The sequence below is a fragment of the Rhizobium arsenicireducens genome (genome assembly GCF_964021225.1).
Genome location: NZ_CAXHYK020000001.1, coordinates 514,146 through 569,982 on the forward strand (window position 1 = coordinate 514,146; position 55,837 = coordinate 569,982).

Here is a 55,837-nt window from a genome sequence, read left to right on the forward strand (position 1 = left end):
GGCGGTTCAGCCTTGGCCACCTCCACCGGCTTTTCGGCGACGGTCTCTTCCTTGATGATGTCCTTGATGTCGTTGGTGACGTCATCCTGCGTCGGCTGAACTTTCTCGACCTTCTCGGGTGCTGCTGAAGATTCCGAGGTGGTCGGCCTCTCGACCGGCTTGGGAACGGACTTCAGGTCGACCTTGTTCTCGCCGACATTCTGCGCATCGGCCACGGAGGTAGGCTTCTTCGTCGGAACGGGTGCGGACTTCTCGGCGAGGGGCGCACTCTTGTCGCCCTGCTGGATCTGGGTGAGTTCCTCGATTGGCACGATGTCGACCGGGAGCGCTTCGACGTCAGCGACGTCGAAGGACGTGGGCGCACTGATCGACACCAGCCCCCAGGTGAGCGCCAGTACATGCAGAGCAGCCGAAGAAACGAGACTAGCTCTCATCGCGTCCGATCACTTGTCCTGTTCTTGCAGGGTTACAAGGCCGATGTTCTTGAACCCGGCCGCGGAAATGCGGGCCATAACCTGCATCACGGTGCCATAGGCGGCGGCGGTATCGCCGCGCACGTAGATGCGTTCGTTGTATCCGGTGGTGGCAATCGCCTCGAGCTTGGCGACAACTTCTTCGACGGCGATCGGCGTTTCCTGAAGGTAGATCTCGCCGGCCGAGTTCACCGAGATGGTGATCGGCTGGGTTTCGGAATTCATCGCCTTCGCCTGGGTTTCCGGCAGGTCGATCGGCACGCCGACGGTCATCATCGGCGCTGCGACCATGAAGATGATCAAAAGCACGAGCATGACGTCGACCATCGGCGTGACGTTGATTTCGCTCATCGGGGCCTTCCTGCCGCCGCCGCGTCTTCCGCCACGACGGCCACCGCCGCCGCCGCTTGCTCCAACATTCATACCCATACTGTGCGTCTCCTAAGCCAAACGATTACTGCGCCGCCTGACGAGGCTGCAGCTTCTCATCGATCTGGCGCGAAAGAATGGCGGAGAATTCGTCGGCAAAGCCCTCCATGCGGGCGGTGAGCTTGCCGGCCTCGCCGGAGAACTTGTTGTAGGCGATGACGGCGGGGATAGCGGCGACGAGGCCGATCGCGGTGGCAAGCAGCGCCTCGGCAATACCAGGGGCGACAACCGCGAGGTTGGTCGACTTGGAGCCGGCGATCGCCTGGAACGAGGTCATGATGCCGACGACCGTACCGAACAGACCGACGAAGGGGGCGGCCGAACCGATGGTCGCCAGAGAGGTGAGCCGGGCTTCCAGGGCTTCCGATTCGCGCGCAAGCGTCACGTCCATGGCGCGGTCGATTCGCATCTGCAGGCCGATCGGCGAACGGGCGCCGCGCTCGAAGCTCTTCTTCCATTCGCGCATCGCGGCGACGAACATGGCGGCAAGCCCGGTATTGTTGCGTTCTGCCAGCGTCCGGTAGAGTTCCTCGAGGGACTGGCCTGACCAGAACACCTGTTCGAACTGGTCGAACTGGCGGCGCGACCGCGAGTAGCTCATGAATTTGTCGATAATGATCGCCCAGGTCCAGACCGAGGCGGCGAGCAGTCCGAGCATGACCAACTTGACGACGAGGCCTGCCTGCATGAACAAGGCCCAAAGGCTAACGTCATGGGCCGCTGCTGCCAAACCAACTTCTTCCATCGCTTTTCAATCCCCGAAATCCAAACGCCCGGCGCATGACCGGGCGGTGATAAAGCTCTGTTGGCGGAATTTTGCGGTAGCCATCGCCGAACGCCCTTATTCCGCCTCAAGCTCCCAGACTGCCTTCTTGCCTTCAAATTTGGTCAAACGAAGGCGTGGTTGGCACTAATGTCCACTACGGCAGTAAGACATCATTATGGTTAAGAGAGCGTTAGCGCCGGCCTGGCAGCGGCTGTGGGTTCAGCCCAGGAAACGGGCTGCAAGCCCTTCGGGCAGTCGACGTGGACGGCCCGCTCGATTGACCACGGCAATGATCACCTTGGCAACGATCAGCAGGTTGCCGTCTCGCCGGATCTCCTGCTCCAGCACCATCTTGGCACCGCCCGCCTTGCTCGTGACGGTCCTGACCTCCAGGACGTCGTCCATGCGGGCCGGCGCCTTGAAGTCGATTTCCATCCGGTGGACGACGAAAACGAGTCCTTCCTCGTCGATGCCTATCAGCGCACTCTGTTCGACGCCGAGACAGCGGAGATAGTCCGTGCGACCGCGTTCGAGGAAGTGCAGGTAGCGGGCGTGGTAGACGAGGCCGGAGAAATCGGTGTCTTCATAATAGACGCGCTGGGTGAGACGGTGACCTTCGGTCGTCAGTTCTCCACAGATTGAAAACATTTGCTGTTTCATAGTCTTACCTTGTCTTCCCAGTATCCGGACGGGTGTTGTACGCCTGCGTTTCGGATGCCATTGTAGTTCTGTCACAAATTGGCATTATCAGATTTGGGGGCTCACCGGCACAGGAGACTATCAAATGAAAATTGCAGTCATGGGTGGAGACGGTTTCGTCGGTTGGCCGACTTCCCTGCATCTCTCCGACGCCGGTCATGATGTTCATATCCTCGACAACCTGTCGCGCCGCTGGATTGATACAGAGCTTGGCGTGCAGTCGCTGACGCCGATGGATTCAATACAGGAGCGCACCCGCATCTGGCATGCGGAGACGGGGCGGCGGATCCACTTCCACCTGATCGATCTCGCCAAGGACTACGAACTCTTGAAGAACTGGCTGGCGGAGAACCGTCCGGACGCGATCATCCATTTCGCTGAACAGCGCGCTGCTCCCTATTCGATGAAGAGCGATCGCCACAAGAACTACACGGTCAACAATAATGTGAGCGCCACTCACAATCTGTTGAACGCGCTCACGGAGCTTAACCTCGATTCGCACCTCGTTCATCTCGGTACCATGGGGGTCTATGGCTATTCCACCGTCGGAGCCGCGATCCCGGAAGGATATCTTCCGGTGGGGATAGAGACGATGCAAGGCGAGACGGTTTCGCAGGAAATCCTCTATCCAAGCAATCCCGGCTCGATCTACCACATGACCAAGTGTCTCGATCAGCTGCTGTTCCAGTTCTACGCTAAGAATGACGGGCTTCGCATCACCGACCTGCACCAGGGTATCGTCTGGGGAACCCATACCGAACAGACGCGCCGCCATGCACAGCTCGTTAACCGGTTCGACTATGACGGCGACTACGGCACGGTGCTCAACCGCTTCCTGATCCAGGCGGCGATCGGCTATCCATTGACGGTGCACGGCACCGGGGGGCAGACCCGCGCCTTCATCCACATCCAGGATTCGGTGCGCTGCATCGAAATCGCGCTCAACAATCCGCCGGCTCGCGGGTCGCGGGTCGAGATCTTCAACCAGATGACGGAAACGCATCGGGTGCGCGACCTCGCCGAGATGATCTCGAAGATGACCGGCGCAGAGATCGCCTGGCTGCCCAATCCGCGCAAGGAAGCCCCGGAAAACGACCTGATCGTCAAGAACGAGAAGTTCCTCGCCCTTGGGCTCGAGCCGACGACGCTGAAGGGCGGCCTGCTCGACGAGATCGTCGATGTCGCCAAGAAGTTCGCTTATCGCGTCGACCGTTCGCGCGTGCCGGCCGTTTCAGCCTGGACCAAGGATATCGCCAAGACGATCAACCGCGATCCCGAAGGCAAGAGGCTCAAATCCGTGTCATGATGATGGGCACAGAAATGCTGCGCGGCATTCGCCCGCAGACCACGGCCGGCTCGCGCAATGCCTTCGTCACCTTGGTGACCAACCCGGATTACGCGATGGGAGCGGTGGCGCTGGCAAGGTCGATCCGGTTGACCGGGACGCCCGCCGATATCGTCGTGCTCTACACCGGCGGTGTGGCGGCAAGTGCCCTCCATCCGCTGGAAGCGCTCGGATGCCGGCTGGTGGAGGTCGACCACCTGCCGCTCTCGCACGCGTTCAACCAGCGCCATGCGCGCGGCAATCTGCATGCGAATGCGCCCTTCACCAAGGGGCGCAAGCCGGCCTTCCATTCGCCGCTCGACAATTTCTGCAAGCTCAGGCTCTGGCAACTGATCGACTACGCCACTTGCGTCTTCATCGATGCGGACGCGATCGTGCTGAAGAACATCGACAAGCTGTTCGACTACCCGGAGTTCTCCGCCGCGCCGAATGTCTACGAGAGCCTTGCCGATTTCCACCGACTGAATTCCGGCGTGTTCGTCGCCAAGCCTTCGCTCGCCACCTTCGGCGCCATGCTCAAGCAACTGGACGAACCGGACGTATTCTGGCGGCGCACCGACCAGACCTTTCTCGAGACCTTCTTCCCCGACTGGCACGGCCTGCCGGTGTTCATGAACATGCTGCAGTATGTCTGGTTCAACCTGCCCGAACTGTGGGACTGGAAAGAGATCGGCGTTCTGCACTATCAGTATGAGAAGCCGTGGGAAACCGATCACCCGAAGGCAACGCTTCTCAAGCCGCTGATCGATCTCTGGCAGGCCTATTATTCGGGCGAGGGCGTTCCCGATGTCGGCGCGCTTGGCAATCCGGTGCGGGCGGCGGCATGAAAGTCCTGGTCTTCGGGGGCACGGGCCGCGTCGGCCGATATGTCGTTGAAGCATTGCTTTTGGGCGGCTACGACGTCACCGTCGGCGGGCGTTCTCCGCCTGCGGTGGGATACTTCTCGCGGCCGGTCGCGTTCCAGTCGATGTCGCTCGACCCCGATATTGATCAGATCGAGGTCTTCGACGAAACCTATCTCTTCGTCCACGCTGCCTTTCATCACGTGGCCGGGAAATACCGGGGTGGGGAGGGTGACAATCCGGCGCGGTTCCGCCGGCTCAACCTCGACGGCTCGGTTCTGCTTTTCGATGCGGCCAGGCGGGCTGGCGTCCGGCGCGTGGTCTTCCTGTCCAGCCGTGCGGTCTATGATGGCATTGCGCCGGGGCAACCGCTGGTCGAAACGGCCGAGCTGCATCCGTCAAGCCTCTACGGTGAGATCAAGCGTTTGGCCGAGCAGGTGCTGTCGGATATGTCAGGTCCGGGGTTTGCCGGAACAAGTCTCAGGCTGACCGGTGTCTATGGCGAACTGAGGCCGAACAAATGGGACGGACTGTTCGCCGACTACCTGGCGGGCAGGGCGGTGCCGATGCGTGCCGGCTCGGAAGTGCATGGCCGGGACGTCGGACAGGCGGTACGGCTGATGCTGGAGAGTGAGGCGGCGAGAGTGGGCGGCAAGGCGTTCAATGTCTCCGACATCGTCACCGACAGCCACGAAATCCTCTCAGCCCTGAAAAAGGCGACTGGCTCCCCGCACCCGCTGCCCGAGCCGGTAGACAAGACTGTTGTGGCGGAGATGGTCACGGACAAGATCCGCGCGCTCGGCTGGAAGCCCGGCGGCCTGTCGCTGCTGGAAAGCACGGTTCACTGTCTGGCGCACAGCGCGCAAACCTGAGGTTCAGCCCATCAGATCCGTTTCGCTCCATCCGAGCTCGGCCATTTCCGCCGCGCGTGCTGGCGCATCGTCGCCGACGATGAATTCGTCCAGCTGTGGCGGCTTCACGCTTGTGCCGGCAAGCATGGCATGGACCTGGCCGCGATGATGGGTCTGGTGCTGGAACAGGTGGCTGAGGATGTCGTCGAGACGGTCAGTCTGGATACGGCTGCCGCGATGGACCTCGACAAGGCGGGCCAGGTCGCCGGGCGTCAGGCTGTCACAGAGTTTCAGAAGACGGCGATCGACATCGGCTTGCGCAGCGCGCAGTTCCGCTACGTCGGCAAAGGGCGTCTCGTTTTCCCAGGCCTTGGGCCCAAGCGTGCCGCCTTCCAACGCATCGACGTAGAACCAGTCGATGATGAGGATATGGTTCAGCGTCGCCCGGACTGACGGGAAGAAGTTCGTGCGCGGCGCCTCGAACTCGCCGGGTTGGAGAAGCGCTACGGCCTTGTGCAAGCGCAGATTGGCGAGCGCATTGGCGCAGGCGAGCTTGCGAAAGACGCGGGCCGGATCATATTCGTCCTTCATTGCGGTCCTCCCTTCATTGGCGGACACGTGCCGGTCCACCGCGATTGCGCATCGACGACAGACTTTCAGCCCACATCGATGATGACGATTTCAGGCGGCGCGCCAAGCCGGATCGGAAGGTTTGACAGCCCGAGGCCGGCCGACACGACAAGGTGCCGCTCGTCCTCGACCACATGCCCGTAGGCGTAGCGGTTGCCAAAGCGCGACGGCACCAGGGGTGAATAGCCGAAGAAACGGACCTGGCCGCCATGGGTGTGACCGGAGATGGTCAGGCAAACGCGTTTCGGCACATCGACGAAAATGTCGGGCTCGTGTGCCATCAGGATGACCGGGCCGTGGTCATCGATCTGGGCCATGGTGGCCGGCAGATCGTCCAGTCCTCCTACCAGGCCGGAACCGTCGGCGGCCGGCTGGCGCGGCTCGAGCTGGTCTGCGAGACCGGCGAGCCAGAAGTCATGGCCGTTCTTGGTCAGGCGAACAGCGCGATTGTCGTGGACCGGAATCCCGACTGAGGCGAACGCGGCATGGGCAAGCGTCGGACCGTGGCCGGCAGCCCGCGCTACGGGGTCGTTCAGCCAGTCGTGATTGCCCAGGATCGCGTGAACGCCGAGCGGTGCCTGCAGTCGGGCAAAGGCCTTGGCCCAGTTCGCCGGTTCCACATAGCCGATGTTGAAGCGCATGCTGTTCATGTAGTCGCCGAGCAGGACGATCATGTCGCCAGCAAGTGCGTTCGCCTGATCGCAGATCGCGGCGATCCGGCGTGCCGGCATCCAGGGCTCGCAGGCATGGAAATCGGCCAGCGCGACGATCCTGAGCTTGAGGCCCTGGGGCCAACCGGTCGGGTTCACCCCGTAGCGCGTCACGCGGGGCCGCGACAGGGGCTCGATGCCGACCGCATATGCGCCGGTTCCGAAACCGGCGATGAGAAGGCCGCCAAGCATCTTGAGGAACCCGCGCCGCGCGACCATCAATCTTCCTCGAGCGTCAGGCGAAACTGTGCAGCCTCCAGATCCTTCGGGGGCTGGAGACCGAGATGCTTCCAGGCGGTGGTGGTCAAAACACGGCCGCGCGGGGTGCGCTGGATGAAACCCTGCTGGATCATGTAGGGCTCGATGATGTCCTCGATCGCGTCGCGCGGTTCGGAAAGGCCCGCGGCGATTGTTTCGATGCCGACGGGTCCGCCGCCGAAGTTCATGGCGATCATGTTGAGATAGCGTTTGTCGAGCTGGTCGAGGCCCATGTTGTCGACGAGGAGCCGCGTCAGCGCCTCGTCGGCGATCGTGCGTGTCACAGCCTCGGCGCGGGCCACTTCGGCAAAGTCGCGCACGCGGCGCAGCAGCCGGCCTGCAATGCGCGGCGTGCCGCGGGCGCGGCGGGCGATCTCGCGGGCGCCCTCGTCGGTCATGCCGAGGCCCATCAGCCGGGCACCGCGCCGCACGATCAGTTCCAGTTCCTCGACGGTGTAGAAGGCAAGGCGCACCGGAATGCCGAAGCGGTCGCGCAGCGGCGTGGTCAGGAGCCCAAGTCGGGTGGTGGCGGCGACGAGGGTGAACTTGGAAAGGTCGATCTTAACCGAACGGGCGGCCGGGCCTTCGCCGATGATGAGGTCGAGCTGGTAGTCCTCCATGGCAGGATAGAGGATTTCCTCGACAGCCGGGTTAAGCCGGTGGATTTCGTCGATGAAGAGTACGTCACGCTCCTCGAGATTGGTCAAAAGCGCTGCAAGGTCGCCGGCCTTGGCGATGACCGGACCGGAGGTCGAGCGGAAGTTGACGCCGAGTTCCTTGGCCATGATCTGGGCGAGCGTCGTTTTGCCAAGCCCCGGAGGGCCGACGAACAGCACATGGTCGAGCGCCTCGCCCCGGTTCTTCGCCGCCTCGATGAAGATTTTCAGGTTGGCGCGCGCTTCAGCCTGGCCGGTGAACTCGTCGAGCGACTGCGGGCGAAGCGCCGTGTCGAGGTCCTCGCCGCGCTTGTCAGGCGATATCAGGCGTTCAGCTTCACTCATGACAAAAATCCGGTTTGGCTTCGAGGGTGGCAGCGACTTCGTTATACGGCCTCGCGTTTGAACAGATATAGCGGTCGCGGTAACGCGCGGGAAGGCGCGCAATCATCGGACAATCACCGCGACAGCTCCTTCAAACCCAGCCGGATGAGCTTGGCGCTGTCGGCGTCTTCGCCGCCGTTCTTCAGGGCGGCGGCGATCGCGTTGGCGGCCTGCTCGCGGGAATAGCCGAGATTGGTGAGCGCCGAGACGGCATCGGCAACCGGGGCAGGGGCGACGCCTTCGCCGAGCTTCCTGCTTGAGGCCGATATTGGCGGACGCCTCACCGGCAAAGGCCGGCGCCTTGTTCTTCAGTTCGGTGATGATGCGGACCGCCACCTTCGGGCCGACACCCGGCGCGCGCGACACGGCGGTCTTGTCCTGCAGGGCGATGGCATTGGCGAGCTCTGAAGGGGTGAGAGTGGAAAGCAGCGCGAGCGCCACCTTGGCGCCGACGCCCTGCACACTCTGCAGAAGGTTGAACCATTCGCGTTCCAGCGCCGTCATGAAGCCGAACAGCTTCAGCTGGTCCTCGCGGACATAGGTCTCGATGAAAAGCACCGCCGCCTCGCCCGGCGAGCCGAGCCGGGACAGCGTGCGCGAGGAGCAGAAGGCGACGTAGCAGACGCCATGCACGTCGATCAGCGCATAGTCGTCGCCGATTTCGTCGATGGTGCCTTTGAGCTTGCCGATCATGGGAGAGGTCCGTCAGGGATGGGTTTCGGGGGAGACAATGTCAGGTGTCATTCAGAACAAGTCAAAAACAAACTAGGCGCTGGCCAGCACCTTGCGCATGCGGTCACCGCCGCGATTGTGGGCGTGGCAGATGGCGATGGCCAATGCGTCAGCGGCATCATTGCCTTTGAATTCGGCCTTTGGCATGAGGATCTTCAGCATCATGTGGATCTGCTGCTTGTCTCCATGGCCGACGCCGATGACCGCCTTTTTTACCGCGTTCGGGGCATATTCCGCCACCCGCAGCCCAGCCCGCGCGGGCACCAGCATGGCGATGCCGCGGGCCTGGCCGAGCTTCAGGGTGGCCACCGCATCCTTGTTGACGAAGGTCTGCTCGACGGCGGCCTCGTGCGGCTGGTAGGCGTGCACGACTTCCGACAGGCCGTCGTGCAGTTGGCAGAGGCGCGAGGCTAGATCCATGTCGCCGTCTGAGGTCACCGTGCCGGAGGCAACGAAGCGCAGGGAGTTTCCGATTGTCTCGATGACGCCCCAGCCGCTGCGCCTGAGGCCCGGGTCAATGCCGATAATACGAATCGCGTTGTGCATGGCGTCACTCTAACTTCCAGGACGTCGGTCTGCCAGCAATAAGTGAACAAAACAAAAACATTGAAGTGACGATCAGTGAAAGTCGTCATTCCGGCTCTGGTATTTGCCGACCCCGCGTCTACATAGGGGCGACAATAGAACCAGACCGGACTCTGCCATGATTCCCTTTTCCATCCTCGACCTCTCTCCCATCGCCGAGGGCCACACGATCTCCGAGGCGCTCGATGCCACCCGGCGCATGGCGATCAAGGCCGAGGACTGCGGCTACAACCGCTTCTGGCTGGCAGAGCACCACGGCATGCCCGGGATCGCCAGTGCCGCCACCTCCCTTGTGATCGCCCACGTCGGCGCAGCGACAAAGCGGATCCGCATCGGCTCCGGAGGGATCATGCTGCCGAATCATTCGCCACTCGTCATTGCCGAGCAGTTTGGTACGCTGGAGGCGCTCTATCCCGGTCGCGTCGATCTCGGCCTGGGCCGTGCGCCGGGAACCGACATGCGCACCGCCCGAGCACTGAGGCGCAACATGGAGGCGGGGACCGAGAGTTTCCCGCATGACATCATTGAATTGCGGCGCCTGCTCGGCGAACCTGCGGAGGACCAGTCTCTGATCGCGGTACCGGGCATGGGCAGCCATGTCCCTCTGTGGCTTCTCGGGTCCAGCCTCTATAGCGCCCATCTCGCCGCAGCACTCGGACTGCCCTATGCCTTCGCCTCGCACTTTGCCCCCGATCAACTGCTGGAAGCGATCGCCATCTATCGCGAGCGTTTTCAGCCGTCCGCCGAACTCGACAAGCCCTATGTCATGGTAGGCGTCATGGGGGTTGCCGCCGAAACCGACGCGCAGGCCGAGCACCTGTTCACCTCGTCGCAGCAGCAGTTCGTCAACCTGCGGCGCAATCGACGCACGCCCTTTCCAAGACCCGTCGAAACAATGGAGGGCGTCTGGACGGATGTCGAACGCTATGGAGTCGAGCATAGCCTTCGTTATGCCGTGGTCGGCGCAGCAGCGACGGCGAAGGACAAGCTTGCTGAATTCCTCAAGGCGACCACGGCCGATGAACTGATCATCTCCATGCCGGTTCATTCCGTGGAAGCGCGCCTGCAATCAGTCGAAATCTTTGCCGGACTTCGGCAATAAATGCCCCTTTGAGGGCCAAGGCGTGAGAATTCGACCTCTTTGTAATGAGAAATAGCCGCGGTTTTTAACCGGCATTTAAAGAAAAATCCCGACCGTAGAATATCTAGCGGCAAGGAGTCATTCCTTGGTCGCGTAGTAGCTTTTAAAAAATCTACCTACGCGCAGAGTGGGGCGCGGTAAAACGGGATCCAATATGTCTAGTCGTTTCAACTCACTGTCCTCCAAGGTCATCGGGATATTTCTCCTGCTCACCGTTCTGTCGGTAGGCCTCCTCAATATTCTCGCCTATTCCACCTCCAGTTCCGTTTTCCAGGAGCAGACGCTCCGTTCGATGACGTCCACGCTGACCTTCCGCGGCGACATTCTCAAAGAACAGCTCGCGCAGTTGGAGAACCAGGCAACCTCGATCGCCAAGATCGAAAGCTTGCAGCAGTCGATCACAGCGATGAAGAGCGGCTGGAATACGATCATCAAGACCTCAGGTGATGCCAAGCAGGAACTGCGCGACGTTTTCGTCAGCAAGAATCCCAATCCGGCCGAACCGGAAAAGCTCCTGAAACCGGAAGGTCCGAGCGGCTTCTATTATTCGAGCCATGAGACGGTCCAGACACAGGTCGCAGGTTTTCTCAGCGACACCCAGTTCCGCGACCTCCTGATCGTCGATCAGACCGGCAACGTTATCTATTCCTACAGGAAGGGCGAAACCTTCGCCGAAAACGTCGCGAGCGGGCCGCTGGCCGAGACCGGTCTCGGCCGCGCCTTTGCCCGTAGCGTCGAAGAAGCCGGAAAGGCCGTCGACGACACTGTTCCGACGCGATTCTCCGGCCTGAAAGCCGGCAGCAATCCCCAGTCGCCCGACATCTACTTTGCCGTCCCGGTCGTCAAATTCGGCTCGTTCAAGGGCGCCATCCTGTTCCAGCTGAAAGACAGCGCTATCACGAGCATCCTGTCCAAGGGGATTGATGCCGATAGCGGAGAGCAGGCTGCCATCCTGTCGGAGGACGGCACGGGCATCAGCCTCGCGGCCGACGGCAAGCTCGCCGATATTGCGGCCGCACCCTTCGGCTTCGCCAGTGATGCAATCCGGGGGGAGAAGATCGCGATCTCCTCTTTTGAGCGCGCCGACGGCGCCGCCAATGCTTATGGCCGTCCGGTCTCCTACGGTGGCGACAGATATCTCGTCGTCGAAAGCCTGACCCATGCCGAGCTCGGTGCGGGTTCCTGGCACATCGCCATGACGCTGTTCGTTACGGCCGTCGTTGTTCTGACGGTAATGGCGATCGCCACAGGCTATCTGACCGGACGCTTGTTCGCGCCGCTTGCCCGCCTTGCGACGGTTACTGGCGATGTCGCCAATGGCAAGCTCGACGATGCGGTGGCCAACCAGGATCGGCGCGACGAGATCGGCACCATGGCCAAGGCGCTCGAGCGTTTCCGCCTCGGCCTGATCGAGCAACAGCGACTGGAAAGCGAGACGCGGAGCGAACGCGAACGCGCCGATATCGAGCGCCGCCAGCGTATGGCGGATCGCGAGACCGAAGCGCAGAGCCTGCAGGCGGTTGTCGCTGCTCTTGATGAGGGCCTTGAACGACTGGCACGTGGTGATCTCGCCTTCGAAATCCGCAATTCCTTCCCGCAGGAATTGGAATCGCTCCGCCACAACTTCAACAAGGCGCTTTCGACACTCAGCGTCACGCTGGCCGGGATCGGCGGCAATTCAGTCGCCGTGCGCGAAGGGTCCGACGAAATGCGCTCCGGCGCTGACCAGTTGGCGGAGCGCACCGAACGCCAGGCGGCGGCACTGACCGAGACCGCCAGCGCCATCAAGGCAATCACCGATGGCGTGCGCACCCAGATCGCTCGCGCCGAGGATGCGGAAAAGATCGCGCGCAATGCCAAGGCCGACACAGAACAGTCCGGCCACATCATGCGTGAGACGATCGCCGCGATGGAGGCGATCCAGGGGTCGTCCCAGGAGATCAACCAGATCATCGGCGTGATCGACGAGATCGCGTTCCAGACCAACCTTCTCGCGCTGAACGCCGGCGTCGAGGCGGCCCGCGCAGGCGAAAGCGGCAAGGGCTTTGCTGTCGTTGCCCAGGAAGTGCGCGAACTGGCGCAGCGGTCAGCGACCGCCGCCAAGCAGATCGCCGGTCTTCTGGCGAAGTCGACGGTCGAGGTGGAGCATGGGGTGACGCTCGTCGAGAAGGCCGGCGTCGCGCTACAGGGGATCGGCTCTCACGTACTGGCGATCAATGGCCGCATCAGCGAGATCATGAGCTCGACCCGTGAGGAGGCGCAGACGCTCTCGGAAATCAACGGGTCGGTTAGCCAGCTCGATACCATGACCCAGCAGAATGCGGCCATGGTTGAAGAGACGACGGCCGCGATCCACCGGCTTGCCCAGGAAGCGGGTGAGATGGATCAGAGGCTCGGGCAGTTCTCGCTCGCTCACTCCAGCCACGCTGCCGCCGCGGCAGGGGGAGCGGCCGCGCAGTTCAGCCGTGCCGGCTGATTGCCCACGCGCGTTTCGGCTCGTCCGAATTGGTCTTTCCGTTTTGAATGCCGGCCCTTTGTGGCCGGCATTTTCTTTGTCTTGTTCGGGAGCAAATTGCGTTAGAATATTAGTTAAATCTTAAAAAATACTGTTAAAAAACAAGCTTAATCGGATGTTAACCGCACTCTGCCAAGCTTCAAGAAGGACCGGCGCATAATCAATTATCGATGGGCTCGACCGGGAAGACGTGCTTGGAGTTGCGGACATGAAGAAATTACTGATTGGCATGGCGGCGATCCTTTTAGGAGCCACTTCCGCTTATTCTGCGGACCTCTATTACGATCCGCCTGTCGATCCGCCGATCGATCCGTCCTTTTGTGCCGGATGCTATTTGCGCGGACATCTCGGGATGAGCAACCAGCGGTTTAAGGGGCTACGTCAGGAACTGTTCAGCGCGGTTGAAATCCACGAATTCCTCGACAAGGGCGGCTTCAACAGTGCGCCGTTGGCGGGCCTCGGCTTCGGCTATAAATTCAATAATTTCTTGCGTGCGGACGCTTTCGTCGAATATCGCGGCAAGGCGGATTTCTCGGCGCTTGATCGTTACGGCCATACAGAACCAACGGGTACCGTCTGGGACGGTACCAACGACTACGACGGAGCCAAATCGGAATGGCTGCTCATGGCCAACGCCTATGTCGATATCGGTGAGTGGCATGGAGTTACGCCATACGTCGGCGCCGGTATCGGCGCCTCGCGTAACACGATCTCCCATTTCCGTGACATCAATGTTCCGACCCAGGGCGTTGCCTACGCCGACAGTGCATCGACCTGGAATCTTGCCTGGGCACTTCATGCCGGTCTTGCATTCAAGGCCAGCGAACGTCTGACTGTCGATCTCGGCTATACCTATGTCGACCTCGGCGACGCAAAGACAGGCAGGCTGAAGTCATACGACGGAACGGTCAACAACGCGCCGATGCACTTCGAGAATATCACCTCGCACGACATCAAGCTCGGGCTTCGCTATTCTTTCCAATAATCTGCTTGTTTCGGTCGCCCAATCGCTTCTAGGGGTCACCTTCGGGTGGCCCTTTTTCGTTCAGGCGGCTGCCGGCGCGTGGTTAACGAACATGCTTAACCGCAGGTTAACCTGTCCTCGGCATAGTTGCCGTCATGATGATCATGCGGGCATCGCTGTTGCCCGATCAGGAAGACGCAATGAAACTGGCCAATGTATTGCTAGCCACGGTCGTATGCCTTGCCGCCATTGGCGGTCCTGCGCACGCATCAGACGAGTCACTTCTCGCAGACGCGCCGGAGGTTTCGATTGCGGGCGACGCCTCGCAGGTTGGCTGGTATGTCCGGGGTGACCTTGGCTACTCCCCCTGGATCGGAAACGAATCACCTTCTTACAGCCTGAATGATGCTGGTGGGGCGCTTCTTGCGTCTGGTCCCTTCGACAATGCCCGCTTTTCTAAACCCTTCTCCGGCGGACTGGGGATCGGTTATCAGTTCACTGATCTTTTTCGGGCCGACATGACGGGCGACTTTTACCGTGGAGATTTCTCCGGCACGGCCCGCTCGGCGCAACCGTGCTCGCCCGCCGCGCCGGCGGGAACCGGCTGCTCCTATGGGGGCCGGGCCGATTTCCACGCCTATGGTCTCATGGCCAACGGCTATGTCGATCTCGCAAATCTTGCCGGCTTTACTCCCTATGTCGGCGCTGGAGTCGGCGCAACGAACGTCTCCTGGGGTACCTTCGGGGCCAGTGTCACTTGTGTCGACGGCGCATCCGCCTGCGCGGGGGCGACCTTCGCGGATGAGCGCTTTGACGGCGAAAGCAGCTGGCGGTTCAGCTATGCGCTGATGGCGGGTGTGAGCTACAACGTCACAGACCGAGTGAAGGTCGATATCGGCTATCGCTTTTCCGATGTCGCGGACGGCGCCATGTTCAAAGGCGCAAACGGAAGCGGCGGAAGCGATGCCGGGCTAACGCGCCACGAATTCCGCGCCGGCTTGCGCGTCACACTTTGGTAACCTCCGACCCTTCCAAGCTTCCTTGCACGCCAATCTGAAGATGGCGGTCTGCCCGCACATCTGTTTTGAACACGGCTCGCGCATGGGTGCGGCAGAAATGTATCTGTTCGCGACACAACGCGCTTGACTAGGACATGACGGAGGAATAACGACGACGGCGGGACACCTCTCCCCAACGAGAGGCCATATACCTGGAAGGGTAGCAAGATGACGACACTCGCCAAGCCGGACCTGCGTCCGAACAACACCCATTTTTCTTCTGGCCCTTGCTCGAAGCGCCCCGGTTGGTCGCTCGAAGCGCTTGCCGATGCCCCGCTCGGTCGCTCGCACCGCGCCAAGGTCGGCAAAGCCAAGCTGAAGCAGGCCATCGATCTCACCCGCGAAATCCTGAACGTTCCGGCGGATTACCGCATCGGCATCGTTCCCGCTTCCGACACCGGCGCCGTCGAAATGGCGCTCTGGTCGCTGCTCGGTGAACGCGGCGTCGACATGTTGGCCTGGGAAAGCTTCGGCGCCGGCTGGGTCACCGACGTCGTCAAGCAACTGAAGCTCAAGGACGTGCGCAAGCTCGAAGCGCCCTACGGCGAGCTTCCCGATCTCGCTCAGGTTGATTTCGACCGCGACGTGGTCTTCACCTGGAACGGCACCACTTCGGGCGTCCGCGTTCCGAATGCCGATTTCATCCCGGCCGACCGCAAGGGCCTAACGATCTGCGATGCCACCTCGGCCGCCTTTGCCCAGGACATGGATTTCGCCAAGCTCGACGTCGTCACCTTCTCCTGGCAGAAGGTGCTGGGCGGTGAGGGCGGCCACGGCATGCTGATCCTTTCGCCGCGCGCCGTCGAGCGTCTGGAGACCTACGTCCCGGCCTGGCCGCTGCCGAAGATCTTCCGCATGACCAAGGGCGGCAAGCTGATCGAGGGCATCTTCACCGGCGAAACCATCAACACCCCGTCGATGCTGTGCGTCGAGGACTATATCGACGCGCTCCTCTGGGCCCAGTCGATCGGTGGCCTCAAGGGCCTGATGGCGCGCGCCGATGCCAATGCCGAGGTGCTGTTCGACTTCGTCGAGGCCAATGACTGGATCGCCAACCTCGCCAAGCTTCCTGCCACCCGCTCCAACACCTCGGTCTGCCTGACCATCATCGACAAGGATGTACTGGCGCTCGACGCCGACGCCCAGGCAGCCTTTGCCAAGGGCATGGTCACGGCGCTCGACAAGGAAGGCGTCGCCTTCGACATCGGTGCCTATCGCGACGCCCCGTCGGGCCTGAGGATCTGGGCCGGCGCGACGATCGAGACCGCCGACATGAAGGCGCTGATGCCTTGGCTCACCTGGGCTTTCGAGACCCAGAAGGCCGCGCTCAAGGCCGCCTGAGACTGATCCGGCTTCGCCCATGAGGCGAAGCCGCGCATTTCGATACCCGTATCAGACCTGAACCCCTTTGAAGGAGGCCTCACATGGCACCTCGCGTTCTCGTATCCGACGAACTCTCGGAAACCGCCGTCCAGATCTTCCGCGATCGCGGCGTCGAAGTTGATTTCCAGCCGAAGCTTGGCAAGGACAAGGAAAAGCTCGCCGAGATCATCGGCAATTATGATGGTCTCGCCATCCGCTCCGCCACCAAGGCGACCGAGAAGCTGATCGCGGCTGCGACCAACCTGAAGGTCATCGGCCGCGCCGGCATCGGCGTCGACAATGTCGACATCCCGGCCGCCTCGCGCCGCGGTATCATCGTCATGAACACCCCGTTCGGCAACTCGATCACCACCGCCGAACACGCCATCGCGCTGATGTTCGCGGTTGCCCGCCAGCTTCCGGCCGCCGACGCCTCGACCCAGGCGGGGAAGTGGGAAAAGTCGAAGTTCATGGGTGTCGAGATCACCGGCAAGACGCTCGGCGTCATCGGTGCCGGCAATATCGGCGGCATCGTCTGCAAGAAGGCGATCGGGCTCGGCATGCATGTTCTGGCCTATGACCCCTTCCTGTCGAAGGAACGGGCCGAGGAAATGGGCGTGACCAAGGTCGAACTCGACGAGCTGCTCGCCAAGGCTGACTTCATCACGCTGCACGTGCCGATGACCGACAAGACCCGCGGCATACTGGGCAAGGAGGCGCTCGCCAAGACCAAGCCGGGTGTTCGCATCATCAACTGCGCGCGGGGCGGTCTGGTCGATGAGGCAGCGCTGGCGGAAGCCATCAAGTCCGGCCATGTCGCCGGTGCCGGTTTCGACGTCTTCGAGGTCGAGCCTGCGACCGAGAGCCCGCTGTTTGGTCTGCCGAACGTGGTGTGCACCCCGCATCTGGGCGCCTCGACCACGGAAGCACAGGAAAACGTGGCGCTGCAGGTTGCCGAGCAGATGTCGGACTATCTGATCAAGGGTGCCGTCTCCAACGCCATCAACATGCCGTCGATCACGGCGGAAGAGGCGCCGATCCTGAAACCCTTCATCCGGCTGGCTGACGTGCTCGGCTCGTTTGCTGGGCAGGTCACGGAAAGCCCGATCAAGGAAATCGAGATCCTCTATGACGGCGTCACCGCGACGATGAACACCAAGGCGCTGACGAGCGCGCTGCTCGCCGGCCTGATCCGCAACCAGGTCTCCGACGTCAACATGGTTTCGGCTCCGATCATGATCAAGGAGAAGGGCATCGTGCTCTCCGAGGTCAAGCGCGACAAGACGGGCGTCTATGACGGCTACATCAAGCTGACGGTAACAACCGAGCGTCAGACCCGTTCGGTCGCCGGCACCGTCTTCTCCGACGGCAAGCCGCGCTTCATCCAGATCAAGGGGATCAACATGGATGCCGATGTCGGCGCGCACATGATCTACATCGCCAATACCGACGTTCCCGGCATGATCGGTTTCATGGGGACCACGCTCGGGGATGCCGGCGTCAACATCGCCAATTTCCAACTCGGCCGTGAGAAGGAAGCTGGGGATGCGATCGCGCTTCTCTATGTTGACGAGCCGGTCAGGCAGGACGTTCTCGACAAGCTGACTGCCCACCACGCAATCAAGCAGGCTAAGCCGCTGGTCTTCAATGTAGACTGATCCGTTTCTCCCGGGAATAAGCACAGGGGCGCGGGCGGAAACGTTCGCGCCCCTTCTGTCGGTCGACAGATGACCTGACGAGGTCAAGTTGACGCAGGCCGATCGCTTGCATTGATCGCGCGGCGATGAAACCTATTTGCTCTTTCGACCCCTTCAACCGGGATGGTAGCGAGAGCGGTAGGTCCATGTTCGAGAGCTTCGACGCACAATTGCTGGCACGGCTGCAATTTGCCTTCACCGTGTCCTTTCACATCATTTTCCCGGCCTTTTCCATCGGTCTTGCCAGCTACCTGGCGGTGCTGGAGGGCCTTTGGCTGTGGAAGAAGGAAAAGGTCTATCTCGAACTGTTCGACTTCTGGAAGACGATCTTTGCCATGGCATTCGGCATGGGTGTCGTCTCCGGCATTGTCATGTCCTACCAGTTCGGCACGAACTGGAGCGTGTTTTCCGACAAGGCGGGACCTGTCATCGGGCCACTGATGGGATATGAAGTGTTGACGGCCTTCTTTCTCGAGGCCGGTTTTCTTGGCGTCATGCTGTTCGGCCGCAATCGCGTCGGTCCCGGCCTGCACTATCTTGCGACGCTGATGGTAGCGTTTGGTACACTCGTCTCGGCGACCTGGATCCTCTCGGTGAATTCGTGGATGCAGACCCCGGCCGGCTTTGCGATCAATGATGTCGGCCAGTTCGTGCCGGTCGACTGGTGGGCGATTGTCTTCAATCCGTCCTTCCCCTATCGACTGACCCACATGGTGATCGCCGCCTATCTGACGACCGCCTTCGTTGTCGGGGGCGTGGGTGCCTACCATCTGCTTCGCCGCACCTCGCCGTCGCGTGCCGGCACGATGTTTTCCATGGCGATGTGGATGGCGGCGATCGTTGCGCCAATCCAAATCGTTGTCGGCGATGTGCATGGTCTCAATACGCTTGAGCATCAGCCGGCCAAGGTCATGGCGATGGAGGGGCATTTCGACAGCCATCCTGAAGGCGCGCCGCTCATCCTTTTCGGCCTGCCCAACCAAGCGGAAAAGCGGGTCGATTACGCGATCCAGATCCCCAAGCTTTCGAGCCTCATCCTCAAGCACGACCTCAATGCGCCCTTGGCCGGTCTCGACACCATCGATGACGACAAGGAGCCGCCGGTTGCCGTGGTGTTCTGGTCGTTCCGGGTCATGGTGGCGCTCGGCTTCGCCATGCTGGGTGTCGGACTCTTCAGCCTCTGGTGTCGCTGGCGCGGAACGCTGTTCGAGAACCGGTTGCTGCATCGCGTAGCACTCGCCATGGCGCCAGCCGGTTTCGTCGCGGTGCTGGCCGGGTGGATCACCACGGAGGTGGGCCGGCAGCCCTATACGATCTACGGCCATCTGCTGACCGCCGATTCCATTTCGCCGGTCGCAGCACCGGCCGTCGCGGCCTCGCTGATCGCCTTCATCATCGTCTACTTCGTTGTTTTCGGGGCAGGGACCTTCTACATCCTACGGCTGATGGCGCGCTTGCCGCGCGATCCCATGCCTGATCTCGATGACGGACCGATCCGCACGTCCGGCATCACGCCGACGGCGCAAACCGAGGGAGGCAGGGATGGTCTTTGATCTCGCATTCATCTGGGCGGCCATCATCGCCTTCGCCGTGCTCGCCTATGTCATTCTCGACGGCTTCGACCTTGGGGTCGGCATTCTCTTCCCGCTGTTTCCCGAGAAGGCCGACCGTGACCAGATGATGAACTCGGTGGCGCCGGTCTGGGACGGCAACGAGACCTGGCTGGTGCTCGGCGGCGGAGGACTGATGGCGGTGTTCCCGCTCGCCTATGCGACGATCCTGCCGGCGCTCTATGCGCCGCTGATCGCCATGCTGCTCGGCCTGATCTTCCGGGGCGTCGCCTTCGAATATCGATGGCGCACCAAGCGGGCGGAGCACTTGTGGAACTATGCGTTTGCCGGAGGCTCGACAGTGGCGGCCTTTGCCCAAGGGGTAGCGCTTGGTGCCCTTGTCCAGGGCATTCCCGTGGTCGATCGCGCCTATGCCGGCGGCTGGTGGGATTGGCTGACTCCGTTTTCGATGGCGACCGGTCTGGCGCTGGTTCTCGGCTATGCACTGCTCGGCGCCACCTGGCTGGTGATGAAGACGCGCGGTCTGCTGGCGCAGAAGGCGCGGCGTCTGGCCTATGGCGCGGCTGTCGCAACCGTTGCGGCGATGGGTGTATTCAGTCTTTGGACGCCCTGGCTCGAGCCGCTGTACGTGCAGCGCTGGTTCGGCTATCCGACGGCGATCTTCTCCGTCATCGTGCCATTGCTGGTCTTGGGCTGCCTCTATCTGATTTTCACCGGCCTGCGCGCGGGTAAGGACGTTCAGCCTTTCGTCGCCTCGCTAGGGCTGTTCGTCCTTGGCTATGCGGGAATCGGCATCAGCTTCTATCCCTATATTGTGCCGACCTCGCTCACCATCTGGGATGCCGCGGCGCCGCAGTCGAGCCTCGCCTTCCTCCTCGTCGGGGCGGTGGTGTTGGTGCCAATCATCCTTGCCTATACGGCGTATGCCTATTGGGTGTTCCGCGGCAAGGTCGACCCGGACGAGGGCTACCATTGATGATGCAAAGATCACTTTTCAAACGGCTTGGCTGGTTTGCCGCGCTCTGGCTCGCCGGCGTGCTGGCGGTCGGGCTCGTGGCCTACGCAATCAAATTGGCGCTCGGAGCCTGAAACTTTCGAATGGCGTGATTGTGATCGGAAAGCGGGCTGAAATGGCTTCAAATCTCCGCGAGGAGACGCCATATACGCGCAACGGAAGTTGAAGTCCGTTCATGCATTGAAAACGAGGAGATGAAATGCGGCGCTACGGCAAGTTTTTTGGAATTCTGGCGATCGGTCTGGCGACCATGCTGACCTTGGCCGACTTTGCCGAAGCGCGCCGCGCTAGCGGTGGTTTCGGCAGCCGCGGCACGCGCACCTTCCAGGCGCCGGCCGCGACCCGAACCGCGCCTGCCCCGGCCGCCCCGATTGAGCGCACGATGACGCCGCAGACCCAGACCACGCGTCCGGCCACGGCGCCGAACGCGCAGAGCCAGGCCGGGCGCACGGGCGGTATGTTCGGCGGACTTGCCGGTGGTCTCATGGGTGGCCTACTGATGGGCGGGCTGTTCGGCATGTTGATGGGCTCCGGCTTTGGCGGCGGCTTCGGCTTCCTCGGCCTGTTGTTGCAGGGCGTGCTGATCTTCTTCCTTGTCCGCTTCGCCATGCGCATGTTCGGCAATCGCCAGACGGCCTATTCGGGCGCCGGTGCCGGTCCTTCGGCCCGCAACAATGCGGCGACGGGTCCAGGCTTCCAGATCCCGCGCATGGGCGGCATCAATCTCGGCGGCTCGTCCGACTCCACCAAGCCGCGCGGACCTTCCGCTTCGGCCGACGAGATCGGGGTGGGGCAGCAGGATCTCGAGCATTTCGAGCGGCTCTTGAAGGAAATGCAGGCGGCCTATGCCGACGAGGACTATGCGAGCCTGCGTCGCATCACTACGCCAGAAGCCATGTCCTATCTGGCGGAGGAACTGAGCGAGAACGCCACCAGGGGCGTCAAGAACGAGGTGCGCGACGTGCATCTTGTGCAGGGCGATGTCGCGGAGAGCTGGCGCGAAGGCAATGTCGACTTTGCCACGGTCGCCATGCGCTATGAGAGCATTGACGTGCTGCGCGACCGCACCAGCGGCCAGCTGATCAGCGGCGATCCGGACAACGTCTCGGAATCCACCGAAATCTGGACCTTCGTGCGTCGACCCGGCACAGACTGGCAGATTTCCGCCATCCAGGCGGTCGGCGATCCGGAATAGGTTTCATTGTAGCAGACAAAAAGGCCCGCTTCGCGCGGGCCTTTTCGCGTCGGCGGTGGATGCTCAGTTCGGGCAGCTCTTCAGCTGCCGCGCATAGGTATAGGTGATGTCCGTGAAGCGCTTGGCGCCGTTAAGCGCCTCGGAATTGTTGCGCCAGCTGCCGCGCGCATAACCGGCGTGGCCGGAATGATAGGCGAGGTAGAGCTTGTAAGGATCGTTGAGCGGGATGCCGCTCTTTTCTGCGGTTTGACGGTGGTACCAGCCGATGAACTGCATGGCGTCGGAAAAGTCGGTGCGCCGCGCGCTCCATCGGCCGGTCTCGCGCTGGTAGCGGTCCCAGGTGCCGTCGAGCGCCTGTGAGTAGCCGTAGGCTGATGATTTGCGCTTCCACGGGATGAAGCCCAACAGCTTCTTGCGCGGCGGCTTGGCGTTATGGCGGAAGCCGGATTCAGTGTAGATCGTCGCCATGAGGATCGGTACCGGCACGCCATATTCGCGCTCGGTCTTTTCGGCTGCACGGCGCCAGTTGTTGAACAGGCCGTCACGCTGTTCGAAAATCGCACAGGCATTCTTGGTCTGGCTCGGCGGTTTCGCACAAGCAGTCAATGCCAGCAGAAGGCCAACGACAATTACGCCACGCATCGTTCATCCTCACTCAGGCCCACGAGGATATTACTTAAAATTTAACGAAAGGTTTTCGGATCCTTAACGGTCCTCGCCCACCCGATCGGGTGGGCTGTGCCAACGCTCTTCGAACGCGCAGGTGACGTTCCCGGCAAGGACAGGATGTGCGGCGATTGTCGGCATGGCCACGCCGGGTTATGAACGGTCACCCGCCAACGAGGATCAAGCCCGGCCCATGCCGCGAACCCCGACCGATCGCCAGCCTGTGGTCGCCTTCCATATCCATGAGTGGAAGCGGTCGGTACTGGAGGCGTATTTCCCTGAATGGGACTTCCACTACATGCCGTTCTTCGTCGGCGACAAGGCGTTCGTCGACGTGTGGCAGGCGCGGATCGCCGCGCTCGATCATCCGAGTGTGATCGTCTGGGGGCCGAACCTGCCGCAGGCGGCAGCAAGCTTCTGCGCCATGCGCAACATTCCGGTTCATTTCATCGAGGACGGTTTCCTGCGTTCGGTCGGCGGCAGCGCCGGCCAGAGTGCGCCGTTCTCGCTCACCCTCGATCGGCAACGGCCGTTCTTCGACAGCCGGGGACCGTCCGATCTGGAAGACCTGCTGAAGACCTATGACTTCGTTGCAGACCCGGTGCTGATCGATCGGGCAAGAGCCGGGCTTGCCGCGATGCTTGAGAATCGCATCGGAAAGTATGGCGGACAACCGGCGCGCGGGACAGTCGATCTGCCGGGAGGGTCGGGACGCAGGGTGTTGGTGGTCGGCCAGGTCGAGAGCGACGCCTCGATCCGCTTTGGCGCCGAACGGCCGATCCTCAACAATGATCTGGTGCGCCTGGCTGTGCGGGAAAATCCCGGTGCGACGATCCTCTACAAACCGCATCCTGACGTGCTCAAGGGCGTTCGCAAGCCGAGTTCCGATCCGGCTGAGGTCGCTCACCTCTGCAATGTCCTGGCCGCGCCCACGGCGCTTCCCGACGTGCTCGATGCGGTCGATCACGTCTATACGATTACCTCGCTCGCCGGTTTCGAGGCTTTGATGCGGGGCAAGCGGGTCACGGTTTCCGGCTCGCCCTTCTATGCCGGCTGGGGACTGACCGACGATCGCCAGCCGAACCCGCGCCGGGGCCGCGCGCTCAGCCTTGAGGCGCTTTTTGCCGGGGTCTATCTGCTCTATCCGCGCTATTTCGATCCGCGCACGGGTGCGGCGACCTCGTTCGAGACTTGTCTGGCGGAGATGGCTGTCTGGCAGCGGGACGGGATCCCTGCGGAGAGTGGTCGGCTGCTATCGCAGCGTGCTCGCCCGTCGCCCTGGCGGCCGTTCGGGCCCTATGGCATTCTGGGTTGGCGCCATCTGCTTCCGCTCGCCGTCGCTCCACTCATTGCCCGTATTGGCAAGGCCGACGATGCGGCCTCCTACCGGCGTGATCCGATCGGGTTCTTCCGCGAACAGTCGGCCCCCGCTTTCCGGCGGCTGGGCCGGTGGCTCTATCCGTTCGACGATGATCGGTTTGCCGAAGGATTCGACCGTTTTCGCACCGGACGGGACGACACCTGAGGCGCCAAATGCGGCGAGCGGAGGCAGACGATGCGTTGCGCTCAGTCCGGCATTTCTGATCTTGCTGGAAGATAAATTTGGTAGCGGGAGGCGGACTTGAACCGCCGACCTTGGGGTTATGAATCCCACGCTCTAACCACCTGAGCTACCCCGCCACACATCGCGAAGGCCTGCTGAAAAGCGGAGCCGTCCGAAGCGATGGGCGGCTTATAAGGCGATGATCCTGCCAGTGTCAAGCGCGAGACAAGCAAAAACCGAAGCACTTCTGTGGACTTGGGCGAGGCGTCGGTTTCAGGCCGCGACCGGGCTTGCCAGAAGGGCCTTCAGCTGGCTTTCGGCGGCTGGCGCGCGCTCCGAACGCTCGATGAAACCGCCGCCATAGACGCGCGCATCCGCACCCGGCGCCGAATAGAGCACGCAGGCCTGGCCCGGCGCGACCCCGGCCTCGCCGATCTCGAGGTCGACATAGACGCCGCGGTCGTCGGCGTGCAGCACGGCCGGGGCCGGCGGACGGGTCGAGCGGACCTTGGCGAAGCAGGCGAAGCCCTCGCGGGCCGTTTCTTCGAGCGCGTGGTCCCCCAGCCAGTTGATGTCGCGCAGATAGACGCGGTGGGTTTCCAGCGCCTCGCGCGGACCGACGATGACGCGACGCGAACGGGCGTCGAGATAAACCACGTAGAGCGGTTCGCCGGTGGCGACGCCAAGACCCTTCCGCTGGCCGATCGTGTAGTGCAGGATGCCGTCATGGTGACCCAGAACGCGGCCGTCGAGATGGACAATCTCGCCGGCCAGCGCCGAAATCGGGGCGCAGCTTGTTGATGACATCGGCATATTTGCCCTGCGGCACGAAGCAGATGTCCTGGCTGTCGGCCTTCTGGGCGACGACGAGGCCCATGTCTTCGGCGAGCTTTCGCGTTTCGGCCTTGGACATGGCGCCGAGCGGGAAGCGCAGATAGTCGATCTGCTCCTGGGTGGTGGCAAACAGGAAATAGCTCTGGTCGCGTTCGCTGTCGATCGGGCGGAACAGGGCGCGGTGGCCCGGATCGTTCGGCAGAGGAACCGACTTCGAGCGGATGTAATGGCCGGTCGCCAGCGCATCGGCGCCGAGTTCGCGGGCCGTCGCCAGCAGATCGGCGAACTTGACGGTCTGGTTGCAGGCGACGCAAGGGATCGGCGTTTCGCCGGCCACATAGCTTTCCATGAACGGGTTGATCACCGTGTCGCGAAAACGCTGTTCGTAGTCGAGCACATAATGGGGAATGCCGAGCGTTTCGCAGACGCGGCGGGCATCGTCGATGTCCTGGCCGGCGCAGCAGGAGCCGGCGCGGTGGACGGCGGCGCCGTGATCGTAGAGCTGCAGGGTAATGCCGAGAACGTCATAACCTTCGCGCTTCAGCAGTCCGGCCACGACCGAGGAGTCGACCCCGCCCGACATGGCGACGACGACGCGCGTATCTTCCGGCTTCTTGTCAAAATCCAGCGTATTCACGGGCTTTTCCGCCAATCTGATGCGTTCGCAGGCGAGGTTCGGGACGCCCTGTTGCCATTGCCAGCTTGCTGGTAAGGAATTGGGGCAAATTGCAGTCCGTCGACTGTTCAGGCCTCGACCTAGTTGTTGACGGATATAGAAAGGAATGTCGCAACGCGCAAGGGCGCCGATTCGCGACGTGGTGCGCATACCGGCGAAGGAGACATGGTCACATGGCGAATGGTTTGAGTCTCACGGTCATCGAGGATGTCTTCCCGGTCGCCGGGACGTTCACGATCTCGCGCGGTTCGCGCACGGAAATCCGGGTGGTGGCCGTCACGCTGTCGGACGGCATCCATGTCGGTCGGGGCGAATGCGCGCCCTATGCCCGCTATGGCGAGACGGTCGACGGGGTAATGGAGGCGATCCTCGGCGTGGCAAACGACCTGCGCGGGGGCCTGGACCGGCATGGCCTGCAGGACCGGCTGCCACCAGGTGCGGCCCGCAATGCGCTCGACTGCGCCTTCTGGGACCTCGAAGCCAAGCGCGCCGGCAAGCCGGTCTGGCAACTGGCGGGCCTCACCGCCCCGAAGCCGATCGAGACGGCCTTCACCCTTTCGCTGGGTACGCCGGAGAGCATGCGCGACGCGGCGGCCAAGAATGCGGCGCGGCCGCTGCTCAAGGTCAAGCTCGGCACCGACGACGATCTCGGCCGCATCGAGGCGGTGCGCGCCGGCGCGCCCCATTCCCGCATCATCGTCGACGCAAACGAGGGCTGGACGGTGGAGCAATACCTGGCGCTCGCGCCGACGCTGGTCAGGCTCGGTGTGGCGCTGGTCGAACAGCCGCTTCCTGCGGGCAAGGACGACGCCCTCCGGCAAATCGAGCGCGTCCTGCCGGTCTGCGCCGATGAGAGCTGCCACGACCGGGCATCGCTTTCCCATCTGAAAGGCAAGTACGATGCGATCAACATCAAACTCGACAAGACCGGTGGGCTGACCGAAGCGCTTCTGATGCGCGATGCGGCGGTTGCTGCCGGTTTCGACATCATGGTCGGCTGCATGCTCGGCACGTCGCTTGCCATGGCGCCGGCCTTCTTCGTCGCGCAAGGCGCGGCATTTGCTGATCTCGACGGTCCGCTGCTGCTCGCCGCCGACCGGGACGCGCCGATCCGCTATGAGGGCTCGATGATGCAGGTGCCGGATCCGGCGCTCTGGGGCTGAACTCGCACCGAGCGGTCTGGCCGCGATAAAGCCCGTGGCGGGAAAGTGTTATGGCTGCGCGGCACCGTCGCCGCCATCGGTGCTTGCCAGCCAGATGACGTGACGGGCGCCGCGTTTCTTGCCGGCCCGAACGTGCTCTTCCTTGACCTTGAAGCCGAGGGTGCCCAGACGGCGCGTGAAGCCCGGATTGGGGCCTGAGGACCAGACGGCCAGCACGCCCCTGGCACGCAGCGCGCCCTTGGCCGCTCGCAGCCCGGCATAGTCGTAGAGACCGTCATTGGCCGACCGGGTCAGTCCCTGCGGGCCATTGTCGACGTCGAGCAGGATCGCGTCATAGCTGTGGCGGTAGGTGTGAATGAGCGAGGCCACATCGCCCACGTGCACCTTGACCCGTGGATCGTCGAGGCTGCCCTTGTAGATCTCCGCCATCGGACCGCGCGCCCAGGCGACAACGGCCGGCACGAGTTCGGCGACCGTTACCCGTGCGTCGGCCGGCAGGACGGCGAGGGCGGCGCGCAGCGTGAAGCCCATGCCAAGCCCGCCGATCAAGACGTGCGGGCGCTTGCGCGGAGCGATCCGTTCCCAGGCGAGCGTGGCCAGCGCCTCTTCCGAACCGCTGAGGCGACTGTTCATCAGCTCGTTGGTCCCGAGCATGATCGAGAACTCGGTGCCGCGTTGCTTGAGCCGCAATTCGCCGCCGCCACCGGGGATCGGGGCGGAATCTAGCTGGATCCAGGGGAGCATGGCGATCTTTCAAAACTCAGAAACGAAAGCCCACCTAGCATGACGGCACACGGCAGTTCAATCGCGGAACTGTCGTGGTCGCTCGGGTCAACCTCGGTGAAATCACGCCGTCGATGGCGGAAAGAGCGTGTTCCCGGCCGCGGCGATGGCCAAACTCAACAGGGAAACGAAGCGCTCCTCCGTCTCGTGGTCGAGGACAGCGATCGGCGCGAAGATGGACAGGCCGGCGATCATCGCGCCGTTCGGAGCGAAGATGGGCATGGCCACGGCACTCAATCCCGTCTCGCGCTCGCCCTGGTTGACGGCATGACCCTGCCGCCGGATCGCGTCGGTTTCCCGCAACAACGCGCTCCGGTCGATCAGCGTGGCGCGTGACAGCGGCACAAGCTGGTTGGCTTGGAGATAGCTCTCGACAGCCTCCTTGCCCGAATAGGCAAGCCAGAGTTTGCCATTGGCCGTCGCATAGGCTTCCATGCGGGCGCCGACGCGCGCACTGTAGACATAGGCGTTGTTCGAATGCGCGGCGGCGATGCAGGTGATCATCGTCCCGTCGAAGGTCGTGGCCATGGCGCCTTCGCCCGATTCCGCGGCCAAGGCGTTGAGGAAAGGCTGCAACTGCATCGCCAACTGGCGGGAGCTGCGGGCGCGCTCGCCATAGGCGATCAGCTTGCCGCCGAGCCGGTAAATGCCCTTGCGGGGGGAGTGCAGCGCGCCGACCGAGACCAGGGTCTTGAGGAAGCGATGGGCGGTGATGGTATTCAGCCCCACGAGGTCGCTGACATCGGCCGTCGTGAGTTCGTCCCGCTGATCGTCGAAAAGGTCGAGGATGGCGAAGGCCTTGATGATGGAATTGTTGGTTGGAGTCGCCATTCTATCGCTCGCGCTCATTTATTCATTCATTATTTTCATTAATCCGGCACCCTTGACGGCCTTACTCAAGAATGGGATAGTTATTGAAATTTGTATTTCAATTATTGAAATGTCAAGCCGGCTTGGGAGGGTCGCCAATTGGATGCTCGGAAGGCAAAATCTGGCGAGGTTAGCGCCGGAAGCGTCATCTTCAGCCGCCTGAAGACGCTGGGCGTGGACTATGTCTTCGCCAATTCCGGCACCGATTTTCCGCCGATCATCGAAGGGCTCGCCGAGGCTGCCGCATCCGATATCGATCTCCCGCAAGCCCTGACCATTCCGCACGAGCACGCCGCACTCGGCATGGCGCATGGCTACTATCTTCTTTCGGGTAAGGCTCAGGCCGTCATGCTGCACACCAATGTCGGTCTGGCGAACGGCGCGATCGGAGCGCTCAATGCCGCCACCGACCATGTGCCCATGGTGCTGATGTCGGGCCGTACCCCGACCGTCGAGCGCGGTCGCTTCGGCGCGCGCACCGTGCCGATCGGCTGGGGGCAGGAAATGCGCGACCAGACCGCGCTGGTGCGCGAGGCGGTCAAGTGGGACTACGAACTTCGCTTTCCCGAGCAGATCGCCGAGATCCTCGATCGAGGCCATGCGATCGCCAATTCGACGCCGAAGGGGCCAATTTACATCAGCTTGCCGCGCGAGGTGCTGTCCGAACAGATCGATGCGGGGCAGATCGCCGATACGCCCTTGATGGCCCCAGCCGTTGCGGAGGCGCCATCCGTGGCGATCGATACCGCGGCTGACTGGCTGATTTCGGCCAAGCGTCCTGTGATCTTCGTCCAGCGTGGTGCGGGCGACGAGGCAGGCTTCACCGCGCTTTCGACCATGGCCGAAGAATACGCCGTTCCGGTCGTGCATTACTGGGCGACGCAGATCGGCATCGAAACCGACCATGCGATGTTTGCGGGTTTCAATCCGGAGCCATGGCTCTCCGAAGCGGACGTGGTCATTGTAATCGATGCGTTGGCGCCCTGGGCGCCCGACACGCACAATCCGAGGGCCGATGCCAAGGTCGTTCAGCTTGGTCCAAACCCCTTGTTCAGCCGCTTCCCGGTGCGCAACTTTCGTTCCGACTTGTCCATTGCCAGCGAGACCTCATCCGGCATCACTGCCCTGCTTGACGCGCTTCGGGCGCGGCGCGATCCCGATCCGCAAGCTCGGGCGGCAAGGCGCGGGGAAATCGAGGCTCGAACCTCGGCACTGCGGCGTCATGCGATCTCTTCCGCCGAAGGCGAGGACGGGCCGGTGATGAGCAAGGCCTATGTCTCGCTTCAATTGTCGAAAGCGATTGCCGGAGCCCAGGCGACGGTTCTATCCGAACTCGGCTGCCCGCTGGCGCCGATGACGCTCGATCACGCACAGGCCTGGTACCAGGAGCCGCATTCCGGGGGGCTCGGCTGGTCGCTGCCCTGCGCAATGGGCATGAAGCTCGCCAAGCCCGAGCGGCTCGTCATAGCCACGCTCGGCGACGGGTCGTACATGTTCGCCAATCCGGTCGCCTGCCACCAGATCATGGAAGCCTATGGGATCCCGGTTCTGATCGTGATCCTCAACAATGCGGAATGGGGAGCGGTGCGCCAGTCGGTGAGCATGCTCTATCCAGACGGCTATGCGGCCAAGGCGAACCAGATGCCGCTCACCGGTCTTTCGCCGAGCCCCGACTTCACCAAGGTCGCCGAGGCCAGCAATGCCTGGGCGCGCAAGGTGACGGAACGCGGCGACCTTGCCGGCGCCTTGCAGGCGGCCATCGCCGAGGTGATGGAAAACAAGCGTACCGCGCTGCTCGATATTCGGGTGGCGTAACAGACAGTCCGCCAGCCGGCGGAGAGTTTTCAACGGCCTTTAACAGGGAGGAAAATGCCAATGAGATCCTTTAAGACACTCTTGCTTGCCGGTCTGGCGACCACGGCGCTCAGCGCCTCGGCGCTCGCCCAGGAAGTCACGCTGAAACTGCACCACTTCCTCGGTCCGAAGTCTCCGGCCCAGACACAGATGCTCGAGCCTTGGGCGAAGAGCATCGAGGAAGCCTCCGGCGGCAAGGTCAAGATTGAGATCTATCCGTCCATGTCGCTCGGCGGCGCTCCGCCTGAACTGGTCAGCCAGGTGCGCGACGGTGTCGTCGATCTCGTCTGGACGGTCAACGGCTATACGCCGGGACTATTCCCGCGCACGGAGGTTTTCGAACTGCCGTTCATCCATACCAATGACATCCGCGCTACCAACCTCGCCATGCGCGCCATGTTCGACGAGTATCTCGCTCCCGAGTACAAGGGCGTGAAGGTCATGTTCCTTCATACTCATGCCGGCCAGGCAATCCAGATGGCCAAGGCCGAAGTGCGCAAGCCGGCCGATCTCGCCGGCAAGAAGATGCGTATTCCGACCCGCACCGGCGCCTGGGTGATCGAGGCGCTCGGTGCCGCTCCGGCCGCCATGCCGGTTCCGGATATCCCGCAGGCCTTCTCCAAGGGTGTCGTCGACGGTGCCCTGATTCCATGGGAGATTATTCCGGCGCTGAAGCTGCAGGACCAGACCGACTACCAGATCGAAGGTGTCGACAAGACACGTCTCGGCACCACCACGTTCCAGGTTTCCATGAACCTCGACAAATGGAATTCGTTGCCGGAAGACATCCAGAAGGCCTTCCTCGACAATTCCGGCGAGGAATGGGTCGTGAAGGCTGCGGAGATCTGGCGTCAGATCGATGAGAACGGCATCAAGGTCGCAACCGATGCCGGCAACAAGCATATCCAGTTGACCCAGGAAGAAACCGACGCCTTCAAGACCGTCCTTGAGCCGGTCGTCGACCGCTGGGTCAAGGAAGTCGATGGCAAGGGCATCGACGGCGCCGCTCTCGTTGCCAAGGCCCGTGAACTGGTCGCGGCCAACTCGGCGAAGTGAGTCCGATGGCCGCCGCTACTCATAACAAGCGGGGGGTGAGGCTGAAAAGCCTCACCCATCGCCTCATCGAGGCCTGGGCGCTTTTCGGCGGGATGGTCATACTCGCCGTCGTGGCCATACAGTCGATCAGCGTCGTCACCGGCGCTTTCGGCCATCCCCTGCCGGGTGATTTCGAACTGACCGAACTTGGGGTCGCCGTTGGCGCCTTCGCATTCCTGCCCTATTGCCAGTTGACGGGCGCCAATGTCACGGCGGACATCTTCACCTCCGGTCTCGGCCGCCGCTGGCAGGCGGTGCTGGTGTTCTTCTCCGCGATCATTGCCCTGGTGTTCTCGGTCGTCATGGCCTGGCGGACCTGGATCGGTGCGCAGGACCAGTTCTCGTATGACTACCAGACCGCCATCCTGCAGATCCCGATCGGCTATGCCTTTGTGCCGATCGTCATTTCGCTCATCCTAGTCGCTGTTGCTGCGGTCATCACGCTCGTCGAGAGCTATCAGGATATCGCCCACCCCAGCAGGAATGTTTACAACTGATGGACCAGAGTCTCTTCCTCGGGCTGGTCGGCCTTGCCGCCCTGATTTTTCTCATCGGGATCCGCGTGCCGATCGCCTATGCGATGATCGTTGTCGGCGCGCTCGGTACGATCGCCCTCAACGGTCCTGGCGTTTTCCTCAACCAGTTGAAGACGCTCGGCTTCAGTCAGTTCTCCAAATACGACATGTCGGTCATCCCGATGTTCGTTCTGATGGGTTATATCGCCACGCGCGCCGGCTTGTCCCAGGATCTGTTCCGCGCGGCCAACGCCTGGTTCGGGCGGATGCGGGGCGGTGTGGCCATGTCGGCTATCGCTGCTTGCGCCGGTTTCGGCGCGGTTTGCGGTTCGTCGCTTGCAACCGCCACGACCATGGGCCAAGTCGCACTGCCGGAACTCAAGCGCTACAAATACTCGGGCGCACTTGCGACCGGCACGCTCGCTGCCGGCGGCCTGCTCGGGATTCTTATCCCGCCCTCGGTCGTGCTTGTGGTCTATGCGATTATCGTCGAGGCGAATATCGTCTCGATGTTCGCCGCCGCCCTTTTCCCCGGCCTGATCGCGGTTGTGCTGTTCATTCTCGTGATCGCCATCTATGTGCGCATCGTTCCCGAGGCAGGTCCTGCCGGCGACAAGCTATCGCGCGCGGAATGGCTCTCGGCGACCTTCGGGGTTCTTCCGGTTCTCGGCATCTTCGTCATCGTCATTGGCGGGATCTATGTCGGCTTCTACAATCCGACACCGGCTGCCGCCGTGGGTGTTGCGCTCGTCGCGATCTACGGCTCGCTCAGACGCGGCGTCGGCCTCAAGGAATATCGCTGGGCGCTGCTCGAGACCGCCAAGACCACCGGTATGATCTACCTGATCCTGCTTGGCGCCGAACTGTTGAAGATCTTCATGTCGCGTGGGGGCGTTCCACAGGCGGCAGCCGAGATGATGGTCACTTCCGGCCTTTCGCCAATGGTCATCCTGCTTCTTCTGTTGCTGGCGCTGATCATTCTCGGTTGCCTGATGGATTCGATGTCGATGATCCTGCTGGTCATGCCATTCTTCTGGCCGGTGGTTAGTGAACTCGACTTCGGCATGGACCCGGAAGACGTCAAGATCTGGTTCGGTATCCTGGCGCTGATCGTGGTGGAGCTCGGATTGATCACGCCACCCGTGGGAATGAACGTCTTTGTCATCAGTTCTCTCGCCAAGGATGTGCCCATGGGGCAAACCTTCAAGGGGGTCTTGCCGTTCTTCCTCGGGGAACTGGTTCGCTTGGCCTTGCTGATCGCGTTTCCGGCAATCACTCTCTGGTTGCCGCATATGCTGTCGAACTGACAGAGAATACCGACGTGCAAAAAGAGAGCCGCGGCGAGGACATCGCCGCGGCTCTCTTCTTTTGTCTGTTGCCGTGGGCCTGGCCGCTCAGGTCAACTCGCCATAACGCTTGGCACCTGCACGTAGTTTCGGTCGAAATAGGCCAGCGCGTGACCGTCGGTGCGCGAGCGCAGGCTTTCCACGCGACCGATGAAGACATGGTGGGTTCCGACCTGGCGCACGTCGTCGAGCAGGCAGTCGAAGGAGACGATCGCGTCGGCCAGCGCCTCGGTGCCGCCCGTCATGCCGACCCAGTTCGCCGCCGCATAGCGGGCGTCCATGTCGGCGCTGCCGCCGGCGAACAGGTTGGCGAGGTCCTGATGGTCGGCGGTCAGCACGTTGACGCAGAAACGTTTGTTCTCGAGGAACAGGCCAGCCTGGGTCGAACTGCCGTTCATGCAGACCAGCAGGGTAGGCGGCTCGTCGGTGACGGAGCACATGGCGGTGGCGGTGAACCCGCCGCGTCCAGCGGGTCCGTTGGTTGTAATGATGTTGACGGGCGCGCAGACCCGCGCCATGGCATTGCGGAACTCGGTCTTGGAAACACCGGCCGGCATGGCGATCTCCCTATTCGGCCGCGCTGCGCAGCGGTGCGTCATTGCCGAGCGGAGGCAGCCAGGTGTCGCCGGTCCAGCCCTTCTCGTCGTAGTCGTTCATGCAGGTGTCGACCAACGCCTCCATGTCACGCAGGATCGTGCCCTTTTCGGCGCCCTTCAGCACCTGCAGGCGCACGTCTTCCGGGGCGCCGGCATAGTTCAGTTCATAAAGCGCGTGGCGGCCGCCGAATTCGGTGCCGGTCGCATCCCACAGGAGCTTCATGATCTTGATGCGCTCGATATGGCCCATGTCGTTTGAGCCGCGCACATATTGCGCCAGATAGCGGTCGATCTCCGGGTTGGCAAAATCCTTGGCCGAGGAGGGCAGGTAGATCAGGCCGGAGGCGACGGTGCGGCGGATCAGGTCGATGATGCGGGGATAGGCATCCGACATGAAGGTGCGGTAGCAGAGCGCAGCCTCAAGGTTGGGCAGCTTGGTGCCGTTCACCCATTCGATCGGGTTGCGGGCCATGGTATCGGCGAAACTCTTGAACTTGTGACGCAGCGCGATCACCTCGCCGAGCATGGCCTGGTTGCCGCGGAAGGCGTCGCCGCCGGTGGCGCGCAGCGCCTTCGCCAGCAGACCGGCAAGGAACTCGAGCTTTACGACGAAGCGGTTGCAGCCCTGGAAGCAGTAGCCGTGCATGAAACCGGACATGACGGTGAAGGACAGGATGCGCTTGGCGTCCTTGTAGATCAGCACGTCCTCCCAGGGGATGAAGACATTGTCGAGCACGAGGATCGCGTCGTTCTCGTCGAAGCGCGAGGACAGCGGATAATCGAAGGGTTCGGCCGTCGTGTTCGCCGTTTGCTCGTAGGAGGTGCGGCAGAACATCTTGATGCCGGGTGCGTTCATCGGGGCAATGAAGGTGATCGACAGCGAGGGGTCCTCGGTGACCGTCGCCGAGGCCTGGGCCAGCAGGTTGTAGTGGGTCAACGCCGAGGAGGTCGCCACCACCTTGGCACCGGAGACGTAGATGCCGGCATCGGTTTCCTTGGTCACATGCACGAAAACGTCCTTGACGTGCTCGGCCGGCTTGTGGCGGTCTATCGGCGGATTGACGATCGCGTGGTTGAGGAACAGTGCCGATTCCTGGGTGCGCTTGTGCCAGGCGATGGCGTTGTCCTTGTAGTCGCCATACCATTCGGCATTGGCGGAAAGGGTGTTCATCAGCGCCGCCTTGTAGTCGGCGGTGCGGCCCATCCAGCCGTAGGACATGCGGGCCCATTCGGTGATCGCCGCCTGCTGGCCGACCAGATCGTCCACGGAACGGGCGATCTTGAAGAACTTGTGGGTATAGCCGCCATTGCCGGTGTCGGTCGGCGTGGTCAGCAAGTCCTTCTTGGCCGGATCGTGCAAGGCATCGTAGAGGCGCGCCAGCGAGCGTACCGAATTGCGCATCGAAGGATGGGTGGTCACGTCGGCGATGCGTTCGCCGTTGATGTAGACCTCGCGGCCGTCGCGCAGCGAGGCGATATATTCGGCGCCGGTGAATGGGCGCTTGGTGTCGGCACGGTAATCCTCGGATCTCATGGTTTCCTCCCTGTTCCTCTTTGAAGAAATTAGGTCTTGATGAGAGCTCCGCCCATGCACAGAATGGCGAAATCGCTTGTACTTATTTTGGTGGTTAACGTGTGAACGATATTCCGAACTATTTCATCTATGGTGAGACCCCCCGTCCGCTCGACATCGGCTTCCTGCATGTCGAACTGATTTCGCAGCGGCAGCATATCCATCACGGCCGCGCTGAACCGCACATGCACGAGCAGATGGCGCAGGTGACATTCTGGACCAGGGGCGGCGGGACCTATCTGATCGAGGACAAGTCCCTGGATTTTTCGGCGCCGGCGGTCAGTTTCGTGCCGAGCCATGTGGTGCATGGCTTCGATGTGGGGCCGAACTCGGATGCCGTGGTGATCTCGATCGCCGATGGCGTATTGCCGCTGGTCGGGGTTCACAGTCTTTTGGCGCTGGATCAACCTATCATGTTGCGCTCTGAGGGACGCGACCCGACCTGGGAGGGAATGCGCGCCCTGATGTTGATGGCGCATGAGGAATACATCACGGGCCAGCCGGGGATGGAAAAGATCGTGCTGCCGCTCGCATCCACCGTGCTGTCCTTCATGGCGCGGCTCTCGTCGCAGGCGGCCATCATGCGATCGGCAGGCCCGGTAGCCTTGGCGAGCGAGCTGAAGCAGTTGATTGATCTGCATTTTCGCGAGGACAGAAGCGTCGGCGACTACGTCGGGATGCTTCGCTCGACCCCGCATCTCGTCGCCAAGGCGGCGTCCCTGGTGCATGGCAAGGGCGTCAAGGAACTGATCAGCGACCGACGCCTGCTTGAAGCCAAGCGCCTGCTGCTGTTCACCGTGCGCACGGTCGAGGACATTGCCTACGAGACCGGTTTCAAGGATCCCGCCTATTTCTCGCGCTTCTTTCGCCAGCGCACGGGGGAGCCACCGGGCGTGTGGCGCGAAGGACAGCATGCCGGCGCTTTCGCCGAGGCGGGCAGACCGTCTTAGCGGACCTGCTTTTCCCGGTGCCGCAAGTCGAGGATCTGCAGATTATATTTAACGCGTTACATTAAATTTCTGCTCTCTGGCGCCGTCATCGCTTCCTCAGCAATCTATTGACATCCGGCGCCAGTCTAATTAACACGTTAAATAAATAGTCAGCGGGAGGAGAGAGCCATGCCGCATCTGCGACTGGAATATTCCGCCAATCTTGAGGGGAAGGCCGACATTGCGGCGGTTTGCGCCGCCGCGCACGAGGCGATCCTTGCCACCGGCATTTTTGAGATCGGTGCGCCGCGGGTGCGGGCCTATCCGGCACCGCATTACACGATAGCCGACCGGCACGCCGACAATGCCTTTCTGGACATGGTTTTCCGGATGGGCGCGGGCCGTAGCGACGCGGACAAGAAGCGCACCGGCGAGGCGATCATGGCGGCAGTCGCGGCCGAACTCGCCCCGCTTTTCGAGGCTCCGCATTTCGCGCTTTCGCTGGAGATCATCGAGATCGATCCGGCGTTGAGCTGGAAGAAGAACAGCATGCATGCCCGCCTGAGGGACAGATAGCCCGCGTGTGCGGCAGACAAAGGACGTGATCATGTCGAAGCTCGACGAAAATATCGCCAAGGCCGAAAGCTATCTCGCTCGCTTCAAGGCCGAGGGAGTGCTAAACCATATCGCTGGCGAGACCGTGCCTGCGGCGGATGGATCGACCTTCGAGATCATCTCGCCGGTCGACCTGCAACCTATGGCCAGTGTTGCGCGCGGCAAGGCCGAGGACGTTGATCGTGCCGCCAAGGCTGCGAAGGCGGCGTTTGCCGAATGGGCCGCCATGCCGGGAGATGCCCGCAAGAAGCTTCTGCACAAGATTGCCGACGCCATCGTCGCCCGCGCCGAGGAAATCGCCTTCGTCGAGTGCATGGATACCGGCCAGGCGCTGAAGTTCATGTCCAAGGCGGCCTTGCGTGGCGCTGAGAATTTCCGCTTCTTCGCCGACAGGGCGCCCGAGGCGCGCGACGGCAAGGTGCTGCGCACCAGCGATCAGACGAACATGACGACGCGGGTGCCGATCGGTCCGGTCGGGGTGATCACGCCGTGGAACACGCCGTTCATGCTGTCGACCTGGAAGATCGCGCCGGCGCTGGCTGCCGGCTGCACGGTTGTCCACAAGCCGGCCGAATTCTCGCCGCTGACAGCCCGCCTGCTGGTCGAGATCGCGGAAGGAGCGGGTCTGCCCAAGGGCGTGTGGAACCTCGTCAACGGTCTCGGCGAGGAAGCCGGCAAGGCGCTGACCGAACATCCCGACATCAAGGCAATCGGCTTCGTCGGCGAAAGCCGCACCGGATCGATGATCATGCGCCAGGGTGCCGAAACGCTGAAGCGGGTGCATTTCGAACTCGGCGGCAAGAACCCGGTGGTCGTGTTTGCCGATGCCGATCTGGATCGCGCGGCTGACGCCGCTGTGTTCATGATCTACTCGCTGAACGGCGAGCGCTGCACCTCGTCCTCGCGCCTGCTGGTCGAAGAGAGCATCTACGAAGCCTTCACCGCCAAGGTTGCGGAAAAGGCAAAGCGCATCAAGGTTGGCCATCCGCTCGATCCGGAAACGGTGGTCGGCCCGCTGATCCATCCGGTGCATGAAAGGAAGGTGCTGGACTATATCGACATCGGCCGGGGCGAGGGGGCAACGGTTGCCGCCGGCGGCGCGAAGTTCGACGGTCCGGGCGGCGGCTGCTATGTCTCGCCAACCTTGTTCACCGGCGCCAACAACCAGATGCGCATCGCCCAGGAGGAAATCTTTGGTCCGGTGCTCACCGCCATCCCGTTCAGGGATGAGGCCGAAGCGCTCGCGCTCGCCAATGACGTCCAGTACGGGCTGACCGGTTATGTCTGGACATCCGACGTGACGCGGGCCTTCCGCTTCTCGGACCGGCTGGAGGCCGGGATGATCTGGGTGAATTCGGAAAACGTCCGACACCTGCCGACGCCGTTCGGCGGGGTCAAGAATTCCGGCATCGGCCGCGATGGCGGCGACTGGTCCTTCGACTTCTACATGGAAACCAAGAATATCGCCTTTGCCACCGGCGTCCACGCGATCCCGAAGCTCGGCGGCTGAACCGATTGCACAGGCGCGGACGGCGAGAAACACAGTCCGCAGCTTGAATTGTTTTTGAGATGATCCGTCATCGGCACGGCCGCTCGGACGGAGAGGAGGAGAACCCGATGCCAATACCACAGCCCAATCTCTATCCATCCTTCAACGTCGTGCGCCTCAGCCATGTCGAATTCATCGTCAAGGATCTGGCCGCCAGCCGTGCCTTTTATGTCGACACGCTCGGCCTGCAGGTGACCGACGAGGATGCCTCGACCATCTATCTGCGCGCGCTCGAGGAACGCGGCCATCACTGCATGGTGCTGCGCAAGGGCGAGAGGTCGGAGGTCGCCGCGCTGTCGCTCAAGGTCTATGCGGAGGAAGATCTCGACAAAGCCAAGGCCTTTTTCGATGCCAAGGGCCTGGCGAACAGCTGGGTGGAGCGTCCCTTTCAGGGCCGCACCCTGCGGGCGATCGACATCTTTGGAACGCCGCTGGAATTCTACTTCAAGATGGACCGCCTGGCGCCCATCCACCAGCAATACAAGCTCTATCACGGTGTGAAGCCGCTGCGGATTGACCACTTCAACTGCTTCACGCCCGACGTCGATGCCTCGGTCGCCTTCTACAACGAAATGGGCTTCCGCGTCACCGAATATACGGAGGACGACGAGTCGAAGCGGCTCTGGGCGGCCTGGATGCACCGCAAGGGTGGTGTGCACGATATGGCGTTCACCAATGGTCTCGGCCCCCGCCTGCACCACACCGCCTTCTGGGTGCCGACGCCGCTCAACATCATCGACCTGCTCGACCTGATGTCGACCACCGGCTATCTCGCCAATATCGAGCGCGGCCCCGGCCGTCACGGCATTTCCAATGCATTCTTCCTTTATATCCTCGATCCGGACGGCCATCGCATCGAGATCTATTGCTCCGACTATCAGACGGTCGATCCGGACCTCGAGCCGATCAAGTGGGACCTGAAAGACCCGCAACGCCAGACGCTGTGGGGCGCGCCGGCCCCGCGCTCGTGGTTCGAGCACGGCAGCCTGTTTGCCGGGACCGAGGTCAGCGAGGCGATTCTCAAGGCCCAGCCGATCATTGCGCCTTGAGCGTTGGGTGAAGGCCCCTCCCCAACCCTCCCCACGAGGGGGAGGGGGCGGGCCGAGTTTGTGGCAAGCCGATGGCGTCCGAGGTGTGGCCCGATGCGCGGTGACGATTGACTGAAGCCGGCGCGTCTTGGCGCGACAAACTCCCTCCCCCTTGTGGGGAGGGTTGGGGAGGGGTTCTGAAGAGGAATGACAATGACGACGAAACTGGCAAGCTTCACGATCGACGGCCGCGCCGCCTATGGTGCGATCAAAGATGACGGCGTCATCGATCTTTCCGCGAGGTTCGGCGCCCGGTGGCCGACGCTGAGGCAAGTGATCGAGGCGGGCGCGCTCGGTGAACTGGTCTCGACGGCGAAGGACCTGAAGCCCGACCATCCGGTCAGTGCGATCACTTACGAAATCCCCATCCCGCATCCGGAAAAGATCATCTGCGTCGGCGTCAATTTTCCCGACCGCAACGCCGAATACAAGGACGGCCAGGAGGCGCCGCCCAATCCTTCGTTGTTCATCCGTTTCCCGCGTTCCTTCACCGGCCATGACCGGCCGCTGATCCGCCCGCCGGAAAGCGAACAGCTCGATTACGAGGGCGAGATCGTCATCGTGATTGGCAGGGGCGGCCGACGCATCGCCGAAGCCGATGCGCTGTCCCACATCGCTGCACTGTCGCTGTGCAATGAAGGCACGATCCGCGACTGGGTGCGCCATGCCAAGTTCAATGTCACCCAGGGCAAGAATTTCGACCGTTCCGGTTCGATTGGCCCTTGGCTCGTGCCCTTCACCGACGAAAGCCAGATTGCCGACATCAGGCTGGAGACGCGGGTCAATGGCGAGGTGCGCCAGAGCGATCGCACCAGCCGGATGATCTTCTCCTTCAGAAAGATTATCGCCTATGTTTCGACGTTCACGACGCTGGTGCCGGGCGATATCATCGTCACCGGAACGCCGACCGGGGCAGGCGCGCGATTTGACCCGCCGATCTGGCTGAAGCCGGGCGATGTGATCGAGGTCGAGGCCGACGGCATCGGCATCCTGCGCAACACGGTCAAGGACGAGGATTGAGCCATGATGACGCCCGATCAGATCAAAGAGGCGGCGTGCCGCCTCGACACGGCCGAGAAGACCCGCAAGCAGACCGGGCTTCTGTCGCTCGCCTATCCGGGCATGACGATGGACGATGCCTATGCCGTGCAGGCCGAATGGGTGAGCCGCAAGCTGGCAGCCGGGCGCACGGCGATCGGCTGGAAGATCGGGCTCACCTCCAAGGCCATGCAATATGCGCTGAACATCGACATCCCGGATTCCGGCGTACTGCTCGATGACATGCGTTTCGACGACGGCGCGGTGATCCCCGATCACCGCTTCATCCAGCCGCGCATCGAGGCCGAGATCGCCTTCATCATGAAGAAGGATCTGTCCGGTCCCGGCGTCAGCGTCTTCGATGTGCTGAACGCCACCGACTATGTCACGCCGGCCCTGGAAATCCTCGATACGCGCATTTTGCGCGTCGATCCCGAGACGATGAAATCGCGAACCATCGTCGACACCATTTCCGACAATGCCGCCAATGCCGGCATCGTGCTCGGCGGCCGGGCCATGCGGCCGGACGAAGTCGATATGCGCTGGATGGGGGCGATTGTCTCGCGTAATGCGGAAGTGGAGGAAACCGGGCTCGGCGCAGGCGTGCTCAATCATCCGGCCCGCGGTATTGCCTGGCTTGCCAATCGGCTGCATCAGTATGGCGCGAAGATCGAAGCAGGACAGGTGGTGCTGGCCGGATCGTTCATCCGTCCGATCGAGGCGCGCCACGGCGACACCATCACCAGCGATTTCGGGCCGCACGGCACCGTCAGCTGCTATTTTGCCTAAGGAGAATCGTTCATGCCCGCACCGGTCAATGTTTTCAAGGAGGCCATCCTTGATGGCCAGACGCTCTATGGTCTCTGGGTCGCGCTGGCGAGCCCGCATGCGGCCGAGGTTTCGGCCGGCTCCGGTTTCGACTGGATCCTGATCGATGCCGAGCACGGGCCGAACGACATTCCGCTGGTGGCCGCACAACTCGCGGCGGTCGCGCGACATCCCGCCCATCCGGTGGTCCGGCTTCCGGTCGGGGAAACCTGGCTGATCAAGCAGGCGCTGGATATCGGTGCGCAGTCGCTTTTGATCCCGATGGTGGAGACGGGCGAAGAGGCGTTGCGGCTTGCCCGTGCCTGCCGATACCCGCCGGAGGGCATTCGCGGCATGGGGGCAGGGCTCGGCCGGGCCGCCGATTTCGGCCGGATCGCCGACTATGTGGAAACCGCCAACGAGCAGATCTGCCTGATCGTGCAGATCGAGAGCCAGCTTGGCATCGACAATGCCGAGGCGATCGTTACCACCCAGGGCGTCGACGGCGTCCTGGTCGGACCGTCCGATCTTGCCGCCGACATGGGGCATACCGGCAATCCGCGCCATCCCGACGTGATGGCGGCGGTCGATGCGCTGATCCGCAAGGTCGTCTTGCTCGGCAAGCCGGCCGGCATCATGACCACCGATCCGACGATGATCAGCCTTGCCCGCAACGCCGGCGCCTGCTTCATCGCCGTCGGCACCGATGTGGGTGTATTGGCGAAAGGCGCCCAGTCGCTTCTCGCCGAGGTCAAGAAGGGTTGAGGCGTCGCCTCGGATCGGAAGCGGGAATGGCGGAAAACATGTCGGAAATGCCGGATCGTACCGAAGGTCAGCGCGAGGGCGCGGCTCCGGTGCCGCGCGTGCGGCTCCGGCATTTCTCCCGATCCCTGCCGATGCTCCTCCTGCGAGCGCGGGAATCGGTGATGAAGCATTTCCGCAATGCGCTCCGGATGTACGATTTGACCGAGCAGCAATGGCGGATTCTCCGGGCCCTGATGACCGTCAAGGAGATCGAGGTGACGGAGCTTGCGCGTGCGACCTTCCTGCTCGGCCCGAGCCTGTCGCGCATCCTGCGCGATCTCGAGGCGCGCCGGCTGATCGAGCGCCATCCGGATGAAAACGACCTGCGTCGGGCGCGCATCACCATCAGCGCAGCGGGCATGGAACTGATCGAAAGGGTTTCCCCGCATTCGGAGGAAATTTATGGCGAGATCACCCGTGCCTTCGGGGTCGAGCGCATGCGCGAGCTGCAAAAACTGCTCGAGGATCTGGAAACGGTGATGGCCGACATCCAGTTGCCCATGCCTGTCGGCGAGGCCCAGCCGGGCGATCACGGGAACGAATAGCCTCCATCAGCTCTGAAAGCAAAGGGCCGACTGGCGCTACTCACTCCGCCGCGATGATGTGGAATTCGTGGTGGGCCTCGGGGTGCTGTGCCTTGCCCATCAGGTAGATCAGACAGCTGGTGCGCAGGAGCGAGGCGAAGTTGGAGACCGAACCGTTGATCTCCAGCGCCTCGTCATAGAGCGTCGACAGGAATCGCGAGGTCGACATCGACTGGCTGGCGGCGATTTCATCGATCAGCACCCAGAAGGCGGCCTCGATCTGGATGCTGGTGGAATGGCCGGCTATCCTCACCGATCGGTTGACAGCGCGGTAACGAGCGGGGTCCTGTCCCGCAAAGACTTCACACATGGCATGCTCCTCCGGCTTTTCTTTTGATACGCATTATGCGGCCCGACGGATTGCCGGTCAATTTCCCAAAACGTGGCGGTTTCCGGGAAAACCCCGAAAGGCGACGCGCCCCTCTGGCAAAAATCGTCTGTGCGGTAGCCCGCTGCTACCTGATTTGCCAGCATCGTAGGAAACTCCTTAGCATTCGATGATTTGCCTGAACGAGGAGTATCCCTTGGCGAAAATGATCCATTCGATGATCCGGGTGATGGAAGAAGTCCGCTCCGTCGATTTCTACCAGAAGGCCTTCGGCCTCGGTGTTGCCGAACGGTTGGATTTCGACACCTTCACGCTGCTCTATCTCAGCAATGCCGAGAGCGAGTTCGAGCTTGAGCTGACCGTCAACAAGGGGCGGGAAGAGGCGTATGATCTGGGCACCGGCTACGGCCATCTCGCCGTCAGCGTCGCCGACCTCGATGCCGAGCACAGACGCGTGACCGATCTTGGGCTTGCTCCCGGCAAGATCGTCGAATTCAACCGCGACGGGGCGCTGCTCGCGCGCTTCTTCTTCATGACGGACCCCGACGGCTACAAGATCGAGGTTCTGCAGCGCCACGGGCGCTACAAGTAAGGGCGCGGCCGCGCGGGTTGGAGGACCTGCCAGACGCTGCCGGGAAAAGAGGAGGGCGCGGGCTCCGCGCCTTCCATCGACGGCTCGGGAAGACAGGGCCGCGGTCAATGCCACACGATCCTGGGAGGAGAATGACGTGGTTACGCTCTATCAAAAGACGAATGGGATTTCCCGCCGCGAATTGCTGAAGCGCAGCGGTACGGTGGGCGCACTGCTGGTGATCAGCGGCTCGGCGGTGCTCTGTCCGCAGGCCGCCTGGGCGCTGGAGGCCAAGGCGCTCAAGCCGGAAACCCTGGCGACGCTGATCAAGCTCGCCCGCGACATCTATCCGCACGACCAACTGGCTGACCGCTTCTACGCGATCGCCGTCAAGGGACAGGACGATCGGGCCGGCAAGGATGAAGCCCATAAGACGCTGATCGAGGACGGCATCGCCGATCTCGACAAGCGGGCCGGTGCGGGCGGCTATCGCGGCCTCGGCTGGGAGGACGATCGGGTCGCCATCCTGCGCGACATCGAGACGACGCCCTTCTTCCAGGCGGTGCGCGGCGATCTCGTCGTCAGCCTCTATAACCAGAAGGAGCTCTGGCCGATCTTCGGCTACGAGGGCGAGTCCTATTCCAAGGGCGGTTACATCGAGCGTGGCTTCGACGACATCGAGTGGCTCTAAGGCCGCGCGCAAGAAACAGCATCGCCGCCCGAGGAGGCCCATCGTGGATGGGAACGGCGGCGCATTCTCAAAAAATGCCGATTTGACATTCCTGGGAGGAAATCATGGCAGCGCCTTATGATCTCAACGACGACAGTGTGGTCGTCATCATCGGTTCGGGTGCGGGCGGCGGAACGCTCGGCAACGAACTCGCCCAGAAGGGCATCGACGTCGTCATCCTCGAAGCCGGCAGCCGGCACGAGGTCGAGGACTTCATCAACGACGAATGGGACAGCTTTTCCCAGCTCGCCTGGCTCGACAACCGCACCACCGGCGGCGGCTGGCGCGTGGCCAAGGACTTCCCGAACCTGCCGGCCTGGATCGTCAAGGCGGTCGGCGGCACCACCACCCACTGGGCGGGCGCATCGCTGCGCTTCCAGGAGCACGAGTTCAAGGATCTGACCACCTACGGCAAGGTCGAAGGTGCAAACCTGCTCGATTGGCCGATCACTCTTGCCGACCTCGAGCCTTACTATGCCAAGGCCGAGGACAAGATGGGCGTTACCCGCACCAACGGTATCGAAGGGCTGCCGGGCAACAACAACTTCAAGATCCTCAAAGCCGGCGCCGACAAGCTCGGATACAAGGACTGTCACACCGGCAACATGGCGATCAATTCGGCGCCGCGCGACGACCGCAACAGCTGTCAGCAAACCGGTTTCTGCTTCCAGGGCTGCAAATGGGGCGCCAAGTGGTCGACGCTCTATACCGAAATTCCGAAGGGCGAGGCGACCGGCAGGCTGGAGGTGCGGCCGAATTCGCATGTCGTCAAGATCGAGCACGACAAGGACGGCAAGGTCACGGCCGTCGTCTATGCCGACAAGGACGGCACTCTGAAGAGCCAGAAGGCGCGCATCGTCTGCGTCGCTGGCAATTCGATCGAAAGCCCGCGCCTGCTGCTCAACTCACACTCGTCGATGTTCCCCGACGGTTTGGCGAACTCCTCCGGCCAGGTCGGCAAGAACTACATGCGCCACACCACCGGCTCGGTCTATGCGGTGTTCGAAAAGCCCGTGCATTTCTATCGCGGCACGACGATGGCCGGCATCATCCGCGACGAAGCGCGGCATGATCCGTCGCGCGGTTTCGTCGGCGGCTACGAGCTGGAGACGCTGGCGCTCGGCATTCCGTTCATGGCGGCCTTCCTTGATCCGGGCGGCTGGGGCCGGTCGTTTGCCTCGGCCATGGACCAATATGCCAACATGGCGGGCCTGTGGATCGTCGGCGAGGACATGCCGCAGGAGAGCAACCGGGTGACCCTGCACAAGGAACTCAAGGACAAGTATGGCATGCCGATCCCGGATGTGTCGTTCACCGACCATCCGAACGACGAGGCCATGCGCAACCACGCCTACAAGCAGGGTGTCGCGATCTATGAGGCCGTCGGGGCGACCCGCGCCTTCCCGACCCCGCCTTATCCGTCAACCCACAATCTCGGCACCAACCGCATGAGCGAAAAGGCGCAGGACGGCGTGGTCAACAAGTGGGGCCAGACGCACGACATCAAGAACCTGTTCGTCTCCGACGGCAGCCAGTTCACCACCGGGGCGGCGGAAAACCCGACGCTGACCATCGTGACGCTGGCGATCCGCCAGGCCGACTATATCGCAGAACAGATGGGGGCGGGCTCGATCTGACAGGAACCTCCTGCGGGCGGGGGCGGCGCGAAGGCACCGTTCCCGTTTCGCATGGGAGGACCGCCGGACCCGACGCTTTCATCCATCGGGGCGAGCCGGTTTTCGTCATGCGTCGGTCCAGGTCAGTGCCGCAGCGCCGTAAACGCCTTGGCGCGTGCCTTCGTCTTGTCGACGATGCGGCGGATGCGGACGGTGGCCGCGGGCTTCGTCGTTCCGTCTGGGGCGACCGACATGGTATTGCCGCGCCAGACAAAGCCATCGCCGAACCAGGCGGTGATCCACAGGGCCGGCAAAGCGAAATCGCGAAGGATCATGGCGGGGAGCGTCATGCGTCCCATACGCCAGTGGAAAGCCCGTGAAAGCAGCATTTCGCCGCCATACCAGGCGAGCACGTAGAGCATGAAGGTCAGCGGCGAGGAGATACCCGCCGCTGTCAAGCCGGCGAGCGTCAGGATCGGCAGTGCGCCGCCGGCAAGGAGCCTCCGGCAGGAAGAAGAGCGGGAAGGAGGCGCGGCGCAAGCGGGCCCAGCGCAGCTGTCGTCGCCATACGGTGATGAGCGAGCGCCGGCCGAGCGGCTGGTCGAAGGGCTCGGTCACCAGTCTCACCTTAAGGCCGATCCCGCGGATAAGGGCGGTTGCGGCCGCATCCTCCGCGATCTCCCCGCCAAGACGTTCGAAACCGCCGGCGCGCGCCATGACCTGGCGATTGAGTAGCATGGATTTGCCTTGGGCAAAGCCGATCCCGATGGCATCGGCCAGCAATTGCCAGCGCGCCTGGAAGCTGTTCAGCCAGGCGCATTCGAGTTCGGCGGCAAAGCCCTGCGGCGCAGCGCCGATCGGCGGCGAGCAGACGAGTCCTGTTCCCGGGATCCATCGGATAAAAAGCCGGTGAAGATAGTCCGGTGCCATCAACACATTGCTGTCGGCGATGACGATCCAGTCGTGCTGGGCCGAGCGCCATCCCTTGATCAGATTGTTCATCTTCGGATTGACGCTGAATATGTCTTCGCCGACCAACAGGCGGGCGGGAACCTCAGGATGGGCCGCCATCGTACGGCGGGCGACCTCTATGGCTGGATCGGAGGATGAAGCGACGCAGAACACAATCTCGTAGTCCGGCCAATCGAGGTGAAAGCCCGTGGCGAGCGTTTCGTCAAGATTGTTTTCAAGGCCGCAAAGCGGTCGCAAAATGGTGACGGGTGGACGGATCGTGGATGCCGTGCCCGGTTTAATGCGGCGTTTGTGCAGCAGCACGGTGAGGATGCTGAGGAGATGAACGGAAAGGGCGAGCGCGCAGATCCAGAACAACACGGTCATGGCACATCCTCGTTGCGGGGGCGCTCCCGCATAGCACCGGCATATGACAGTTCGGCAAACATAGCTTTGAGCGAGCATATCGCCAATACACGAAATTGGCGCCCGTCGCGGCGGTTAGGCCTTTGCTTCCTTGCGCTGCACGATGCGCATGATTCGCCAACCGAGATAGAGCGCGACGACGCCGGCAGCGAGAAACCCGCTGAGATCGCCGGCAATCTCGGCAATGGTCATGACATTGTCGCTGAAGGTCACGCCGAGACCGGTATAGCCGCCGACCCAGAACAGTTCACCGGCCACGCCGGAGAGCGTAAATCGCAACCAGGAAAAGGCCGTGGCGCCGGCCAGCAGGTTGACATAGGGGCCGAGCGGCGCAAGCAGCCAGCGGGTGAGGAAGACGGCGACCGCGCCATGGGCGCTGATGCGGGCCTCGGCGCGGGCGAGAGTCTGCTGCCGTGCCGGAGTTCTGGCGAGCCGCGCGATGACGGTCGCGCCGCCCAGCCGGCCGATCGCAAAACCGATCTGGTCGCCGAGGATTGCAGCGGCGAGCGCCGTGGCGAAAACGGCGAGGAGGTTGAAATCCCCGGCGGCGGCAAAGGCCCCCATCAGCATCATGACGATCGAGGCCGGCAGCGGCAGGCCAAGGCAGCTCAGCGCAGTAATTGCCGCAAGCAGGGGCAGGCCATAGACCGGCAGGAGCGCCAGCAACTGCTCTGTCATTGGGTGCCCTCTTCGCTCCTGAGCCGAGCGATGGCCGCCTTGAGGTCGCTCTCGAAGACCTCGAGCGTTTGGCCACGCTCGCGCGCCAGCCGTTCGAGGGTCGGCCGCTTGCCCCTGTCGGGTGGTGTGAGCCCGAAAGTCTCGATCAGCCGATCGCGCGGTACATCATAGGAGCGGGAGACGTAGCCGATCGTCATCCAGGGCTGCAGCGCCTGATCGCGATGTGCGGGATCGCTCCAATAATATAGCGAGATGACGAAGCGGGTGGCGAAGAAGAGCGCGATCACGGTCGAGCCGAGGAAGGCGACGAGCAGGAGGCGATGGCGCTGCCACAGTATCGCAAGAGCCTTCACCCGTTGTTCCCCACCGAATTCTCCATGTCGCAGGCTGCCGGACTTGACAGCTTCGGTCGCTGCCTTTCAATCGGCCCGGTCATCTAACCGGAAAAGGCGTGAAGCGGCAATGAGCGCTAGTGACGTTCGTCTCGAGGAGAGCTGGAAAAGAGTGCTCGGCCCGGAATTCGCGAGCCCCTATATGAATCAGCTCAGGGAGTTCCTCCTTTTTGAAAAGGGCGAGGGCAAGCGGATCTTTCCAAGCGGTAGTGAATATTTTCGTGCGCTCGATCTGACGCCGCTCGGGCGCGTACGCGTCGTCATTCTTGGTCAGGACCCCTATCACGGCGCGGGACAGGCCCATGGTCTGTGCTTCAGCGTCCAGCCGGGCGTTCGCATTCCGCCGTCGCTGGTCAACATCTACAAGGAACTGCAAAGCGATCTCGGCATCCCGCCGGCCGGTCACGGCTTTCTCGAAAGTTGGGCGCGGCAGGGGGTGCTGCTGCTGAACAGCGTGCTGACCGTCGAGGAGGCGCGCGCCGGTGCCCATCAGGGCCGCGGCTGGGAACAATTCACCGACGCCGTCATCCGTGCCGTCAATGACGAGTGCGACAATGTCGTATTCATGTTGTGGGGGGCCTATGCGCAGAAGAAGGCGGCCTTCGTTGACCGCGAGCGACATCTGGTGCTGAAGGCGCCGCATCCATCGCCGCTCTCGGCCCATAATGGTTTTTTCGGCTGCCGGCACTTTTCGAAAGCGAATGCTTTTCTCCTCGCGCGCGGGCTCGATCCGATCGATTGGCGACTGCCGGATGCACCGCGAGGATTCGTCGCGGAACGCGCAAAAGACCCGCCGCACTCTCCCTAAAATTCTATTGATTTTAATAGATGCCAGGTTCAGCATGCCCGCTGATTTTCGAAGGCATTTTTCGGGACGTCTTGGCATGCACCCGTCGCATTTTTCGAGGCCAGTCTGGCGTCGGCCGCCGCGCGTGTCTTTCGCTGGCGAGGCTATATCCGCGCCCGAACGCGTCGATCTGGCCATCGTCGGCGGAGGCCTACAGGGTCTTTCGGCGGCCTTTGCGGCGGCTCGCCGGGGCCTTTCGGTGCGCGTTATCGAAGCGCGTGGGCTGGGCGAGGGCGCCTCTGGACTGAATGGCGGGCAGGTGATCCCTGGCCTGAAACACGATCCGGACCGGTTGCTTCGACATTTCGGCGAAAGGCGCGGCGAGGCGCTGATTGATTTTGCCTCCGGTACCGCCGATGCCGTTTTCAAACTGATCCAGAGCGAAGGACTCGACGTCGAGCATGACCGTTCGGGATGGATCCAGGCCGCCCACACACCTGAAGCATTCACAGCCGCGGAGGAACGCAATCGGCAGTGGGGGGCTCGGGGCGCCGATGTGACGCTTTTGAACGGCGCGGAGGTGGCACTGCTTACCGGGGCGGGCGGTTATGTCGGCGGCTGGCTCGATCGCCGGGCCGGTACCATCAATCCGCTGGCTTTCGTCTTCGAACTGGCGCGTCTGGCTACGGAGGCCGGTGCCCGGATCGCCACGGGCACGAGAGCCGTTCGGTTGCGGCGCGATGGGGCAGACTGGCAGGTTGAAACCACGGCGGGACATCCTGTCAGCGCGCGATCGGTCGTCGTTGCCACCAATGCCTATTCCGACGGACTGGTCGCCGGGCTGGCGCGAAGCCTGGTGCCCCTGCATTCATTCCAGATGGCCACCGCGCCGTTGCCTCCGGACTTGCGGGAGGTCATCCTTCCCCATGGGCAAGCCGTCTCCGACAGCCGCCGCATTGTGGTCTACTACCGCAAGAGCCCGGATGGGCGCCTGGTATTCGGAGGGCGCGGTCGCATGGCCGAGCCGAAAAGCGAAAAGGACTGGAAACACCTGCAAAGCGCAATGATCCGGCTCTTTCCGGCACTCGACGGAGTATCGGTCGAACACCGCTGGTTCGGTCGGGTGGCCGTGACGCCGGACCATCTTCCGCATATTCATGCGCCGGAAAAGGGCCTGCTTGCCGTTGCCGGCTGCCAGGGGCGGGGCGTCGGGCTGATGACCGCGCTTGGGCCACGCCTCGTCGACTATATCGAGACCGGCGATCCGGCCGCCTTGCCCTTTCCGGTGTCGCCAATCCGGTCAATTCCGTTTTATGCTCTTCGCGAGATCGGCGTTGGCGTCACGATCGCCTGGTACCGTATGCTTGACGGTCTTGAGGGCTGAAACTTCTCGCCAGGTCCGCGGGCCTCGAAGCCGTGCTTAGGGGCATTGCACAACTTGTCGCTCCGTACCCTTGCCAGTCTTGCAACGACGGTCGCTTGGCGATTACTGTTCGCTCTGCCTTTCGCCAACCTGCAAGAAGCACTTCAATCGATGAAACGCGTCTTCAATCCGCCATCCGTTCGGCCGCCCTTCGGTCAATACAATCACGGGCTTCTGGTGCCGCCGGGCGCGAGCCTACTGGTGACTTCCGGCCAATTGGGGATTCGCGCCGACGATAGTGTTCCGCCCGATGTAACCGGGCAGGCGGAGCTTTGTTTCGAGGCGATCAATGCCATCCTGGAGGAGGCTGGCATGCGCTTTGCAGACGTCATCCGGATCTCCGGCTTCGTCACCAGACGCGAGGATTTCGCCGCCTACATGGCGGTTCGGGACCGTTACACCCTGGAGCCGAAACCGGTGTCGACGCTAATCGTCGTTGGTGGGTTCACCCGGCCGGAGTTTCTGGTCGAAGTCGAGGTGACGGCGGCGAAACTCTTCTGAAAGGCCCGCATATCCGGCTGTAAGCCAACGAGCGACTGCGCGAAATTCCTTCTCGCGCGGCGAATTCGAAGCGCGCTCCTGCGGTGAAGGCGAATTATCAGGAACAAAAGGCGGCGCGGCAAGTTTCTACGGTCAATGGCATACTTACAAGAAAGGATACCGCCATGAAGACGAAGATTCTTGCAGTTAGCGCCATCGTACTGGGCTCGATCGCCGTTCCGGCCATCGCTCAGGAAGGTACAGTTACCGGCGCCGCCGGCGGTGCCGTGACCGGCGCGATCGTCGGTGGCCCGGTCGGCGCAGCAGTCGGCGGCGTGGTTGGAGCCATCGCGGGTACTGCGATCGCCCCGCCGCCGGCCGAGGTTGTCACCTATGTCCGCCAGCAGCCGGTACCGGCCGAGACGGTCGTCATCCAGCAGCCAATCGTTGTCGGCGAACCGATCCCGGAAACGGTCGTGCTGACCCCGGTCGCTGAAGACCCGACCTATGCCTACGCTGTGGTCAACAACCAGCGCGTCATTGTCGATCCGCAGACTTATGTGGTCGTGCAGGTCGTCGAATAAGGCCTCCGAAAAGATGCCGAGCTGCGAGATGCAGCCCGGCATCATTCGGAACCAGTGGCATTCTGATCAACCTGAAGGAGTGGGCGATGAAAACGTCGGTTCTCGCACTCAGTGCGCTTATCATCGGTATTTCCGTCGCCCTTTCGGTGAAGGCCGCGCATCAAACGATCGATCGTCCCACGGCGGCGATTGTCGTTCAGCCTGAGGAACTGGCCGCTGGCTGGAGAGTTGAGGCGGCACTTCAACAGGAGCAGCAGATTGTCGAAAACGTTCGGGCGGGCGGTGCATTCGCGCCGCGTCCGATCCCCGCGGACAGACTGAACATCCGCCGGGTCGGGCCGTCCTTCTTTCCCGATCCGACCAACGCGCTCGATCTCGGGCGCTGACACCGAGGAGACCTGACATGACTGATCCTTCCCATATCGACCCCACCCGTCCCGTACATCCGCAGGACCCGCGAATCCCTGGAGATCGCGGGACCACGGTCGTCAACAATGAGCGTCGTAGCAGCGCGGGCTGGGGCATCGCCCTTCTCGTTGCCGTCGTACTCGGCATTGGCGCCGTCTTCCTGTTCACGGACTTTTCTCCGAGCGGCGACCCTGACGTGAATGTGACGGCTCCGACGACTTCAGCACCGGCACCGTCCTCTGATGCTGCCCCGGCTGCCCCTGCAACCCCTGATGCAGCCCCTGCAACGCCGGCTCCGGCCACCGATGCTGCTCCGGCTGCCCCGGCTGCGCCGGCCGATCCGGCGCTGGCTCCATCCACGCCCCCCGCACCGGCTGGGCAGTAACCCCCTCGCTGTCCGCCTCGTGCGATGGCCGGTCCTCCTTATGGAGGGCCGGCCTTCTGCTTGATCAAAAGTTCTCCATCTCGTGGCGGACCTTGGCTAGGAAGGCGGCGCGTGTCTCGACGGTGCAATTGTTCATGTCGTAATGTGCCATGTACTTGACCGGTGCGCCGATCTTGATTTGCGCCCGCAACACGCGGGTGACGATCTTCTTCGGCGGGTTTCCGACCAGGAAGGCGCGCCAGGGCGTCGCGCCATAGGTCATCACGGCGGCGAGCTTCTTGATGTGTCGCAGCGTCGGCGTGAGCTTGCCGTCCTCCAGGTCGAAGGAAACGCCCTTGACCCAGACGCGGTCGAAATAGCCCTTGAGCATGGCCGGGAAGCCGAAATTCCAGACCGGGGTGACGATGACCAGACCTTCCGCAGCCTTCAGCCGCTCGACATAGGATTTCACCAGGACGGTGTTTTCCGGGTAGTCGTGATAGACGGTCCGGTCATGGGCGGAGAGGACCGGGTCGAATCCTTCCTCATAGAGGTTGCAGCCGTCGACCTCATGTCCGGCCTTGGTCAGACTCTCACAGGTCTGGCGATAGAGCGCCCGGCCATAGCTTTCATCGAGGGGGTGCGAGTGCAGGACGAGTACGCGCATTTCAGAAAAACTCCATGTCGTGACCCGGCGGCTGCGGCTGCCGGACGTTGAGTGAAAATTTTCCGCGCCGTTTGTCCCGATGATCACCGGCCCGCCGCCATAGCCGAGCATTTGACCACCATGGTCGTTTCCATGCACCGGAGCAGTCGTGCCTGCCCGGTCGGGAGTACCTTCGGAAGTTCTGTTCGTCTTGGCGGTATCAGGTCTCCATGAATGCCTGGAGACCGGGGAAGAGGTAGTTCTTGCCGGCCTTGAAGTCGAAGTCGGGATTGTCCCAGGCGATCATCTTGCCGGGGTTGAGCAGGCCCTTCGGATCGGTCTCCTTCTTGAAGGCGAGCTGCACGGTGTCCGTCTGCTTCATGCCGCCTTCCTCCAGCGTATAACGATGAGGGTTGAAGATCGGGCAGCCGTTGTCCTCGTGGATCCTGATGATCTCTTCCAACCGTTCCGGCGTCGTGTAGCGCACCAGCGGCAGGCCGGAGCACTGGATCGCGCCATCGAACTTGATGAATTCGAGATGGCCGATCACCTCGTCGCCGAAGATCGCGGCAAGCTTGCCGACCTTCTCGACGTGGTCCGGACCGGGATACTGGACCTGCAGATAGGTGAAGCCCGGATCGAGCTTCAGGGCGCGCAGCGTCGTGTGGTTCCAGGCCAGCTCAAAGGCATGCGGAATGCCCTTCATGCTATCGACCGTGTCGGAGCGGAAGCGGATCTCGCCCTTCATCTTCTCGACATAGGCGGCGAACGGTTCCATCGAATGCGGCGCGACCATCAGCACGACGACAGACTGGCCGTCCTTCAGCCAGGGCTTGTGACGGGTGAAATACTCGTAAGGCACCGGGGCGGCGATCGGCGCGACTTCCTTCAACAGGATGCCATTGCGATGGGTCAGCGCGTCGGCGAAGCGGACCGCATCCATGAAGTCGTCATAGCTGACGATGACATCGACCCAGTCATAGGCTGGTGCCAGCGGCATTTCGACTTCGGTGATGATGCCGTTGGTGCCGTAGGCGTGGCTCACCTTCTGGAGGTCCCAGGCCGAGAGTTCCAGCACGCGCGGCTCGGCTTCCATGGTGACGACGCGCAAGCGCAGAATGTTGCCGAGGTCGCGCAAGCCGCCCCAGGTGATTGATCCGACGCCGCCGGAGCCGCCGGCGATGAAGCCGGCGATGGTGGCGGTCTGCGCGGTCGACGGATGGAAGCGCAGTTCCTGGCCGGAATGCGCCTTGGTCTGCTTGTCGAGTTCGGAGATGATGACGCCCGGTTCGCAGATCACCCGACCCGGATGGATCGCCTTGATCCTGTTCATGTTCATCAGGTTCAGAACGATGCCGCCGGACAGCGGCATGGCCTGGCCGTAATTGCCTGTCCCGCCGCCGCGCGGCGTGACGGGCACGCCATGGGCATAGGCGACCTTCAGCGTGCGGATCACTTCCTCTTCGCTCTTCGGCGAGACGACGAGGTCGCCGACGACATTGTCGAGCTGGGCCTTGAGGATCGGCGAATACCAATAGAAGTCGCGGCTCTTCTGCTTGACGAGTGCCGGATTGTCCTCGACCGCAATGCCCTCGAGTTCGTGTCTGATCTGCTGGTAGTCGGCCATGGTCAGTCTTTCATCAGCGGGTCAAGGTCACGGTAGTCCGGCAGGCTGCGGTCGATGCCCTTGCCATTCCGCACTACGATGCGGTCAGCCTGCGGACGGGAAAGGAATTCGCTCCAGCGCCGCGCCGAAAACAGCACGAGGTCGGCGGGAACGCCGGCGGCGATGCGGCCGCGATCGGCACGGCCGAGAATGTCGGCCGGCGTGCGGGTGACGACGCGCGCGGCCTCGTCGAGCGGGTGGTCGAGATGGAGGATGCGCACCCCCTCGCGGAACACTTCGACCGGGTCGAGGTCGCCATAGGCGTAGAACGGGTCGCGGGTGTTGTCGGAGGAGATCGCCGTCGGGATGCCGGCCGCGGCCAGTTCATGGAACAGCGTCACGCCGCGATAGCGCGGCGTGCGGTTTGGCGCCCGGTCCTGCAGGTACATGTTGCACATCGGCAGCGAGACGACGGAGAGCCCGGCTTTCGCCACGACATCGATCGTCGCCTTGGCCAGGTCGTCGTTCTGGCGGGCGAGCGAACAGCAGTGGCCGACGGTGACGGCGCCCGCGAAGCCGTTGCGGATCTTCGCCTCGGCAATGGTCTTGAGGGTCAGGACTTCGTGGTCCTGGGTCTCGTCGACATGCAGGTCGATGTCGAGACCGCGCTCGGAAGCGGTTCGGAACAGCGTGTCGAGGCGGGTTTCGAGGTCGGGCATGAGGTAGGTCACGCCGCCGAGCAGGCCGCCATGGCTTGCGACCACGTCGGTCAGGTCGCGGAAGAAGGCCTCGTCGGTGATCATGTCGAGCGGGAAGAGGGCGACGGCCTGGAGGGCGATCCTGTCCTTCCAAGCATCGCGCAGTTCGGCGAAGACCTCAAACGAAATGCGGTGCTGGGGGGGCAGGCTGTCGAGATGGGTTCGGATCAGGCTTGTGCCGTGGGCGAAGGCGGTCTTCAGCGAGAATTCCATGCGGGCGCGCACGTCGGCGGCTGACCAGCAGGCTTCGCGGTCGGTGCGCACGGCATCGAGCGCGCCGACG

At 62.5% G+C, this 55,837-nt stretch carries 55 protein-coding genes, 1 tRNA gene and 2 pseudogenes (2 of these 58 only partly in view); 35 read left to right on the forward strand and 23 right to left on the reverse strand.

All coding sequences use genetic code 11. The features are described 5' to 3' along the window. The 4 genes from ACWPVA_RS02400 to ybgC all read right to left on the reverse strand — a co-directional run. Positions 1-434, reverse strand: partial view of a hypothetical protein gene (locus tag ACWPVA_RS02400; protein ID WP_454286148.1) — the start only. Its footprint begins 664 nt before the window's first position; only the first 434 of its 1,098 coding nucleotides appear in the window; its start codon is at positions 432-434; the stop codon falls past the left edge of the window. Between the two features lie 9 nt (positions 435-443). Beyond that, positions 444-902, reverse strand: coding sequence for a protein TolR (gene tolR / locus ACWPVA_RS02405; RefSeq protein WP_454286149.1), 459 nt, complete (start codon positions 900-902; stop codon positions 444-446). A 25-nt stretch (positions 903-927) separates the two neighbouring features. Continuing rightward, positions 928-1,647, reverse strand: a complete 720-nt coding sequence (gene tolQ, locus ACWPVA_RS02410) for a protein TolQ (protein WP_454286150.1) — start codon at positions 1,645-1,647, stop codon at positions 928-930. Between the two features lie 240 nt (positions 1,648-1,887). Continuing rightward, positions 1,888-2,328 (reverse strand): tol-pal system-associated acyl-CoA thioesterase, encoded by a 441-nt coding sequence (gene ybgC / locus ACWPVA_RS02415; protein ID WP_454286151.1) that lies wholly within the window; start codon positions 2,326-2,328, stop codon positions 1,888-1,890. Between the two features lie 124 nt (positions 2,329-2,452). On the opposite strand from ybgC, the gene ACWPVA_RS02420 reads away from it, so the two are divergent. The 3 genes from ACWPVA_RS02420 to ACWPVA_RS02430 are packed head-to-tail and all read left to right on the forward strand — an operon-like array spanning position 2,453 to position 5,426. Next, positions 2,453-3,673, forward strand: a complete 1,221-nt coding sequence (locus ACWPVA_RS02420; RefSeq protein ID WP_454286152.1) for an NAD-dependent epimerase/dehydratase family protein — start codon at positions 2,453-2,455, stop codon at positions 3,671-3,673. Continuing rightward, positions 3,670-4,539, forward strand: coding sequence for a glycosyltransferase (locus ACWPVA_RS02425; protein ID WP_454286153.1), 870 nt, complete (start codon positions 3,670-3,672; stop codon positions 4,537-4,539). The genes ACWPVA_RS02420 and ACWPVA_RS02425 overlap by 4 nt, the downstream gene beginning before the upstream one ends. Beyond that, positions 4,536-5,426, forward strand: coding sequence for an NAD-dependent epimerase/dehydratase family protein (locus ACWPVA_RS02430; RefSeq protein ID WP_454286154.1), 891 nt, complete (start codon positions 4,536-4,538; stop codon positions 5,424-5,426). The genes ACWPVA_RS02425 and ACWPVA_RS02430 overlap by 4 nt, the downstream gene beginning before the upstream one ends. 3 nt (positions 5,427-5,429) lie before the next feature. Here ACWPVA_RS02430 and ACWPVA_RS02435 read toward each other — a convergent pair whose 3' ends face one another. The 5 genes and pseudogenes from ACWPVA_RS02435 to ruvC all read right to left on the reverse strand — a co-directional run bounded on the left by ACWPVA_RS02435 (position 5,430) and on the right by ruvC (position 9,321). Further along, positions 5,430-5,996, reverse strand: a complete 567-nt coding sequence (locus tag ACWPVA_RS02435) for a DinB family protein (RefSeq protein WP_454286155.1) — start codon at positions 5,994-5,996, stop codon at positions 5,430-5,432. Between the two features lie 65 nt (positions 5,997-6,061). Further along, complete coding sequence (locus ACWPVA_RS02440) at positions 6,062-6,964, reverse strand: metallophosphoesterase (protein WP_454286156.1); 903 nt, start codon at positions 6,962-6,964, stop codon at positions 6,062-6,064. Then, entirely contained in the window at positions 6,964-8,004 is a 1,041-nt protein-coding gene (gene ruvB / locus ACWPVA_RS02445; protein ID WP_454286157.1) for a Holliday junction branch migration DNA helicase RuvB, read from the reverse strand. Before ruvB ends, ACWPVA_RS02440 begins: the two co-directional genes overlap by 1 nt. 113 nt (positions 8,005-8,117) lie before the next feature. After that, positions 8,118-8,736 (reverse strand): annotated as a pseudogene (gene ruvA / locus ACWPVA_RS02450) (Holliday junction branch migration protein RuvA). A gap of 72 nt (positions 8,737-8,808) precedes the next feature. After that, positions 8,809-9,321 (reverse strand): crossover junction endodeoxyribonuclease RuvC, encoded by a 513-nt coding sequence (gene ruvC / locus ACWPVA_RS02455; RefSeq protein ID WP_454286158.1) that lies wholly within the window; start codon positions 9,319-9,321, stop codon positions 8,809-8,811. 157 nt (positions 9,322-9,478) lie between these two features. Here ruvC and ACWPVA_RS02460 point away from each other — a divergent pair, with 157 nt between their 5' ends. From ACWPVA_RS02460 to ACWPVA_RS02500, 9 genes are all read left to right on the forward strand, one after another. Then, positions 9,479-10,462: an LLM class flavin-dependent oxidoreductase gene (locus ACWPVA_RS02460; RefSeq protein ID WP_454286159.1), complete on the forward strand. Its 984-nt coding sequence runs from the start codon at positions 9,479-9,481 to the stop codon at positions 10,460-10,462. A gap of 193 nt (positions 10,463-10,655) precedes the next feature. Next, positions 10,656-12,977, forward strand: coding sequence for a methyl-accepting chemotaxis protein (locus ACWPVA_RS02465; RefSeq protein ID WP_454286160.1), 2,322 nt, complete (start codon positions 10,656-10,658; stop codon positions 12,975-12,977). A gap of 247 nt (positions 12,978-13,224) precedes the next feature. Next, positions 13,225-14,001 (forward strand): outer membrane protein, encoded by a 777-nt coding sequence (locus ACWPVA_RS02470; RefSeq protein WP_454286161.1) that lies wholly within the window; start codon positions 13,225-13,227, stop codon positions 13,999-14,001. Positions 14,002-14,180: 179 nt separating this feature from the next. After that, positions 14,181-14,999 carry an outer membrane protein gene (locus tag ACWPVA_RS02475; RefSeq protein ID WP_454286162.1) on the forward strand — a complete coding sequence of 273 codons (819 nt, stop codon included), beginning with the start codon at positions 14,181-14,183 and terminating at the stop codon, positions 14,997-14,999. Positions 15,000-15,206: 207 nt separating this feature from the next. Then, a complete protein-coding gene (locus ACWPVA_RS02480; RefSeq protein WP_454286163.1) occupies positions 15,207-16,379 on the forward strand; it encodes a phosphoserine transaminase in 1,173 nt (390 codons plus the stop codon). A gap of 83 nt (positions 16,380-16,462) precedes the next feature. Continuing rightward, positions 16,463-18,058: a phosphoglycerate dehydrogenase gene (gene serA, locus ACWPVA_RS02485; protein ID WP_454286164.1), complete on the forward strand. Its 1,596-nt coding sequence runs from the start codon at positions 16,463-16,465 to the stop codon at positions 18,056-18,058. Between the two features lie 185 nt (positions 18,059-18,243). Then, positions 18,244-19,650, forward strand: a complete 1,407-nt coding sequence (locus tag ACWPVA_RS02490; RefSeq protein ID WP_454286165.1) for a cytochrome ubiquinol oxidase subunit I — start codon at positions 18,244-18,246, stop codon at positions 19,648-19,650. Beyond that, complete coding sequence (cydB, locus tag ACWPVA_RS02495; RefSeq protein ID WP_454286166.1) at positions 19,640-20,644, forward strand: cytochrome d ubiquinol oxidase subunit II; 1,005 nt, start codon at positions 19,640-19,642, stop codon at positions 20,642-20,644. Before ACWPVA_RS02490 ends, cydB begins: the two co-directional genes overlap by 11 nt. 238 nt (positions 20,645-20,882) lie before the next feature. Further along, positions 20,883-21,878, forward strand: a complete 996-nt coding sequence (locus ACWPVA_RS02500) for a Tim44 domain-containing protein (RefSeq protein ID WP_454286167.1) — start codon at positions 20,883-20,885, stop codon at positions 21,876-21,878. A 63-nt stretch (positions 21,879-21,941) separates the two neighbouring features. Here ACWPVA_RS02500 and ACWPVA_RS02505 read toward each other — a convergent pair whose 3' ends face one another. Next, on the reverse strand, positions 21,942-22,520 hold the full coding sequence (locus ACWPVA_RS02505) for a transglycosylase SLT domain-containing protein (RefSeq protein WP_454286168.1): 579 nt from the start codon (positions 22,518-22,520) through the stop codon (positions 21,942-21,944). Positions 22,521-22,737: 217 nt separating this feature from the next. Between ACWPVA_RS02505 and ACWPVA_RS02510 the strand changes: the two genes are divergently transcribed. Continuing rightward, positions 22,738-24,069 (forward strand): capsular polysaccharide export protein, LipB/KpsS family, encoded by a 1,332-nt coding sequence (locus ACWPVA_RS02510; protein ID WP_454286169.1) that lies wholly within the window; start codon positions 22,738-22,740, stop codon positions 24,067-24,069. A 78-nt stretch (positions 24,070-24,147) separates the two neighbouring features. Here the strand turns inward: ACWPVA_RS02510 and ACWPVA_RS02515 are convergent. After that, positions 24,148-24,224, reverse strand: a tRNA-Met gene (locus tag ACWPVA_RS02515). Between the two features lie 136 nt (positions 24,225-24,360). Next, a pseudogene (gene mnmA / locus ACWPVA_RS02520) lies at positions 24,361-25,558 on the reverse strand (tRNA 2-thiouridine(34) synthase MnmA). Positions 25,559-25,770: 212 nt separating this feature from the next. Here mnmA and dgcA point away from each other — a divergent pair. Continuing rightward, entirely contained in the window at positions 25,771-26,760 is a 990-nt protein-coding gene (gene dgcA / locus ACWPVA_RS02525; RefSeq protein WP_454286170.1) for an N-acetyl-D-Glu racemase DgcA, read from the forward strand. A 48-nt stretch (positions 26,761-26,808) separates the two neighbouring features. Here dgcA and ACWPVA_RS02530 read toward each other — a convergent pair whose 3' ends face one another. Together ACWPVA_RS02530 and ACWPVA_RS02535 are read right to left on the reverse strand one after the other, a co-directional pair. Continuing rightward, complete coding sequence (locus tag ACWPVA_RS02530) at positions 26,809-27,504, reverse strand: spermidine synthase (protein ID WP_454286171.1); 696 nt, start codon at positions 27,502-27,504, stop codon at positions 26,809-26,811. Between the two features lie 102 nt (positions 27,505-27,606). Next, positions 27,607-28,374: an IclR family transcriptional regulator gene (locus ACWPVA_RS02535; RefSeq protein WP_454286172.1), complete on the reverse strand. Its 768-nt coding sequence runs from the start codon at positions 28,372-28,374 to the stop codon at positions 27,607-27,609. Positions 28,375-28,512: 138 nt separating this feature from the next. Here ACWPVA_RS02535 and ACWPVA_RS02540 point away from each other — a divergent pair, with 138 nt between their 5' ends. Genes ACWPVA_RS02540 through ACWPVA_RS02555 form a run of 4 tightly spaced genes read left to right on the forward strand, consistent with a single transcriptional unit; the run spans position 28,513 to position 33,184 of the window. Continuing rightward, positions 28,513-30,228: a thiamine pyrophosphate-requiring protein gene (locus ACWPVA_RS02540; protein WP_454286173.1), complete on the forward strand. Its 1,716-nt coding sequence runs from the start codon at positions 28,513-28,515 to the stop codon at positions 30,226-30,228. 60 nt (positions 30,229-30,288) lie between these two features. Next, positions 30,289-31,323 (forward strand): TRAP transporter substrate-binding protein, encoded by a 1,035-nt coding sequence (locus tag ACWPVA_RS02545; RefSeq protein ID WP_454286174.1) that lies wholly within the window; start codon positions 30,289-30,291, stop codon positions 31,321-31,323. Between the two features lie 5 nt (positions 31,324-31,328). Then, positions 31,329-31,859, forward strand: coding sequence for a TRAP transporter small permease (locus ACWPVA_RS02550; protein WP_454286175.1), 531 nt, complete (start codon positions 31,329-31,331; stop codon positions 31,857-31,859). Further along, positions 31,859-33,184, forward strand: a complete 1,326-nt coding sequence (locus ACWPVA_RS02555) for a TRAP transporter large permease (protein ID WP_454286176.1) — start codon at positions 31,859-31,861, stop codon at positions 33,182-33,184. The genes ACWPVA_RS02550 and ACWPVA_RS02555 overlap by 1 nt, the downstream gene beginning before the upstream one ends. Positions 33,185-33,276: 92 nt before the next feature. On the opposite strand, the gene ACWPVA_RS02560 is transcribed toward ACWPVA_RS02555, so the two are convergent. Together ACWPVA_RS02560 and ACWPVA_RS02565 are read right to left on the reverse strand one after the other, a co-directional pair. Continuing rightward, positions 33,277-33,780: a flavin reductase gene (locus tag ACWPVA_RS02560; protein ID WP_454286177.1), complete on the reverse strand. Its 504-nt coding sequence runs from the start codon at positions 33,778-33,780 to the stop codon at positions 33,277-33,279. Between the two features lie 10 nt (positions 33,781-33,790). Next, entirely contained in the window at positions 33,791-35,353 is a 1,563-nt protein-coding gene (locus ACWPVA_RS02565) for a 4-hydroxyphenylacetate 3-hydroxylase N-terminal domain-containing protein (protein ID WP_454286178.1), read from the reverse strand. A gap of 101 nt (positions 35,354-35,454) precedes the next feature. On the opposite strand from ACWPVA_RS02565, the gene ACWPVA_RS02570 reads away from it, so the two are divergent. The 8 genes from ACWPVA_RS02570 to hpaR all read left to right on the forward strand — a co-directional run bounded on the left by ACWPVA_RS02570 (position 35,455) and on the right by hpaR (position 42,767). Then, positions 35,455-36,342 (forward strand): helix-turn-helix domain-containing protein, encoded by an 888-nt coding sequence (locus ACWPVA_RS02570; protein WP_454286179.1) that lies wholly within the window; start codon positions 35,455-35,457, stop codon positions 36,340-36,342. A 168-nt stretch (positions 36,343-36,510) separates the two neighbouring features. Continuing rightward, complete coding sequence (locus tag ACWPVA_RS02575) at positions 36,511-36,897, forward strand: 5-carboxymethyl-2-hydroxymuconate isomerase (RefSeq protein WP_454286180.1); 387 nt, start codon at positions 36,511-36,513, stop codon at positions 36,895-36,897. Between the two features lie 31 nt (positions 36,898-36,928). Then, positions 36,929-38,446, forward strand: a complete 1,518-nt coding sequence (gene hpaE / locus ACWPVA_RS02580; protein ID WP_454286181.1) for a 5-carboxymethyl-2-hydroxymuconate semialdehyde dehydrogenase — start codon at positions 36,929-36,931, stop codon at positions 38,444-38,446. A 107-nt stretch (positions 38,447-38,553) separates the two neighbouring features. Then, positions 38,554-39,534, forward strand: coding sequence for a 3,4-dihydroxyphenylacetate 2,3-dioxygenase (gene hpaD, locus ACWPVA_RS02585; protein WP_454286182.1), 981 nt, complete (start codon positions 38,554-38,556; stop codon positions 39,532-39,534). Between the two features lie 192 nt (positions 39,535-39,726). Further along, positions 39,727-40,593 (forward strand): fumarylacetoacetate hydrolase family protein, encoded by an 867-nt coding sequence (locus ACWPVA_RS02590; protein WP_454286183.1) that lies wholly within the window; start codon positions 39,727-39,729, stop codon positions 40,591-40,593. A gap of 3 nt (positions 40,594-40,596) precedes the next feature. Next, entirely contained in the window at positions 40,597-41,400 is an 804-nt protein-coding gene (gene hpaH / locus ACWPVA_RS02595) for a 2-oxo-hept-4-ene-1,7-dioate hydratase (RefSeq protein WP_454286184.1), read from the forward strand. Between the two features lie 12 nt (positions 41,401-41,412). Then, positions 41,413-42,183: an aldolase/citrate lyase family protein gene (locus ACWPVA_RS02600; RefSeq protein WP_454286185.1), complete on the forward strand. Its 771-nt coding sequence runs from the start codon at positions 41,413-41,415 to the stop codon at positions 42,181-42,183. Positions 42,184-42,230: 47 nt separating this feature from the next. Continuing rightward, positions 42,231-42,767, forward strand: coding sequence for a homoprotocatechuate degradation operon regulator HpaR (gene hpaR, locus ACWPVA_RS02605; protein ID WP_454289509.1), 537 nt, complete (start codon positions 42,231-42,233; stop codon positions 42,765-42,767). Positions 42,768-42,807: 40 nt separating this feature from the next. Here hpaR and ACWPVA_RS02610 read toward each other — a convergent pair whose 3' ends face one another. Beyond that, positions 42,808-43,116 (reverse strand): ribbon-helix-helix domain-containing protein, encoded by a 309-nt coding sequence (locus tag ACWPVA_RS02610; RefSeq protein WP_028736454.1) that lies wholly within the window; start codon positions 43,114-43,116, stop codon positions 42,808-42,810. Positions 43,117-43,330: 214 nt separating this feature from the next. On the opposite strand from ACWPVA_RS02610, the gene ACWPVA_RS02615 reads away from it, so the two are divergent. The 3 genes from ACWPVA_RS02615 to ACWPVA_RS02625 all read left to right on the forward strand — a co-directional run bounded on the left by ACWPVA_RS02615 (position 43,331) and on the right by ACWPVA_RS02625 (position 46,072). Beyond that, a complete protein-coding gene (locus ACWPVA_RS02615; protein WP_454286186.1) occupies positions 43,331-43,726 on the forward strand; it encodes a VOC family protein in 396 nt (131 codons plus the stop codon). Positions 43,727-43,862: 136 nt separating this feature from the next. Continuing rightward, the gene (locus ACWPVA_RS02620; RefSeq protein WP_454286187.1) at positions 43,863-44,396 is read left to right on the forward strand and encodes a twin-arginine translocation signal domain-containing protein; all 534 of its coding nucleotides are present in this window, start codon (positions 43,863-43,865) and stop codon (positions 44,394-44,396) included. 104 nt (positions 44,397-44,500) lie between these two features. Then, the gene (locus ACWPVA_RS02625; protein WP_454286188.1) at positions 44,501-46,072 is read left to right on the forward strand and encodes a GMC family oxidoreductase; all 1,572 of its coding nucleotides are present in this window, start codon (positions 44,501-44,503) and stop codon (positions 46,070-46,072) included. Positions 46,073-46,177: 105 nt separating this feature from the next. On the opposite strand, the gene ACWPVA_RS02630 is transcribed toward ACWPVA_RS02625, so the two are convergent. The 3 genes from ACWPVA_RS02630 to ACWPVA_RS02640 all read right to left on the reverse strand — a co-directional run bounded on the left by ACWPVA_RS02630 (position 46,178) and on the right by ACWPVA_RS02640 (position 48,459). Further along, positions 46,178-47,389 (reverse strand): ceramide glucosyltransferase, encoded by a 1,212-nt coding sequence (locus ACWPVA_RS02630; protein WP_454286189.1) that lies wholly within the window; start codon positions 47,387-47,389, stop codon positions 46,178-46,180. Between the two features lie 114 nt (positions 47,390-47,503). Next, positions 47,504-48,106, reverse strand: coding sequence for a DedA family protein (locus ACWPVA_RS02635; RefSeq protein ID WP_454286190.1), 603 nt, complete (start codon positions 48,104-48,106; stop codon positions 47,504-47,506). Next, entirely contained in the window at positions 48,103-48,459 is a 357-nt protein-coding gene (locus tag ACWPVA_RS02640) for a hypothetical protein (RefSeq protein WP_454286191.1), read from the reverse strand. The genes ACWPVA_RS02635 and ACWPVA_RS02640 overlap by 4 nt, the downstream gene beginning before the upstream one ends. A gap of 109 nt (positions 48,460-48,568) precedes the next feature. Between ACWPVA_RS02640 and ung the strand changes: the two genes are divergently transcribed. The 6 genes from ung (at position 48,569) to ACWPVA_RS02670 (ending at position 52,565) form a co-directional block, all read left to right on the forward strand. Further along, positions 48,569-49,306: a uracil-DNA glycosylase gene (ung, locus tag ACWPVA_RS02645; protein ID WP_454286192.1), complete on the forward strand. Its 738-nt coding sequence runs from the start codon at positions 48,569-48,571 to the stop codon at positions 49,304-49,306. A 76-nt stretch (positions 49,307-49,382) separates the two neighbouring features. Then, on the forward strand, positions 49,383-50,669 hold the full coding sequence (locus tag ACWPVA_RS02650; RefSeq protein ID WP_454286193.1) for an NAD(P)/FAD-dependent oxidoreductase: 1,287 nt from the start codon (positions 49,383-49,385) through the stop codon (positions 50,667-50,669). 150 nt (positions 50,670-50,819) lie between these two features. Continuing rightward, entirely contained in the window at positions 50,820-51,209 is a 390-nt protein-coding gene (locus tag ACWPVA_RS02655) for a RidA family protein (RefSeq protein ID WP_454286194.1), read from the forward strand. 164 nt (positions 51,210-51,373) lie between these two features. Beyond that, the gene (locus ACWPVA_RS02660; RefSeq protein ID WP_454286195.1) at positions 51,374-51,772 is read left to right on the forward strand and encodes a DUF1236 domain-containing protein; all 399 of its coding nucleotides are present in this window, start codon (positions 51,374-51,376) and stop codon (positions 51,770-51,772) included. A gap of 86 nt (positions 51,773-51,858) precedes the next feature. Next, on the forward strand, positions 51,859-52,158 hold the full coding sequence (locus ACWPVA_RS02665) for a hypothetical protein (protein WP_454286196.1): 300 nt from the start codon (positions 51,859-51,861) through the stop codon (positions 52,156-52,158). 17 nt (positions 52,159-52,175) lie between these two features. Next, positions 52,176-52,565 carry a hypothetical protein gene (locus ACWPVA_RS02670; protein WP_454286197.1) on the forward strand — a complete coding sequence of 130 codons (390 nt, stop codon included), beginning with the start codon at positions 52,176-52,178 and terminating at the stop codon, positions 52,563-52,565. A gap of 64 nt (positions 52,566-52,629) precedes the next feature. On the opposite strand, the gene ACWPVA_RS02675 is transcribed toward ACWPVA_RS02670, so the two are convergent. From ACWPVA_RS02675 to ACWPVA_RS02685, 3 genes are all read right to left on the reverse strand, one after another. Next, positions 52,630-53,211 carry an NAD(P)H-dependent oxidoreductase gene (locus ACWPVA_RS02675; RefSeq protein WP_454286198.1) on the reverse strand — a complete coding sequence of 194 codons (582 nt, stop codon included), beginning with the start codon at positions 53,209-53,211 and terminating at the stop codon, positions 52,630-52,632. Positions 53,212-53,410: 199 nt separating this feature from the next. Continuing rightward, entirely contained in the window at positions 53,411-54,817 is a 1,407-nt protein-coding gene (locus ACWPVA_RS02680) for an FAD-binding oxidoreductase (protein ID WP_454286199.1), read from the reverse strand. Between the two features lie 2 nt (positions 54,818-54,819). Then, positions 54,820-55,837, reverse strand: partial view of a cytosine deaminase gene (locus ACWPVA_RS02685; RefSeq protein WP_454286200.1) — the 3' portion only. It continues 299 nt past the right edge of the window; the window shows 1,018 of its 1,317 coding nt (coding positions 300-1,317); the start codon falls outside the window, past its right edge — the gene reads right to left on this strand; the stop codon is at positions 54,820-54,822.

Bases quoted from the DNA above. Each gene is read 5' to 3' on its own strand.
- tolR (WP_454286149.1), bottom strand. From the start codon at position 902: ATGGGTATGAATGTTGGAGCAAGCGGCGGCGGCGGTGGCCGTCGTGGC.
- tolQ (WP_454286150.1), bottom strand. From the start codon at position 1,647: ATGGAAGAAGTTGGTTTGGCAGCAGCGGCCCATGACGTTAGCCTTTGG.
- ybgC (WP_454286151.1), bottom strand. From the start codon at position 2,328: ATGAAACAGCAAATGTTTTCAATCTGTGGAGAACTGACGACCGAAGGT.
- ACWPVA_RS02420 (WP_454286152.1), top strand. From the start codon at position 2,453: ATGAAAATTGCAGTCATGGGTGGAGACGGTTTCGTCGGTTGGCCGACT.
- ACWPVA_RS02425 (WP_454286153.1), top strand. From the start codon at position 3,670: ATGATGATGGGCACAGAAATGCTGCGCGGCATTCGCCCGCAGACCACG.
- ACWPVA_RS02430 (WP_454286154.1), top strand. From the start codon at position 4,536: ATGAAAGTCCTGGTCTTCGGGGGCACGGGCCGCGTCGGCCGATATGTC.
- ACWPVA_RS02435 (WP_454286155.1), bottom strand. From the start codon at position 5,996: ATGAAGGACGAATATGATCCGGCCCGCGTCTTTCGCAAGCTCGCCTGC.
- ACWPVA_RS02440 (WP_454286156.1), bottom strand. From the start codon at position 6,964: ATGGTCGCGCGGCGCGGGTTCCTCAAGATGCTTGGCGGCCTTCTCATC.
- ruvB (WP_454286157.1), bottom strand. From the start codon at position 8,004: ATGAGTGAAGCTGAACGCCTGATATCGCCTGACAAGCGCGGCGAGGAC.
- ruvC (WP_454286158.1), bottom strand. From the start codon at position 9,321: ATGCACAACGCGATTCGTATTATCGGCATTGACCCGGGCCTCAGGCGC.
- ACWPVA_RS02460 (WP_454286159.1), top strand. From the start codon at position 9,479: ATGATTCCCTTTTCCATCCTCGACCTCTCTCCCATCGCCGAGGGCCAC.
- ACWPVA_RS02465 (WP_454286160.1), top strand. From the start codon at position 10,656: ATGTCTAGTCGTTTCAACTCACTGTCCTCCAAGGTCATCGGGATATTT.
- ACWPVA_RS02470 (WP_454286161.1), top strand. From the start codon at position 13,225: ATGAAGAAATTACTGATTGGCATGGCGGCGATCCTTTTAGGAGCCACT.
- ACWPVA_RS02475 (WP_454286162.1), top strand. From the start codon at position 14,181: ATGAAACTGGCCAATGTATTGCTAGCCACGGTCGTATGCCTTGCCGCC.
- ACWPVA_RS02480 (WP_454286163.1), top strand. From the start codon at position 15,207: ATGACGACACTCGCCAAGCCGGACCTGCGTCCGAACAACACCCATTTT.
- serA (WP_454286164.1), top strand. From the start codon at position 16,463: ATGGCACCTCGCGTTCTCGTATCCGACGAACTCTCGGAAACCGCCGTC.
- ACWPVA_RS02490 (WP_454286165.1), top strand. From the start codon at position 18,244: ATGTTCGAGAGCTTCGACGCACAATTGCTGGCACGGCTGCAATTTGCC.
- cydB (WP_454286166.1), top strand. From the start codon at position 19,640: ATGGTCTTTGATCTCGCATTCATCTGGGCGGCCATCATCGCCTTCGCC.
- ACWPVA_RS02500 (WP_454286167.1), top strand. From the start codon at position 20,883: ATGCGGCGCTACGGCAAGTTTTTTGGAATTCTGGCGATCGGTCTGGCG.
- ACWPVA_RS02505 (WP_454286168.1), bottom strand. From the start codon at position 22,520: ATGCGTGGCGTAATTGTCGTTGGCCTTCTGCTGGCATTGACTGCTTGT.
- ACWPVA_RS02510 (WP_454286169.1), top strand. From the start codon at position 22,738: ATGCCGCGAACCCCGACCGATCGCCAGCCTGTGGTCGCCTTCCATATC.
- dgcA (WP_454286170.1), top strand. From the start codon at position 25,771: ATGGCGAATGGTTTGAGTCTCACGGTCATCGAGGATGTCTTCCCGGTC.
- ACWPVA_RS02530 (WP_454286171.1), bottom strand. From the start codon at position 27,504: ATGCTCCCCTGGATCCAGCTAGATTCCGCCCCGATCCCCGGTGGCGGC.
- ACWPVA_RS02535 (WP_454286172.1), bottom strand. From the start codon at position 28,374: ATGGCGACTCCAACCAACAATTCCATCATCAAGGCCTTCGCCATCCTC.
- ACWPVA_RS02545 (WP_454286174.1), top strand. From the start codon at position 30,289: ATGAGATCCTTTAAGACACTCTTGCTTGCCGGTCTGGCGACCACGGCG.
- ACWPVA_RS02550 (WP_454286175.1), top strand. From the start codon at position 31,329: ATGGCCGCCGCTACTCATAACAAGCGGGGGGTGAGGCTGAAAAGCCTC.
- ACWPVA_RS02555 (WP_454286176.1), top strand. From the start codon at position 31,859: ATGGACCAGAGTCTCTTCCTCGGGCTGGTCGGCCTTGCCGCCCTGATT.
- ACWPVA_RS02560 (WP_454286177.1), bottom strand. From the start codon at position 33,780: ATGCCGGCCGGTGTTTCCAAGACCGAGTTCCGCAATGCCATGGCGCGG.
- ACWPVA_RS02565 (WP_454286178.1), bottom strand. From the start codon at position 35,353: ATGAGATCCGAGGATTACCGTGCCGACACCAAGCGCCCATTCACCGGC.
- ACWPVA_RS02575 (WP_454286180.1), top strand. From the start codon at position 36,511: ATGCCGCATCTGCGACTGGAATATTCCGCCAATCTTGAGGGGAAGGCC.
- hpaE (WP_454286181.1), top strand. From the start codon at position 36,929: ATGTCGAAGCTCGACGAAAATATCGCCAAGGCCGAAAGCTATCTCGCT.
- hpaD (WP_454286182.1), top strand. From the start codon at position 38,554: ATGCCAATACCACAGCCCAATCTCTATCCATCCTTCAACGTCGTGCGC.
- ACWPVA_RS02590 (WP_454286183.1), top strand. From the start codon at position 39,727: ATGACGACGAAACTGGCAAGCTTCACGATCGACGGCCGCGCCGCCTAT.
- hpaH (WP_454286184.1), top strand. From the start codon at position 40,597: ATGATGACGCCCGATCAGATCAAAGAGGCGGCGTGCCGCCTCGACACG.
- ACWPVA_RS02600 (WP_454286185.1), top strand. From the start codon at position 41,413: ATGCCCGCACCGGTCAATGTTTTCAAGGAGGCCATCCTTGATGGCCAG.
- hpaR (WP_454289509.1), top strand. From the start codon at position 42,231: ATGCCGGATCGTACCGAAGGTCAGCGCGAGGGCGCGGCTCCGGTGCCG.
- ACWPVA_RS02610 (WP_028736454.1), bottom strand. From the start codon at position 43,116: ATGTGTGAAGTCTTTGCGGGACAGGACCCCGCTCGTTACCGCGCTGTC.
- ACWPVA_RS02625 (WP_454286188.1), top strand. From the start codon at position 44,501: ATGGCAGCGCCTTATGATCTCAACGACGACAGTGTGGTCGTCATCATC.
- ACWPVA_RS02630 (WP_454286189.1), bottom strand. From the start codon at position 47,389: ATGACCGTGTTGTTCTGGATCTGCGCGCTCGCCCTTTCCGTTCATCTC.
- ACWPVA_RS02635 (WP_454286190.1), bottom strand. From the start codon at position 48,106: ATGACAGAGCAGTTGCTGGCGCTCCTGCCGGTCTATGGCCTGCCCCTG.
- ung (WP_454286192.1), top strand. From the start codon at position 48,569: ATGAGCGCTAGTGACGTTCGTCTCGAGGAGAGCTGGAAAAGAGTGCTC.
- ACWPVA_RS02650 (WP_454286193.1), top strand. From the start codon at position 49,383: ATGCACCCGTCGCATTTTTCGAGGCCAGTCTGGCGTCGGCCGCCGCGC.
- ACWPVA_RS02655 (WP_454286194.1), top strand. From the start codon at position 50,820: ATGAAACGCGTCTTCAATCCGCCATCCGTTCGGCCGCCCTTCGGTCAA.
- ACWPVA_RS02660 (WP_454286195.1), top strand. From the start codon at position 51,374: ATGAAGACGAAGATTCTTGCAGTTAGCGCCATCGTACTGGGCTCGATC.
- ACWPVA_RS02665 (WP_454286196.1), top strand. From the start codon at position 51,859: ATGAAAACGTCGGTTCTCGCACTCAGTGCGCTTATCATCGGTATTTCC.
- ACWPVA_RS02670 (WP_454286197.1), top strand. From the start codon at position 52,176: ATGACTGATCCTTCCCATATCGACCCCACCCGTCCCGTACATCCGCAG.
- ACWPVA_RS02675 (WP_454286198.1), bottom strand. From the start codon at position 53,211: ATGCGCGTACTCGTCCTGCACTCGCACCCCCTCGATGAAAGCTATGGC.
- ACWPVA_RS02680 (WP_454286199.1), bottom strand. From the start codon at position 54,817: ATGGCCGACTACCAGCAGATCAGACACGAACTCGAGGGCATTGCGGTC.